Below are 43,904 nucleotides of genomic sequence, written 5' to 3'. Positions count from 1 at the left end.
CAAGTGGTCACACCCGTTCCCATGCCGAACACGGAAGTTAAGCACTTGAACGCCGAAAGTAGTTGGGGGCTTCCCCCTGTGAGGATAGGACGTTGCCAGGCAATTCATTTATTCCGCAATAGCTCAGTGGTAGAGCAACCGGCTGTTAACCGGTAGGTCGTAGGTTCAAATCCTACTTGCGGAGCCAATGGCCCGTTGGTCAAGCGGTTAAGACACCGCCCTTTCACGGCGGTAACACGGGTTCGAATCCCGTACGGGTCACCATTATACTTTTTGTGCCGGTGTAGCTCAGCTGGTAGAGCAACTGACTTGTAATCAGTAGGTCGCGGGTTCGACTCCTGTTGCCGGCACTGTTTTTTCTCAATCGTATAAGTTTCCTAGACAAACTGGGGGGGTAGCGAAGTGGCTAAACGCGGCGGACTGTAAATCCGCTCCCTCGGGTTCGGCGGTTCGAATCCGCCCCCCCCCACCATGTCGAGCCATTAGCTCAGTTGGTAGAGCATCTGACTTTTAATCAGAGGGTCGCAGGTTCGAATCCTGCATGGCTCATTTCTTGCGGAAGTAGTTCAGTGGTAGAATACGACCTTGCCAAGGTCGGGGTCGCGGGTTCGAATCCCGTCTTCCGCTTTTTCTTTCGGGGCCTTAGCTCAGCTGGGAGAGCGCCTGCCTTGCACGCAGGAGGTCAGCGGTTCGATCCCGCTAGGCTCCACCAATTTTATTTAAAGATCTTAAGCGAGTTTCGTTCGTCTTAAGTTTTTTTTATATGAAATGCCAAGCATAACCAGAGTACGTACGCAAGAACACCGTGATTCCCTTCACGGTGTTTTTTTGTATATTCATGCGTTTTTTTGTTGAGTTGAACCACCTATTTGTTACCGCTTACAATACATGTAGAAGTGACTATGACATAGGGGGAATATCGAATGAATATCGCGTATATCAGCGTACCGTACCGTTATGGACAAGGAAAGCCGGGCACTGAACACGGACCTGCTGCTGTCGAAAAAGCCGGTTTGTTAGCGACACTTGAAGCACGGGGACAAGAAGCAGTACGCTACGGGGAAGCGGCTGTTTTATCCGAGGATGCGGTCCGAGAAGAAGATCCGAAGCTAAAGCGTCTTGAAGGCGTCGTCCACACGACGAATGACTTGCATCTGATTGTTCGCGATGCGTTATCAGAGCAACGCTTTCCGTTGTTAGTTGGTGGTGATCACAGCATGGCGATCGGAACGATTGCGGGGTTACGTCAGACTGTACCACGTCTTGGCGTCATCTGGTTCGATGCACACGGTGACTTGAATACACCGGAAACATCACCGTCTGGCAACATCCACGGTATGCCGCTCGCTGTAGCCCTTGGGGAAGGACATCAGCGTTTAACGGAAGTAGGAGGAACAGATGTTAAGCTGCAACCGGAACATCTCGTCTTCATCGGATTACGTGACGTTGATCCAGGCGAACAAGAACTGATTGATCGTCTTGGTATTCGTGTCTACGATATGGAAGCGATCCGAACTCGGGGGATGGACGCGATCATGGAAGAAGCGATTGCCTATTTGAAGGAAACAACGGATGCATTCTATCTTAGTTTCGATATGGACGGTCTTGATCCATCGCTTGTCGTCGGTACAGGAACACGTGTTGCTGATGGCATTTTCTTAGACGATGCGAAGACGGTGTTACAGCATTGTGCGGTAGCAGAAGATTTCATTGCAGCTGAATTTGTTGAAGTGAATCCTTTGCTTGAAGAAGGAAACGGAACCGCGGAACTTGCGAATGAACTGATCGGAGATTTACTTTTGGCAATGGAAACACATCGCTTAGTAAAATAATGGATAGAACTTGAACTCTTTTCATCGGGGTTCAAGTTTTTTTGTTACAATTTAAAAGGAGATGAAACATTTATCGGTCGACTTCGTATAAGAGATTGACCGCATAGAGCGGGGGGTATTCAAAGTGGAAGAAACGACACTGCGCTTAATTGAGCGAGTGAAACAGGGAGACCGTGATGCTTTTGCGGCACTTGTTGATCTATATAAGGAAGGTGCCTTTCTTGTGGCTTTCCGGGTCTTGCGCGATCGAATGGAAGCGGAGGATGCGACACAAGAAGCCTTCATCCGTGTATTTACGAAGATCGATTCGTATAATGCACAATGGAAGTTCCGGACTTGGTTATACCGAATCGTTACGAACGTATCGATTGACCGATTACGGAAAAAGAAACCTGACTATTCTCTTGATGCTGAGATGTCAGGTACTGAAGGACTGACATTGTATTCACAACTCGAAAGCAAGGACACCTTGCCGGAGGACCAAGTGGTCGATAACGAGCAACGAAGTGAAGTCGGGGATGCGATTGCAGCTTTACCAGAAAAATACCGCGTCCCACTCGTCCTGAAATATATAGAGGATCTTTCACTAAAGGAAATCAGTGAAATGATCGAATTACCTGTCGCTACTGTCAAAACTAGAATTCATCGTGGACGGGAAGCGCTGAAGAAGCATTTTGCCAAACGATGAGAAGGAGGAACTCACCATGTCACGAGAGCATGTACATGAACGGATTCAGGATTATTTAGATCAAAACCAACCACCTGAGGAATTCGAGCGATTGGAAGCAGAGTTACGGGAAGCGGACGCGATGGACGAGTTCGAAGAGTATCGACTCCTTGATGCTCGACTGCGTCAACTTCCAGCGCCCAAATTATCGGCAGATTTTACATCCCGCGTGCTGGCACAATTGCCCGACCAGGTGGATACGCCGAGCGCTGCTTTACTGCACCAACCGCAACCGTCCCGTTTTGGAGGGAAGATGAAGCAATACCCATTGCTCGCGGCAGCGGCTGTTTTCTTACTTTTGTCGGTCGGTAGCCTTGGGGGTTATATGGCACAGGAAGAACATGACTTATCTTATACAAATGCACCAGGCATCGTCGCTCAAAATGGTGAGGTCGTCGTGCCAAAAGGCGTCACGGTCGATCAAGATCTCTATGTTGAAGGCGGGAACGTCCGAATCGAAGGGAAAGTTAATGGCGACGTCATGACCGTTGACGGGAAAGCTTACACGGCGAGTGCCGGTAGCGTGACCGGAGAAATCAAGGAAATTGATCAATTATTCGAACGCGTTTGGTACGGAATCAAACGTCTATTTCAATAATCAGATGGGACGAGTCGAACTCGTCCCTTTGTGCTATAATGGAAACTGTTTAAATCAGATGAGTTAGGGGGCACGGTTGGTGAATTACTTCAGCTGGCAACCACTTCAATTTCAATTGTTGAAACTGGGAGAAAACGTACATTGGTACGATTATATTAATGACGTGATTGATATCGCGGTTGTGACGTTCGTTATTTACCGTCTCATGATCATCGTCAAAGGAACGAAAGCAGTCCAGCTCATTAAAGGGATTTCGGTCATTTTGATCAGTTGGTTCCTGAGTGGCTTTTTTGGACTCAAAACACTTCAATTTTTACTCAATCAAATTATCACCTATGGGTTACTGGGGATCATCATCATCTTCCAACCCGAACTCCGGCGTGGACTGGAACATTTAGGACGAACGAGTAAATTCTTCTCACGTAGTGCGATCAGTGATGAAGATGAACAAGTTCGAATCGTCGATGCGCTCGTATCGTCTGCCCAGTACATGTCAAAACGCCGTATCGGGGCACTCGTGACGATTGAACGTGAGACAGGACTGAGTGAATACGTAGAGACGGGCATTCCGCTTGGTTCACAAATCACGAGTCAGTTGCTGATCAACTTATTCATTCCGAATACACCATTACATGATGGTGCCGTCATCGTCCAGCAAGGCAAGTTAGCAGCCGCCGCTTGTTACTTACCGTTGTCAGAAAGTGCACATATCTCAAAAGAGCTTGGAACACGTCACCGCGCTGCAATCGGTGTCAGTGAAGTAACGGATAGTGTTACGCTCGTCGTCTCGGAAGAAACGGGTGGTGTCTCACTCGCCATCAATGGACGTCTGTACCGGGAACTCGATGAAGAATCCTTACGGACGAAGTTGCTTGAGACGATCGTTAAGGTCGAACAGACGAATACTTCCTTCTTGAACTGGATGGGGGCGAAAAAATAATGTTCGAAAAATGGTTCAATGAACGATGGTTTTTACGCATTGTTGCGGTCGTCTTAGCCGTCATGTTGTATTTGATGGTGGCAGGTTCGAATACGACAGGAAAGAGTGACGCCGCTAGTCTGTTGCCGATCGCAGGTCAAGGTTCGACGAAATTTGACGTGCCGGTCACGGTCCAGTATGATGAATCGCAGTGGGTCGCCTATAATATTCCAAATACGATGGAGGTAACCGTTAAAGGTCCATCGAGTAGCTTGACGATGCTTCGGCTTGTTCAGGATTTTGGGTTATCGATTGATTTAAAAGGACTTGACCCTGGCTATCATCGTGTTCGTGTCACAGCAACTGGCTTCGGAAAAGATGTCGAGGTGACGCCAAAGCAGGAGACGATCGAAGTCTTCCTCGATAAGAAGATTACAAAGGAAGTACCGGTACAAGTCGCCTTACTCAATAAAAACAAAATCGCTGAAGGATATGTCGCTGGGGAAGCGCAACCGAATCAACAAACCGTTGAAGTTACGGGAGGCGCAGAGAAGTTACAGGCGATTTCAGCGATCCAAGTACCGATCGATGTAACTGGTCGGGCAGAGACGTTTAAAGAGACGTTCAATGCCAAAGCGACCGATGCGAACGGGAATACGATCAATGCATCTTATCAACCGGAACAACTAGAAATCACAGTACCGATCTATAAGGAAAGTAAGACGGTACCGATCAATGTGCAGACAAAAGATGACGTCAAAAAAGGATATACCGTCGTCAAGATCGTTCCCGTTACGACGGAAGCTCGTCTATATGGAACAAAAGAAGAGTTAGAGCGTATCGGTTCCGTTGATACGGAAGCGGTCTCGCTCAAAGGATTGACGAAGACGACAGAAAAAACCGTCAAACTTGTTGAACCGGAAAATGCGACAGCGATGGATCCGACACAGGTCACCGTCAATATCGTTGTCGAAAAGGAAAATGCGAAGTCGACGACGGAAACCGTCGAGGATCGGGCAGAGAAAACGATTCCCGGTGTGACGGTCACGTTAAATGGGTTTGATGAATCGAAGTATACGATTGATTACAACCAAACGATTGATGTCGTTGTCCGTGGGAAAGAATCTGATTTAGCATCGATCGATGCGACGGATATCAAAGCGGTCATCGATGTGACGGGACTAAAAGAAGGAACGCACGGATTGCCGATTTCGTATCAGACGTCAAAAGCCTTTGATGTCCTGCGTCCGGATAATATGGATGTCACGCTAAAAGCTGTTCCGCGGACATCCGTTCCGACCAATTAAAACAAATTAGTGAAATGAGGAAATAACACATGGGTAAGTATTTTGGAACTGACGGCGTACGCGGCGTCGCAAACGTAGAATTGACACCGGAACTAGCATATCGCCTCGGTCGAACAGGTGGTTACGTGTTGACGAAACACGAAAGCACACGACCAAAAGTCTTGATTGGACGCGATACACGTGTTTCTGGTCAAATGCTTGAGAACGCACTCATCGCTGGTCTTTTATCAATCGGTGCAGAAGTCATGCGTCTTGGTGTCATCTCGACACCGGGTGTCGCGTATCTGACAAAAACGATGGATGCCACAGCGGGAGTCATGATTTCTGCATCGCACAATCCAGTTGAAGATAACGGAATCAAGTTCTTCGGTTCAGATGGCTTCAAGCTCGATGACGCAACTGAGCTTGAAATCGAAGCATTGCTCGATGAAGCAGAAGATACATTACCACGTCCAGCCGGAAAAGAACTCGGTTTCGTTCACGATTACTACGAAGGTGCACAAAAATATCTTCATATGCTTCGCCAGACATCGGATGAAGATTTCTCAGGCATCCATGTCGCGATCGACGGCGCACACGGTGCGACGTCAAGCCTCGCACCACGCCTATTCGGTGACTTGGAAGCAGAAGTATCGACGATCGGTACAACTCCGAACGGACTCAACATCAATGATGGTGTCGGTTCGACACACCCAGAACATCTCGCTGCCTTCGTTAAGGAAAAAGGCGCAGATGTTGGTTTATCGTTTGATGGAGACGGCGACCGCTTGATTGCAGTCGATGAGAACGGTGATATCGTCGATGGCGATAAAATCATGTTCATTTGCGGAAAATACTTGAATGAACTTGGTCGTCTGAAAGACAACACGATCGTTGCGACGGTCATGAGTAACCTCGGCTTCCATAAAACTGTTGAAGAAAACGGGATGACGGCACTTCAGACAGCAGTCGGTGACCGTTATGTCGTCGAAGAAATGCGTAAGAACGACTACACGCTCGGTGGTGAACAGTCGGGGCATATCATCTTCATGGATTACTCAACGACAGGGGACGGCATGTTGTCAGGCGTCCAGTTGTTGCAAATCATGAAAGCGACAGGGAAAAAGTTATCGGAACTCGCAGCTGAGATGCCGATCTTCCCACAACGTCTCGTTAACATCCGTGTCTCAGACAAAAATGGTGCAATGAGCGGTCCTGCCGTACAAGCGATCATTGCAGAAGTCGAAGCAGAGATGGCAGGCAACGGACGTATTCTCGTTCGTGCGTCAGGAACAGAACCACTCGTTCGTGTCATGGCAGAAGCCCCGACACAAGAAGCGTGTGATGCATACGTCGAGCGGATCGCGAACGTCGTTCGTGAGAACTACGCGTTACAAGAAAACTAAGCAGCCCGAAGCAGAGCGATTGCTCTGCTTCTTTTTTACAATTATTTTAGAAAAACAAATTGATATTTTTACAAAAAATAGGGATTATGCGTATTGAATAGAAAAATATCGGGAATAGTTACAAATACGTTACCTTTCTTGCTTTTTCAGATTAAAGTTCGTATGATGGTGAAGTCGGACAGAAACGGGGTCGGACAGAAACAAGAAGCGCCAGGGCTTTCTCCGTAGGACGAAAGCTGACGAGGTGGAGGTTTATCGAATGATTCGGCGGATGCCTCCCGGTACCAGATCCATACCGTAAATCGTTCTGAAATCGTCCAAGTGATTGGGCGGACAAACAGACCGATCGGGATCCTCTCAACAAGAGCCGTTTCCTCTTCAGGGAAATACTTGTAAATGGAGAGATGTAACATGTGCGGAATCGTAGGTATGATTGGACAGGTCAACACGAAAGAAATTTTATTAAAAGGTCTCGAGAAGCTCGAGTACCGCGGCTATGACTCGGCAGGTCTTGCGTTCGTCAACGACGGCGTCCAAGTCCACAAAGAAGTAGGCCGGATTGCTGCGCTACGCGAAGTCGTTCCTGCAGATGCAGACGGCACAGTCGGAATCGGACACACACGCTGGGCGACACACGGTGTCCCAAGCGTACCAAACGCGCACCCGCACCAAAGTGCGTCAACACGTTTCACACTCGTGCACAACGGTGTCATCGAGAACGATGAGCAGTTGAAAGCAGAATTGAATGTCGATCTCCTCAGCGACACGGATACAGAAGTCATCGTTCAGATGATCGAAAAGAACTTCAACGAGACAGGTGATGTCGCGGAAGCATTCCGTCAAACACTCCGCGTCTTGCACGGTTCGTATGCCCTCGCATTGATCGATGCTGAAAATCCAGACGTTTTGTACATTGCGAAAAACAAATCACCACTTCTCGTTGGTCTCGGTGACGGGACGTTCAACGTCGTCGCATCAGACGCAATGGCAATGTTACAAGTAACGGATCAATTCGTTGAGCTGCATGACGGTGAGATGATCATCTTGACGCGTGATAGCGTTACGATTCAAGATCTCGACGGTAACGTTCAAGAGCGTGAAGCATATACGGCTGAAATCGATGCATCAGATATCGAAAAAGGAACGTATGCGCACTACATGCTCAAAGAGATGGATGAGCAACCAGCTGTCATCCGCAACATCGTTCAACAATATCAAAATGAAGCAGGCGACATCACACTCGACCAATCGGTCCGTGATCTCGTACTCGGTCGTGACCGTGTCTACATCATCGGTTGCGGAACAAGCTATCATGCTGGTTTGATCGGAAAACAGTTGATTGAACAAATCGCAGGCATCCCGACAGAAGTGCACATCTCTTCTGAGTTCGGATACAACATGCCATTATTGACAGAGAAACCACTCTTCCTCTTCCTTTCACAATCAGGTGAAACAGCGGATAGCCGTGCGGTTCTCGTTGAAGCGAAGAAACTTGGTCACCCGGCACTGACGATCACGAACGTTCCAGGATCAACATTGTCACGTGAGGCGAACGCAACATTATTGCTCCACGCGGGTCCAGAAATCGCCGTTGCTTCAACAAAAGCGTATACAGCTCAAATCGCTGTCCTCGCTGTTCTTGCGTTTGACCTCGCTCAAGCGAAAGGGGTTGCTGTCAACTTCGATCTCATGAAGGAACTCGGTAAAATCTCAAGTGCGATGGAATCGGTCATGTCTCAAAAAGATCGTTTCCAAGAAATCGCGACAGAGTACTTGTCTGAATCACGTAACGCGTTCTTCATCGGTCGCGGACAAGATGCATACGTCGGGATGGAAGGTGCATTGAAACTCAAAGAGATCTCGTATATTCAAGCAGAAGGATATGCGGGTGGCGAGCTCAAGCACGGTCCGATCGCTTTGATCGAAGATAACACACCGGTCATCGCACTCGTGACACAACCACACGTTCACCTCAACAACCGTGGGAACGTCAAGGAAGTCGTCGCGCGTGGTGCAAACGCGTGTGTCATCGCAGCAGAAGGTCTTGAATTGCCGACGGATGCCTTCGTCATCCCAGCAGTCGAGCCACTCTTGTCACCGCTCTTGTCTGTCTTGCCACTTCAATTGATTTCATACTACGCGGCACTCGGTCGCGACTGTGACGTCGATAAGCCACGTAACTTGGCGAAGTCAGTAACGGTTGAATAAGAAAATAAATCGACTCCAAACGATAGGCGCGAAAGTGTCTGCCGTTTGGGGTTTTTTATATAGGAGGACAATAAGATGAATCGCTGGATCGCCGCATTTCCTAAACGATATGAACAGGACGTCCGAATCGTCCAAGCGTGTCTACCGTTTGCTTGGACGCGTTTATCACCCGGGGCGATCGAAGTAAATACAGAGCACGAACAGATACAGATTCCGACTCGCTTATATGTACCAGAGGTTGACTCGGAGCGGATTAAACAACTGACGTCGACTCAAAAAACGATGTTATTTTGCCTTTACACCCGTCACCATGATGGTCACATCCGTGAACGTTATCTCCGTCAGTTACTCAAAACAAATCAACAAGATGAATGGATACTCATCTATATTCTTGAACTTGCTAGTGAATACGTCCGTGAAATCGTCGACATCATCGTACCTGTGATCGAGCAATGGGATCCGGAAGTGAAGCGGCGATTCGTCGAGGATGATCCGGCATACATGAAGCGAATCGAAGACCGGATGATCAGTTACTGGAATGCTTATTATCGGTCAAGTGGCGAACGACGATCCGAAGCGGACTACCCAGGCTTTCAGATTATAAAATCGTTACGGGAGAATACTTCGGTGGAGGAAGTTTAAAGAGATAAAAAGGAGGTGCGCCCATGATCACGAAATCAAAGGATCTGTACTTAGAAGGACCCGGACCTGCTGTTTTGCTGTTACATAGTTTTACTGGTAGTGCGAATGAGATGCGGGGGCTCGCTCGCTTTTTACATGTAGCCGGGTATACCTGTTACGCGCCCAATTACGCCGGGCACGGGGAATCGCCGGAGCGCTTGTTTGCGACGACGATCGAAGACGTCTGGCAGTCCGCGCAAGTCGGATGCGCCTTTTTACATGAGCAAGGGCACAAAGACTTCTTTTTGATTGGGCAATCACTCGGTGGGGTGATGGCTCTTCGACTGGCAGAACAGTCAGGATGCGCAGGACTCATCTTACTCTCGACGCCGATTCTTGAGCGGACGATTGCGGGACTCGAACATAGAGTCCGCCGTTATACGGAACGGTATTTTCAATTTGACGATCGTTCGCAAGAGTGGATCGCAGACTTTGTCGACCGTCATTTTCCACGACCGGAAAAAGACTTACGAGCACTGCAACAGTTCATTCTCGACATAGGAGTCGTCTTACCGAAGATCACGCAGCCCATCGCTCTATTCCTTGGTGCATTAGATGATATCGTCTACCATGCAAGTCTTGAACGAATCGAAACGACGGTGCCGAGCCGAGATCAGAAAAAGCTCCTTCTTCCGAACAGTAAACATTTACTGACGCTCGATCGGGATAAACAGCGTTTGTTCGAAGAAATCCTTGTCTTCTTGAAGACCCATCCGGTAGATTCCTTGAAACCATCATCTGCTGTGCAGTAGGCTAGATAGGTAAGCTAGACGTGAAAGGGGAAGGGATCATGCGAATTTTAGTAGTAGGAGCAAGCGGAACGATTGGACAGGCAGTCGTCGAACGGCTGAGTGAGCGGCATGACATCATTCGTGCCGGACGAAGCGGAGCGGATGTGCAAGTCGACATCACATCAGAGGAAAGCATTCGGGCGATGTATGAAGCAGTCGGTTCTGTTGATGCTGTTATCAGTGCTACAGGTGGCGCTCATTTTGGTTCATTGACGGACTTAACACCGGAGCTCAATCAAATCGGAATCGACAGTAAACTAAAAGGTCAGGTTAATCTGGTCCTACTTGGTTTACAGTCAGTACGAGACGGAGGAAGCTTTACGCTGACGACCGGCATCATGATGGACGATCCGATTCGCCAAGGCGCATCTGCTGCGCTGGCGAACGGTGGGGTCAAAGCGTTCGTTCATGCAGCGGCGATCGAGATGCCACGAGGCATTCGAATCAACAGTGTCAGTCCGAACGTACTGATTGAGTCGCTCGAGAAGTACGGACCCTTCTTCCGTGGTTTTGAAGCCGTTCCGGCGTCACGTGTCGCGACGGCGTTCGAAAAAAGTGTCGAAGGGGCACAGACGGGGCAAAACTACGAAGTTTATTAAATGAAAAAGCAGGTAGCGAAAAATCGCTACCTGCTTTTTTTACAGACCGGATAGGATATAACGTTCGATTCCGAAAAGTAATAGAGTGATCCCGAGACAAATGAGTAAGTTGCGTACGAACCAGCGACCTGTCATCGTCCGGTTCATGATCAGTTTCTCCAGTGTCAGATTGACGAGAAGCACACATAAGAAGATGACGCCAAACCAAATCATCCAGACACATCCTTTCTTTCTTCTTAACGAATCCAATAGCTAAAAAGTTTCGCGCCCGTCAGGAGCAGGAAATCATTCAGATGAGCGGGAAGGAAACAAGCAGTCGATTTTACAAGGAGGAACATGACGATGAAACAAGCGGTCCTAGTGATTGATTTTCAACAGGAACTCGTCGACGGAAACATCGAAGAACGTCCGGTATACTTAAAGGAACAAGTCGCGCACGTCATCGAAGCGGTCGTACTCGAAGCAGACGACAGGAACATCCCGGTCGTCTTCATTCGGGATCTAGATGTCGCTGGCGGAACAGGACCTGGGTTTGCAGTCCATGACTTGATTCCCGTTCCAACTTCTAGTGTCACGTTCGATAAAGCGGCGACGAATGCGTTCCATGGCACTCCCTTGCTCGATCATCTACGCCAAGCATCGATTGAACATCTGATTGTCTTAGGCTGTAAGACGGAGCACTGCATCGATACCGCGGTGCGCAGTGCGACAGTACATGGTTTTGATGTCACACTCGTCGCAGATGGGCATACGACGAACGGTTCCGATGTATTGACGCCGGAGCAAATGATCGCACACCACAATCAAGTCTTGCACGGTCATTATAACGTCGAACACTTTTCGATCGTTCGTCCGTCAACGGAAGATGTCTTCACCCCAATCCACAATGACTACCGGACATGAAGAGGAGAATAAGATGATTGAATTACGAAAAATGACAGCGTCCGATTACGATCGCTACGCGACGCTCGTCCAAGATGAACGTGTCATGCGTTACATCACGGAACAGGCATTAACAGATACGGAAACGAAACAACGCTTTGAGCGAATCCTTGAACAACAGCAGCACGACCGACTCGGATCGTATCTGATCTATGCCGAAGAGACATGGATCGGAATCGGGCACATGACCCGGAGTCAAACGCAACCGTTCGAAGCAGAGCTCGGTTACATGCTACTACCCGATCAGTGGGGACGCGGATACGGCACAGCCATTGCAGAGCGTCTCTTACAGTTAGCGACAGAAGAAGAGCTACAGGTCGTCACGGCGACGATTGATCCAGCACATGAAGCGTCGCGCCGTATTTTGATCGGATTAGGTTTTGAATCGACCTATGTTGGACCGATTGACGGTCTACCAGGTGAAACGCTACAGAAAATAGTGGGAACGACGGAATGACGCGAGACGAATAGATTGAACATTTTCAACTCGACGTCGCAGCATGCGCGACTGTCGACGAATCGTATAGTTCTGAAGTCGATCGTCTCGTCCTAACGGATGGTCAGGTCGTCTTCTTGAAGCGCCCGTATACGGCTGAAAAGTGGTACCGGGAACGTGGCTGGATTCATGCACTAGAAGAATTTGTACCCGTGCCGCACATCTTAGCTGAAGCAACTCCCGGGCAGACGACCGGGGCGTTCGTACTTGCTGCCTTAGCGGGACAGGCACCGATCACGATGAATAAAAAATTGGCGTACGAAATTGGTCGAACGCTCGCAATGCTGCATACGTGTACAGGAGAAGATTACGGCGAGTATACGGAAGATGGATTTTATGCCTATCCGGTTCAGGACTGGCGACGCTTCCGGAATGAAAAACTCGATGGATTCATGCCGTTCATCACGACCGAACTCGATCCCAGTTTTTTAGAGAACATCCAAACAGAGTTAGTCAGACGAGAACAGTCGTTACCGGAGCCTTCACGTCCCGTTGCCACACATTGTGACTTCCGCCTAGCAAATTTACTGACGGTAGGTGATCAAGTCACAGGGGTGATCGATTTCGAGACGACCCGCTACGGGGCCGTCGAGATGGACTTCACGAAGATCGTCCGTAATCTCAATACGTTCGGTTCCATTTACGTCACGGCATTTCAAGAAGGATACGCGACATTACACCCAGACGTGCCGTTTGAGACGTATCTAGCATACTATCGTTTGTGGGAAGCACTCACGGCCGTCGGCTGGTGCATCAAACGTGGACTAGAAGAGCACCGGGTGTTCTTTGAGGAGAACATCATGCTCATCGAGCAGGAATTACAGATGACAAGCATATCGGACGGGTATTGATTCACCCATGTCTTGGAAGAAACCTCTATACTTAGAGAAATGAGGAATATGAGGGGGAAGCGAGATGACAGGGAAACGAATCGGAATCATCGGTGGTGGACTCGCCGGAATCTTTGCGGCACGTCAATTGCAGGCAGCAGGACATGCTGTTGAAATCATCGAAAAAAGCCAGAGCGTCGGGGGGCGAATGGCGACTCGTCGGATTGATGAAGGAACAGCGGATCATGGTGCCGTCTTCTTCACGGTTCGGACGGAAGAGTTAGGACGCGAAGTCGACGACTGGCTTGAGAAAGGGTGGGTTCGTAAATGGTTCGGAACGGATTTTCCACGCTATGTCGCGACGGACGGCATGAATCAACTCGTACAAGCGATTGGTCGAGGGATTCCCGTCCAGTTGAATGAACAGGTCACGCATATTACGGCAATGGAGGACGAACTCGTCACACAAGCGACGGATCATCAAGGTGCGTATGATGCGTTACTTGTGACGGCGCCTGTACCGCAAGCATATGAACTGTTGCAGGCTTCTGATCTGGCGCTCGGAGAGGACGATCATGAGCAGTTACGCCAAGTGACGTTCGAGCCGACATTCGTGGGTCTGTTTGAAATCAAAGAGCGACTGACGATCGGGGAAGTCGGCCTACAAGACGAACAACTCGTCGATGGGATGTTAAAACTCGTCAATAATGCCGAGAAACAGATTTCGAAGACGACACTCCTGAGCGTCTATATGACAGCTCGCTTCAGTGAAGACTGGTACGAGCGCCCAGAAGAAGAGACACTCGCGGAAGTCGAGCGTCTGTTACAACAGCAACTCGGACCAGTGACGATTATCTCCCGCCAGCTCAAGCGTTGGCGTTACGCTCAGGCACGCGCAGTTTACCGGACACCGCATTTGAAACTGTCGTCACATCCACTTTGGCTTGCTGGTGATGCGTTCCTTGAAGCCGATGATGCGTCAGGACGGACGCGCGTCGAGAGCGCTATCATCTCCGGATTACGTGTCGCAGAAGCGATCGACACCCACTTACGTCAGACGGTAACAGCGACGGAATGAACGAAAAAATGCACTTCTTCTCTGACTCGAGAAGAAGCGCATTTTTTTGTTACTCACGATCATTTCACCTGAAAGTGTTGTTCACTCCAAGCTGCCATGTGATCAAGAATTGGTAAAAAACTATGACCAGCATCCGTTAGAGAATATTCAACACGAGGGGGAACTTCGCCAAAGACGTGCCGTTGAATCAACCCATCCGCTTCAAGCTCACGTAGCTGACGTGTCAATGTTCCCTTAGAGATACCTGTTAATTGTTGCAGTTCATGAAAACGATGTGTCCCGTGTGTCAGGTGCCACAGCAAGATGATCTTCCATTTGCCAGCGACCATCTGTTGGACCCGAGTGACTGGACAGGCAGTGCGTTGATTGGTCGTTGTATCGAATACAGCCACATTCATCCTCTCCCATTGGTTCGTTTTGAGGGACCTAGTTTCAGATAAGTGCCTACTTTTTTTAGTGTATCACCTAGCGTATCATGAAGAACAACATCAAACTTCAAAGGAGTGGTTTCATCATGAAATGGTTAATTACAGGAGCAACCGGAAAATTAGGCGCGCGGATCATGCAGCACCTCAGTGAACAAGTCGGCAACGAACATGTAGCGGTTAGTGTCCGCGACGTCGAAAAAGCAACAGAGCTTGCAGCACAAGGAATCGATGTCCGATACGGAGACTTTGATCAGCCCGAAACACTCGGACAAGCGTTTCAAGGAATCGATCGATTGTTGATCATTTCGACGGACGGTGAAGAGGCGACTCGGATCCGGCAACACCAAGCCGCTGTCACGGCAGCAAAAGAGGCAGGCGTCAAGCTGATCGGCTATACGAGCATCGCCAATGCGGCACACAGTACAAACGGACTTGCTCGAACGCATCGTGTCACAGAGGAAGCGATTCAAGCGACAGGTATCCCGTATGTCTTTTTCCGTAACAACTGGTATCTCGAAAATGAACTCGGAACGATTGACGCCGTCGCGCAAGGCGCAGACTGGTTAACGGCAGCAGGCGAAGGGAAAGTCGGATGGGCGTTACAAGATGAGTATGCGTTAGCCATTGCGACGGGACTGACGCTTGAGCATCCAAACCCCATCTATGAACTATCGGGTCCGTTGCATACACAAGCAGAACTCGCGACTGCAGTCGGAACAGTGCTTAACCGATCGGTCGCTTTAGATGAAGTGGATGAAGCGACATATGGTGAGCGGATGCAAGCAGCTGGCTTACCTGACTTCTTGATTCCAATGCTGACTGGTATCCAGGCAGATATCGCAGCAGGGACTCTGGCAGTAGAAAGTACTGATTTTGAAGCATTACTCGGTCGTCCCGTGACGACGCTGGAAGAGGGAGTCCGTCTCCTTTTGAAAAGATAAGTTCATCTGAACGTTTTCAGGATGAATGAGTAGGGTAAATCCCCTTTAGAAGCAATTAAAGGAGGAGCCCTACCATGAAACTGTCATCCTATCGTGTTAAGGAAGGCGAGCAAGTCTCGTTTTCGAATTACCCGACATCAGAAGAACATAAAATTTCGGAAGCAGAATTGCGAGAGAAACGGATTCCAAAAAGTGTTGAGACGTTACAAGAGTTACATTGGCGTTTGCATGCTGAAGAGAAAAATGGCGTCCTCGTCATCCTGCAAGCAATTGATGCAGCGGGGAAGGACGAGGCGATCAGCTATATCTTTTCTAACTTGAACGCACAAGGACTCCGAACGATTTCCGTCAAAAAACCGTCGGATACGGAGCAAAAACATGACTACCTATGGCGGATCCACGAAGGACTACCAGAAAAAGGGGAAGTCGGCATCTTAAATCGCTCCTATTATGAGGAAGTCATTGCCCCACGAATCCATGATTTGCTCGAGGAGGAAGAAAAGCCGGATGAGGGTGACGTGTGGCAGATGCGCTATCGTCAAATTAATGACTTTGAACGCTATCTCGTCGAGAATGGCTTCCGAGTCGTCAAGTTCTTGTTCCATGTCTCAAAAGAGGAGCAACGGCAACGGCTGTTGACTCGTCTGAAAGATCCAACGAAAAACTTCGAATTCTCGTTTAATGACATTGAGGAACGCAAGCACTGGGACGAATACCATGAGATTTTTGCTGAGCTTGTCTCAGCGACATCGACATCGTATGCACCATGGTATATCTTACCGGCAGATGACGAATGGTATTCCCGCTATATCGTCACCGAAGTCATGAATGACGTCCTGAAGGAAATTGATCCGCAATATCCAAAGCTATCAGAAGAGGATCAGGAACAGCTGGATGAAGCGATTAAACGATTGGAAGAAGAAGCATAAACTATTTAAACACATCAAAAGCGATTGTTCTCAGCAAGAGAACAATCGCTTTTTTAATACACTTAGAGTTGTATGAAATTCTATTTACTCATCATGATTTCTGAACTTCTGAACATCTCAGGACAAATGTCCTGTTCAAATCAGAAGGACTCTCGTTAAATGAGATTATCATGGAAGAAGAGAGGAGTATGCATATGCGTGGTATCTTATTTGCGATTGCTGGTGGCTTTTTCTTAACGCTTCAAAGTGTCGCTAATGCCCGGATCAGTCAAACGATCGGGACGTGGCAAGCAGCGACGATCACTCAGATGACCGGGTTCATCGTTGCGATCCTCTTAGCGGTCGTCTTACGGGATCGTAGTTTTTCAGCGATGCGCCGTGTCAAACCGCTCTATCTGGCAGGAGGTGCATTTGCGGCGATCATATTATTCAGCAACATGACGGCGGTCCACCTGATGGGTGTGACCTTGACGATTTCGCTCTTTTTATTAGCGCAATTAGCGCTGGCACTCTGGATTGACGGAAGAGGCTGGTTCGGCGTCATGAAACGCCGACTGCGGGGGCCGCAGATCATCGGCATCTTGATGATGGTTGCAGGCATCTTCATCTTAAAGAGCTAAGGAGGAGAAGAAGTGACGGACATTGTGAGCTATTTGGAACGGTATCAGTTAACGCATGTCTTTGATGTATCGCTACGCAAGGCGATGCACATCCAGACGTTCGCACCGGGTGAGGCTTTATGCCGACAAGGCGATGTTGCGCATGAACTGTACCTGCTCGTCGAAGGGAAATTGAAGATTACGCATATGTCGGCAACGGGGAAACGTCTCGTGTTGTCCTTCAAGCATCCGTTTGATCTCGTCGGCGATATTGAATTCGTCCGAAAGATTGATTTGATGAACACGGTCGAGGCAGTGACACCAGTAACCGTCTTACGCATCGCCTATGCGGATTTGGAAGAGGCACGTGTACATCATTCTGCTTTTCTATTATTTTTACTCGAGACGATCACGAAAAAGTTTGAATTGAAATCGCATACGCTCAGCTTCAATCTGCTGTATCCGGTAGAAGTTCGGCTAGCCAGTTATTTGCTGTCGATGACACCTGATACGGATGCTTTTGCGAGTAAGGAACTGGTCGATGCGGCAGATTTGATCGGGACGAGCTACCGTCATGTCAACCGTGTCTTACGTCAGTTCGTCGACGATGGGTTGATTCGCAGAACGCAGCATACGATTGAGATCATTGATCGAGACGGATTGATGGAGCGCGTTGGAGAAAGCATTTACGAATGAAAGAGGTGCGACATGGTTACGGGAATCATCCTTGCTCTTTGTGGGGGCATGCTCGTTTGTATTCAAAATACGTTTAACGCAAAAGTCAAAGAACATGTCGGTGCTTGGGCGACGACGACGCTAGTCCTTGGACTCGGGTTCCTCGCTTCACTGACGATTGGTTTGATCGTCGAAGGGTCACAATTGTTTGCACTCGAACAGGCGCAAACTTGGTTTTGGTTCAGTGGGATCATCGGTGTCGGTGTCGTCCTCTGTGTGACGCAAGGAGTTCAACAACTCGGACCAAGTCGAGCGATTTCGATCGTCATGGTGTCGCAAATCTTATTTGCCTTACTGTGGGATATGCTCGGTTGGTTCGGGTTACAAGCCGTTCCATTTACGTGGACGAAAGCACTCGGTGTGTTGCTGATTGGTGGGGGCGTACTGTTATTTCAACTGGGCGGGAAAACAACAACTGTACGACAAGTACGTAAAGGAGCTTGAAGATGTTTTATACGACAGTATTATTCGATATTGACCATACACTACTTGATTTTGAAGCGACGGAACGGATTGCCTTTCGCCGCCTGCTCGAGCAACAAGATCTAACGTGGACGATTGAGCGAGAAGCGCGCTACAAGGAAATCAATCACGCGCTCTGGAGAGCACTCGAACGGGGTGAAGTGACACGTGAGGAAGTCATTCACTCGCGATTCGTGACGTTCTTTGCGGAAGAAGGACGAGAAGTCAACGGACGAGAAGTTGACGAAACGTATCGCGGATACCTCGCGCAAGGGACGGAATTGATTCCGGGTGCGACTGCCCTGTTAGAGCAACTAGAAGGGAACGTCGAGATGTACGTCGTCACGAACGGGATTTCAAAGACGCAACGCGCGCGACTTGATGGCGCCGGATTAACGGACTTCTTTAAAGCGATTTTCGTTTCAGAAGAGACAGGTTTTCAAAAGCCGATGGCAGGATTTTTCGATCATGTGTTTGCGCAGATTCCACAATTCGACCCGGCGCGAACAATCATTATCGGAGATTCCTTGTCAGCTGATATTGCAGGTGGCAATCAAGCTGGTATCGCAACATGTTGGTTTAATCCAGAAGGAAAGCCGGCAACGGATATCAAGCCCACGTTTACGATTACCTCTTTAGCCGAACTACCTGCAGTGCTTGAAAACGCAGCAGTCCTTCAACAATGAATCAAATCAGTCGATAGGAAAGAGAAGGAAAGGGGGCGATCACCGTGCAACGATGTGATCAACAGACGCTGGAGGCAACTCCCGTCTAATTAAAAGGGGAAATGAACATGATTCAACTCGTACCGGTAACAGCAGAAAATTGGGAAGCTTGTTGTGAGCTGACGCTGACAGCAGAACAGCAGGACTTCATGGAAGCGAATGTCTATTCGATCGCGCAAGCGAAGTTCGAACCAAGCCTTGTCCTTCGGGCGATTATGATGGACGATACGGTTGTTGGTTTTGTGATGTACAACACGGAACTAGAAGAACTCGACGGTTACTGGATATACCGCATCATGATTGATCAGGCGCGGCAAGGGAACGGGATTGGGCGATTAGCGATGCAAGCCCTGATTGAAGAGATGCGAATGTTACCCGCAGCAAAACGAATCGTCGTCGGTTACCGACCGGATAATCAGGCGGCGCACAGTCTGTATACGAGTCTCGGCTTCATCGACCACGGGGATCGATTCGGTCGGGAAATGGCAGTACGATTAGAAGTATAAAACTTGATGAACCGTCGATTAAACAGGAGACTCCTGACATGCTGTCGAACTAGAATCAGCATGTGAGCAACAAAGGAGTCTGATGAAATGGAAATACGTCAAATGACAGCGGAAGATTACCCAGAAGTCGTCCGTATTTACGAACAAGGGATAAAGACGGAGAACGCGACGTTTCGCACGGAAGCATTACCGTACGAAGAATGGACGGGACATCACCATGAACACAGTCGTCTCGTTGCGATCGAAGGCGAGCAACTGCTCGGATGGGTCGCATTAAGTCCATTTTCTTCGATTCCAGCATACGCTGGTGTCGCTGAAATCAGTCTTTATATCGCGGAAGAAGCACGCGGTAAAGGTGTCGGCACACGCTTGATGGAAGACGTCATTAAAGCAAGTGAAGCAGCCGGCATCTGGACCCTGCAATCGCAAGTCTTTCCGGAAAATCAAGCGAGTCTCCGCCTTCATGAACGTTTTAATTTTCGGGAAGTCGGTCGCCGGGAGCGAATTGGTCGGCTCGGAGGCAGATGGCGCGACACGGTATTGCTCGAGCGACGAAGCACATACCTTTAAAAGCAGGCAAGTGGACGCAATGTTCCCTTGCCTTCTTTGTGTTGAAAGCAAGGGATAACGGGAAAAGACAGACAGCAAAAGAAGGGGAGGGATCACGATGGATGATTTTTTTGGTGAGGGACTTGAGACCAATCAACAAAAGCGGAAACGCAAACTGGAGGAAATCTTTGATCAGTCGTTTGAATCGGAGCGACGGGATTTTAATCAATCGTTGGAGCAGGACGTGACGGTTGCTCTGATCGGAGATGTCAATGCGGGGAAATCCTCGACCTTGAACGCAATTCTTGGTCGCGAAGTCGCAACGGTCGGAGCACGCCCAGGTGAAACGGTCCGCATCGATCAAGTAAGGCAACATCCGGAAGATAAAGTCATCTTCGTCGATACACCGGGACTAAATGATGCCAATACACAGAACTCGGAAGCGACATGGACGTATTATCAAAGTGCCGATGTCATCCTTTATTTTTTAAATGCGGCAGGTACTGTCTTGTCTGAGACAGAGACGAAGAATTTCCAGAAAATCTATCAACATAACCAAAATGTCTTGATCGTTGTCACGAAGATGGATGCGACGGATGATGTCGACACGATCGTTCGCCATATTGCAGAAAAACTACCAGGACCAAAAATCATTCCCGTATCAGCACGAGAAGGAACGAATATTGATCGGCTCCGCCGGGAGGTCCTCGATATCTTAAAAAAGTTCGACAAGGATAATGTGTTCGTTCGCCAGATGGATCCGACCGTTCGCGGGAAGATCGCCAACAATTGGATCGTGGGTGCCGGAACAGCTGCTGGTGCGATCGGTGCTGTCCCGTTTCCAGGAGCTGATATCATTCCGTTGACTTCAATTCAAATCGGCTTGATGCTCAAGTTATCAAATCTGTATGAACGGCAGTTATCCAAGGAGAGTGCCAAAGAGTTGCTTGTCGTGACAATCGTCGGAAACTCCGGGAAAACGGCTTTTCGACAAATAGCGAAGCTAGTTCCGGGATATGGTGCCGTCATTGCCGCGGGAGTCGCTTCGACCGCCACCCTTGCACTTGGATATGGAACGAAATATGTCTATGAGAATAAGCTCGAACTAACGCCGGAACAACTAATGGGATTCGTCAAACGATTCCGAAAGAAGGCGGAGGAGTCGTCAGAAGAGACAAACGAGTAATCTCCTTGCTATTCCATACAGCAATGAAGGGGGAGAACATATGACACGACTACTCGAAGAAATCAAACAATATCAATCGAAATTCCGACAAAAGGCACCTGCTGAGAAACAACGGTTGATGGCGGAAGCGACAGCTGAACTGGCTGCTTCTGGAGTCGCACAAGGTCTAGGTGTCGGTGACACAATCCCACACTTTACATTACCCGATGTATCTGGAGAACCAGTCGCAATCGAGACATTACTCGAGCAAGGTCCTGTTATCTTAACGTTCTACCGGGGTGGCTAGTGTCCGTACTGCAATCTCGAGCTTCGCGCGTACGAACGGTAAATCGACCGAATCCGCGCTCAAAGAGCGACTGTCATTGCAATTAGTCCGGAGACAGCTGATTTTGCTGAGCAAATGGCGAATAAGAATGCGTTAAGTTTCCCTGTCTTAAGTGACGTTGATTTACATGTATCCCGTCAATTTGATTTGGTGTTCGACTTGCCAGATTATTTGATTGAGATTTACAAAGCATCGGGACTTGATGTAGCGAAGCACAATGGAAATGAGGATTGGCAGTTACCGAAACTGGCGACGTTTATCATTGATACGAATGGTGTGATTCGTTTCGTAGAAGTGCCGTCCGATTATACGAAACGCGTTGATCCAGAACACATCCTCCAAAACCTTGAACAGAATAAAAAGTATGAAGATTGACTTAAACGGTCTGGCTTCTCTCTACTTGTTGGGAGAAGTCAGACCGTTTGAAGTTTCCCTTTATTTTGTATCAAGAAGTACTCGTCTCAGCCATTCTTGAAATTTAAGATCAGTCTGTTGCCAATCCATTGCCCGTGCGAAATGATGAGCGGAGATGCGAATGGCTTCGTACTCCTCTGGATCTCGGAAGCAAGCTCGCATTTCGGCAGCGAGTGCACCAGGTGTTTTGTTTTTAGCCATGTAGCCTGTCATGCCGTACTGAACGGCGTCTCGGACACCAGGAGCATCATATACGATGGATGGTGTTCCGACCGCCGCCGCTTCAATAATAGAAAAACCTACGCCTTCACGTATGGAAGGGAAAAGGAGAGCGGTGGCACGACTCATCATGCGGCGCGTTTCTGTTTCAGTGACTGAATCGTAATATGTGATAGCATCCTTCACTTCTTTAGGAAGGGGAAGTGTAAGGTATTGCAAAAGATGAGAGCTGTTACGGATACCAATCAGCCAGAGGCGTGTCTCAGGAAACTCACGTTGGACCATGAGGAATGCCCCAATCGCATCTTGAAGTTCTTTTTCGTTCAGACGGTTGATATATAGAAAGGTTGGAACATGTTCTTTTAACTCCCATTCCTGTTCAGACCATGGGGAAAAAGAAAGTCCTGGCGATAACATCGTGATATGACTGTTAGTAAAACCAGCACTTTGCAGTTCATCTACAACAGAGGGGCTGATAGTCAAGGCATGACTATCTTTATACCAGCTTAACCGTCGAGTCTCTGTCCATTCGCCAAGCTTTGAAAAAGGAAAAACAAGTGTCGTCGACCAACGCTCACGAATCAATTGATAAAGAAATAAAGTTCGTTTATGACGTGGAACATAAAGTGGTGTGAAGAAATGAAACCCATTCAAATGATCCAGAACTAAATCAATCGTTTTAGCATAAGACCAGTAATAATAAAGTGCATATGGAATAAGAGAAGCTGTCGTACCATAACGGAGGTAAGTGATACCATCTCGATACTCCGTCGGTGATCCGCCCTTGAATGAGACAGACAAATGGGTAACTCGGTAGGTAGTACTGACACGCCGCAACATTTCATGAATAAAAGTTTCAGCTTCTCCGGCTTGTGGATGTCGAGCATCACGCCAAGATAAAAAAAGTAGATGAGGTTTCATGTCGTACCTCCTTTGCGTAGAAAAAATTGGATCCGAAAGATCGGTTCTGCTAATAATCTTCTCTAAAGTAGAAGGATATTCCTAGAAAATGCATCAAATCAATAGACTTCTGTTTCATCCATGATGTCCTGAAGCGTTACGTATAAAAGCTTTTGGGTAAAGAACAATAACGAAACGGGTAGGAGGAAAGCGCATGAAATGGAAGGGAAGAGAACGGAGTTCGAACGTCGAGGACCGGCGGGGAATGGGTGGGAAAGGAATCGCCGGTATCGGCGGTGGTGTCGGGATCATCCTGCTGATCGTCATCACTTTGATGGGCGGTAATCCAACTGAACTACTCGGAGACTTAACCGGTGGGGATCAGCAAAATACGACGTATGAGGAAACAGCGCAGGAAAAAGAAGCAGCGGACTTCGTCTCCGTCGTCTTGGCCGATACGGAACGAGTCTGGACGAAAGAATTTAAAGAAGATGGTAAGACCTATAAAAAACCGACACTCGTCTTATATACGGATCAAGTTAGTTCGGCTTGCGGACAAGCAGGGAAGTCCGTCGGTCCCTTTTACTGTCCCGGTGATCAGAAATTATACATTGATTTAAGCTTTTATGATGAACTGCAGACGAAATACGGAGCACCGGGCGATTTTGCGATGGCGTATGTCATTGCGCATGAAGTAGGGCATCATGTCCAGACGTTACTTGGAAAATCGGATGAGATCATGCCACTTCGAAAGCAAATGAGTGAGGAGAAGTTCAATAAATACCTCGTTCGATTCGAGCTACAGGCAGATTATTATGCCGGCGTATGGGCGCATCACGCGCAAGGAGAAAACTTGCTCGAAGAAGGCGATCTTGAAGAAGCGTTGACAGCAGCCAATGCTGTTGGGGACGATACGTTACAAGAGAAAGGACAAGGATATGTCGTACCGGAAAGTTTCACTCACGGCACATCGGCGCAACGAGAGCGTTGGTTCCAAAAAGGCTTTGATAACGGCACGATCGAAGGTGGAGACACATTCAAAGCGAAGAATCTATAAAACGAAGTAAAGACATACCTTTTGAAACATTTTCCAGTCGTTTCCGTAAAGAAGAGAGAAGGATTCAAAGGGGAGTGTCGAAGTTGAAGCACATCAGTCTATTTTTGTTGCTGTATACGGCTGTCGTCGTATTGACGTACATCGTGTCACGATTTGCGCCAAACTTGTTGGTCTACATGGTCTATATTGCGATTGCGTCGTTACTCGGCATCACGGGCTATTTATTGAAACGGCTTGTACTGAAACGTTAAATACCAAAAAGGGGCTGACTCACATGTCAGCCTTTTTCGCTATTTAAAAGCAATCTTATGAACGGAACATCGTCGGATCATCTGGAACGTTCTCCAGGTAAGTGATCCGTCCGTTTTCATTAAGACGTGCGATATCTTTTCCGTCTTGCGTGAAGACGCTACCGTCTGCCCGTTTTCCGCAAACTGCCCAGCGTGTTTCATACGTTCCTGGTGTTGTTTCTTCCCAGCCGGCGTACATGTGCTTAATATCCTGATTCGCCGTGAACACATGACGGATGAATTGTTTCCAGGCGTCGATGCCGTGCTTTGGTTGTCCGTTCAGAACGAACGTGATGTCTGTCGTAAACAAGGAAACGAGATCCTCGAACGCTTGTGCGTCCGTGCGTGACGCGTCGAATAAGTCGAAATAACGATTCAATACCATAGTAAAAACCTCTTTCTGTTCATTAAAGTGTCATCATCCGATCTGTGATTAACGCATGCAACCGTTCTAAATGTTCCGGTGGACAGGAGGTATCGATTGCTTGACGGATCGAGCCGATTGATTCGCGCTTCAACGTCGATTGCCAAGCATCTTCTGCCTCTGTCATCAGATTCGAGAGCAGACCGATCTCCTGTTCCTGAATCCCCATCAAATCTTCAAAGACACCACTTGACGCGTACAATGTCTGTTTGCCCTCAATGGCTTGATAGACATCGAAGATTTGAATTTCTTCTGCCGGACGTCGCAAGCGAAAGCCCCCTTTGACACCAGGTACGGAATACAACAGATCCGCCTGAACGAGTTTTCGTAAGAGCTTTTGGAAATAGGTCGGTGAAGCACCGAGTTGCTGACTAATGAACTCACCGGACAAAACGGCGCGCTCCGGCAGGAAGGTTAAGAGCAACATCGCATAAACGGATTGCTCGACTCCTGTTTTCATTTGCATAGAAAGACTCCTTTCGTTAAACGTGGATAATGTATATCCATAATAGTTCGATGATGAAAAATTGTCGAATGATATGCTCTCACAAAACCGTCACACCTTTTCGACAGCATCTGCATGGCATCCCCGTTCCGGATTCGGTATACTAAATGTACGATATGTGAAAATATTCACTAAAAGTCGTTCACACTTTGTGAAAGGACGTTTGTATATGAATCCATTAAAAGGAATCGTCCAGATTCCACGTAGTATTCTCATTCAATTCATCATTGCGGCTTTCTTAATGGGGGTCGCGGTCGTCGGTCAGTCATACGGCATCGTGTTGACGGTCGATCGCATTTTCCTAAAAGAACAACCGTTTGAAGCTGTCATTCCGTTACTACTCACCGTTCTCGGTATGTTGTTGCTCCGAGTCGCCGTGACGTATTGGAACGGTCGTCTTGGTACGACGTTATCGGCACACATGAAGCAGGCGCTTCGGGAAGCACTCGTTGCGAAATATACGAGTCGCTCAGTCGAGATGATGCTACAAGGGCAAGCGGGACAGAAGGTCAGTGTCTTGCTCGATGCAGTAGACGAGATGGACAGCTACTATAGTCAATATTTGCCGAAAGTCGTCCAGACGACGATCGTTCCCTTGATGGTCTTGATTGCGGCATTCAGCTATGACTGGATCACGGGTCTTGTCATGATGATCACGGCGCCGTTCATTCCGTTGTTTTACATCATCATCGGCATCATGACGCAAAAGCGGGCCGATGCTCAACTCGAGAAGATGACGGCATTCTCAGGAACGTTCCTCGATACGTTACAAGGACTGACGACGTTGAAGTTATTCGGTCGCGCGAAACGACAGCGTGACGTCATCGAAAAAAGCAGTCTCGATTTCCGAGATGCGACATTAACGGTCTTGAAGCTCGCCTTCTTGTCGTCATTGATGCTTGAGTTCATCTCGATGCTCAGCATGGGAATGATTGCACTTGAAGTTAGTCTGCGTTTGATTCTGTTTCAAAGCATCACCTTTATCCCAGCGTTCTTGATGCTCGTGTTGGCACCAGAATACTATCTTGCCTTAAAAGAGATGGGGGCTGCTTTCCACACGGGACGCGGTAGTGTGGCAGCAGCGAAACAAATCGCAGCCGAATTGACGGCAGACGATCGTCCTGTTGCATTCGGTCAATCGGAACTCACGATGAATCGTCCACCACAAATCGTCTTGGATGAAGTCGGCTTTACGTACCAAGAAGGACGTTTTGCCTTGCAAGATATCGGGCTTACGATTGAGCCGTATCAAAAGGTAGCGTTAATCGGTCGCAGTGGGGCCGGTAAATCGACCGTCTTGCAGTTGATTGCCGGACTCGCGGATCCACAAGAAGGACGGATTCTACTCGACGGAACCGAGCGCGGTCAGGTGGAGGAAACAAGCTGGTTTCGTCAGTTGAGCTACATTTCTCAACATCCTTATCTGTATGCCGGAACACTGGCAGAAAACATCGCGATTGGTGAGCTTCGTCAAGCGACGCCGGAAGAGATTTTCGAAGCGGCGCAGGCGGCAGGGCTCGAGGAGTTGATTGCGACGTTGCCTGAAGGGATCGACACGGTGATCGGAGAAGGTGGACGCGGTCTATCGGGTGGCGAAAAACAGCGTGTTGCGTTAGCACGAGCGTTCTTGAAACGCCCGAACGTCGTCGTCTTTGATGAACCGACGACTGGACTTGATGTCAAAACAGAGCGACTGCTCCAACAAGCGATTGAGCAACTCGGACAATCGGCAACGGTCATCACTGTCGCGCACCGTTTGCATACGATTGAACGATCGGATCAAATCGTCGTTCTCGACGGCGGACGAATCGTCGATCGTGGCACCCATGATGAATTGCTTGGTCGCGATTCGGAATATGCGCGGATGCGTAGCGTCCAGAGAGGGGAGGAAACACGATGAAGGAATTATTAGGAGTCTTTCGGTTGATGGTGCATCAAAAACGCGATATCGCCTGGTCGATCTTCTTCGGTGTCCTCGCCGGTGTGACAGCGGTCGGTTTATTCGCAGCAAGTGGTTACCTGATTTCAAAGGCAGCCTTGTTACCACCGATCCAGACACTCGCCGTCTTGATCGCCCTGCAAAAAGTGTCGAGTCTGACGCGCGCCGTCAGTCGGTATGCGGAACGTTACTATTCGCACCGGGCGACGTTTACGATCCTTAGTGACATCCGAACGTCATTTTACCGTCGTCTCGAGCCGCTTGCGCCAGGGATTTTTGGTAAGTACCGCAGTGGTGACTTACTTGCGCGGATCGTCGGGGATGTCGAGAGTCTACAAAATACGTTCTTACGTGTCCTCTATCCACCGATCGTGTTACTGCTCGTTTTCTTCTGTACGATTTTTTTCGTCAGTTTCTTCTCATGGACGATTGCCGGGATTCTGTTGCTTGGTTTAATTCTGACCGGTTTCTTGATTCCGGGATGGTTCGCGTACCGTGAACAACGCTTCGCCCGTTCAGTCCGTGTTCGACGTGGTGACTTGTCGACAGAAGTGACAGAGTTATTCCAAGGCTATCGTGATTTGAAGATTTACCAACAGCTCGACCAAAAGGAACAGGACTTGAATGCCGTCGCGAAACGGTATGTCGAGGAAGAGAAACGTAATGGTTTACACGCTGTCTCGAACCTGGCCTTAAATACGATGGTGACGTTGATCATCTCTTGGCTTGTCCTCGGTGTGGGTGCCTATCTCGTCGCAAGCGGACAACTCGAGGGAGTTTTCCTCGCTTTACTCGTCATGACATCGCTGACCGTCTTTGAAAATGCGGCACCGATGGCGATCTTACCCGGCTTTTTTGAAGATAGCCGCCATGCTGCGAAACGACTCGATGAAGTCGTGACTGAGCAAGAGGAGCCGACGTACGCTCCGTTCGTCCTCGATCAGGCACCGTCCTTTGAAACGAATGCGCTGACGTTTACGTTTCCTGATGCACCCCGTCCAGTCTTACGTGACGTCACTGTTTCGATTCCGGCTGGTAAGAAGACGGCAATCGTCGGAGCGAGTGGTTCCGGGAAATCAACGTTACTTCAATTGATGTTACGGATGTATCCGACGGACGGATTAACGATTGCTGGACAGGACAGTCAGACGGTTGATCCGGAAGGACTCTGGCAGCACGCGAATGTCGTCCTGCAACAAAATCACTACTTTTATGGAACACTTCGTGATAATCTACTTCTCGCAAACGAAGCAGCGACGGACGAAGCGATGCGACAAGCACTCGATGATGTCGGATTAACGACATTCGAGTTGAGTGATCGTGTGTTTGAAAAAGGAGAGAACTTATCCGGAGGAGAAAAACAGCGGCTAGCGATTGCCCGCGTGCTCTTGCGAGAAGCATCGCTTTACTTGCTTGACGAACCGACGTCATCCGTTGATGCTTTGACGGAACAGATGATTCTCAAGCGACTGTTTGCGCGAGCAACGGATGCGACACTGGTCCTCGTCAGCCACCGCTTAGCAGGTCTTGAAGCGATGGATCAAATCATCGTCATGGATCAGGGTCACGTCATCGAAGTCGGAACGTATGCCGAATTGATGACACGACAAGGGGCGTTTTATGAGTTAAAACAAGTCGAGCAGTCGGTGTTTGCTCCGATTGGATAAAAAAAGTATGAAAGGCAATGAATCAAGTAAGGTTCATTGCCTTTTTTATTTAGCTTGGAAGAACTGAAAAGACATGACAGTCTACTTCTGAAATGGTAAAGTCTAGAAAAAACATAGGGGGATTTCATGCATATCAAACAATCATCCATCGTCGTCGATCAGACGACCGTTTCATATGATCATTTTCAAATGGGATCCAAACAGGTCTGCTTCTTGATTTCGGGAGCATCGTACGTATACGACCATCCATACTTTTACTACAGTCGAATGGCATTACTCGCGCGAGGCATCGATGTCATCTGCATTCACTATGTGACAGAAGATCTATTTTCGATGTCAGACGCTGAATCAAATGCCTGCATGACGCGCCGAGTTGACGCTGTCGTCTCGGAAGTGCTTGCGACGCATCCATACGAAAACGTTCAGTTTATCGCAAAATCGTTAGGAACGATTCCGCTTGCCGCGTTACTTGCTAAGCCGAGTCTACAGACAGCACGCTTCGTTTTCTTAACACCCGTCCTAAATGAAGTGGTTGAACAAATCGCCACATCGACGCAAGTTGGACTGATCGTCATTGGCACGGCCGATAAGTTTTATGATGAGGCAGCACTTGAAACGTGTCGGACATCACAATTAATGATCGATGTTATCGAAGGAGCGAATCATTCACTCGATCAAGGATTTGAGGTCGATTCGTCACTTGCAGTTCTCGGACATGTCATTCGTCAGATCGAAGCCAGTCTATTCGAACCGCTACATCAGTAAAAAATCCGTCCAGCAGAGAGGCTGCTGGACGGATTTTTTAGTATGGACGAAGTAAGGCGCGAACGGGACTACCATCGCCGTCGACGAGCGGGAGCGGGACGGCATTCAAGTGGTAATCACCAGGCGTGATCGCATCGAGGACGAGTCCTTCGAGGATATGGATTCCATGCTGTGCCAGTGCGTGATGGGCTGCCATTTCCTTGCTATCAATCGCATCGACGCTTGGTAAGTCAAGACCAATCAGCGAAATCCCGAGTTCTCCGAGACGTTCAGCAAGACTTGGTGTCAACACAGGAATCGTCTCTGGGAAAGTCGATTTGTCGATCCAACCATCCGTTTTGATGATCAAGCGCTGGACGTCATTTAGCTCAAAGCCATCTAAATCAGCGGCTGTGATTTCTGTACGACCTGGTAAGTAAATGACACGCGCATGTCCGATATAGAGGTCTGGATCCAGGTCGATGATTTTTTGTCCAGCATCATCAAAATGAAACGGCGCGTCGACATGGGTACCGGTATGCAGACTCATCGTAACTTTGCCGACGTTAACGGAACCGGTGTCTGCCTTATTCCATGTCAATGTGGCTTCAAACGGTGTATCCCCCGGCCACGTCGTGACGTGACGATCAAGTGGTTGTGAAACATCAATCCATCGTGTCATCGTTTCATCCTCCTCATAATGTCGTGCGGACCGACCACAGTTCCGGGAAGAACCGGTGGTCGAGCACACGCCGTAGATAACTGACACCAGACGAACCGCCCGTTCCTGGCTTTTGTCCGATGATTCGTTCGACGGTACTCATATGGTTAAAGCGCCACATCTGTTGCTGGCTTCCGATATCCAGTAGTTTTTCACCGAGTTCATACAGATCCCAGTATTGCTCGACATCTCGATAGACGCTTGCCCAAGCGGCCTCGACACTTGCATTCGGCGTCCAGTCTTCCGTGACATCACGCTCAAGGACGGACGCGTCGATCGGTAGTCCATGACGCGCCATCGCGCGAATCGTTTCATCGTAGATGCTTGGTGTCTTCAAGTCTTCGAGCATCATCGGATAGAGGGTTTCATCATGTGCATAAACTTTTAGCATCTGCTCATTCTTGAAACCGAGCGCGAATTCGATTTGACGGTTTTGATACGACTGAAAACCGGACGAATGACCGAGCGCGTCACGGAATTCCAGATATTCGGCAGGGGTCAAGGTCGACAAGACATTCCACGACTGAATCAACTGGTGCTGAATCTTTGAGATCCGTGCGAGCATCTTAAACGATGATTCGAGATCATCGTTTGCAACGGCTTGCGTCGCTGCACGCATCTCATGCAGGATCAGCTTCATCCATAGCTCGCTCGTTTGATGAATGATGATGAACAGCATCTCGTCATGATGCCCCGATAAGCGATGTTGACTCGTAAGCAATGGATCCAGTTGCAAATAATCCCCGTAGGACATATCTTTCTTAAAATCCGTTTGAATCGATGCTTCAATAGACGTAGGATCTGTCTTTGTCATTCCCATTCATCCCCTTTATCGAGTTAATTCAGTTTTCGTTTTTCAGCGGTCTTCAGTTGTTCTGGATGCGCCCGTTTCCAGAAGAAATAGGCGATAGATAAGAACACTAACCACGGTATACCAAACTTCAAGACGATTTGGAAATCTGTGAACCATGTCGTCAGGACGAGTGCGAATAACAACAATGCACCGAGGGCCGTCAGATACGGATAGCCCATCATCCGAACCGGTAACGTCCGTCCACCTTCACGTTCCCAGGCTTTACGGAAGTAGAGGTGGGAGATGAAAATCATGAACCACGTGAAAATCGCCCCGAACATCGAAATCCCCATCATGAACGGATAAGAGACGCTCGACTGACTGCTGATGATCGCAGCGAGAAAAATGCCGAGCGTTGATAAGGCGAGTGCGAATAGCGGTACACCTTTTCGATTTAAACGACCAAATACTTTTGGTGCATATGTTGCCTTGGATAATGAATACATCATCCGTGTCGAAGCATACAGCTGACTGTTCATCGCGGAGAGCGCTGCCGTCAGGATGATGAAGTTCATGATACCGCCTGCATATGGAATCGATAGCATCTCCATTACTTTGACGAACGGACTTTGATCGACGCCGCCTGCTTGTTGCCACGGGACAATCATCAACATTAAAGCAATCGTGACGACATAAAACGTCGAGAGACGGAAGACTGTCGCTTTCAATGCTTTCGGTACGGCAACGTCCGGGTCCTTTGCTTCACCGGCAGTGACAGCAATCAATTCCGTTCCGAGGAAACTGAACAGGGAGATGAAGATCGCAATCCAGAGACCCGAGAAGCCGAATGGCATGAAGCCACCATCATTCGTGAAGTTTTGTGGACCGATCTCAGGGCTCGGACTACCGATGACCAAGTAAGCACCAAGCAGGATGAACAGTAAGATGGCACTAATCTTAATGACCGAGAACCAGTACTCAAAGGTTGCGAACGTATTGACTGTCGTAGCATTAATGTAAATCAACGCGGCAGCGAATACGAGAATCCAGACAACCCCGGGAACGTCCGGGAACCAGTATTTCATATAGATGGCGATCGCACTAACTTCAACGCCGATTGCGAGAACGTTTGCGATCCAGTACGAATAGCGGACGAGAAAACCCGCGTACGGGCTAATGTATCGTTCGGCAATCGTACCGAACGAGCCAGATGTCGGATGGGCGACCGTCATTTCAGCCAGACAGCCCATTAAAAGTAGGACGATGAAGGCGCCGACTGCGTAACTGATCAAAACGCTCGGTCCAGCAAGCCCGATTGCAAGCCCACTTCCGAGGAAGAGACCGGTACCGATCGCGCAGCCCATTGCAATCATCGTGAGTTGGCGTGTCTTGAGTTCACGCCGTAGTTCAGTAGGTTGTTCCATGGTGTACTCCTTAAGCAACGACTTCGCGTTCATTCGCGAAACGTTCGTATTCTTTATCTTCCATGATTCGTTTAAGTGTCGCGACGACGTCATAGACATCGGTAAACGTGTTGTAGAGCGCGACGGGTGCTAGACGGACGATGTTCGGCGCCCGGAAATCGGGGATGATCCGATTTTCCTTGAGTGCTTTACAGATCCGCGCCGCTTCCGGGTGCTCGAGGCTGAGATGCGCCCCACGGCGTTTATCGTCGACCGGATTTCCGATGACGAAACCGTACGGTATGAGTTCCTGCTCGACAAGGTCCATCATGTACTGCGTCAGGGCGAGTGACTTCGTCCGGACGGCTTCAATACCGACTTCGTCAAACATCTCTAACGCACCAATTTGTGGGGCGAGACTTAAAACGTGTGGTGTCCCAATCTGGAAAGCGCCTGCGTGCGCGGCCGGTGTCATCGTGTGATCCATGTCAAACTGTTTATCCTTGCGCGAACCGAACCAGCCCGTCAGCCCAGGCAACGTTCCGAAATGACGTTCGTGGACGAATAATCCACCGACCGTTCCAGGACCGCCGTTCAAGTGCTTGTAATTACACCAGTAAGCAAAGTCGACGCCCCAGTCATGGAAAGCGTGCGGAACGGCTCCGACGGAATGACAGCCATCAAAACCAATCAAGATACCGCGGTCGTGTGCCGCTTTCGTTAAACGCTCCATATCGAGAATCTGTCCGCTTCGGTACAGCACGGCAGGCAAGACAATCAACGCGATATCGTCTGTCATCGCGGCAATGATATCGTCCTCCTCTAAAAAGCGACCATCATGACTTGGTACTTGGACGAGATGTGTCTCCGGATCCAGTCCGCGTAAACGAAGCTGACTTTGTAAAGCATAGATATCCGACGGGAACGTCAGCGCATCCGCTAAAATCTTATCTCGTCCTTCTGTTGGTTGGAAGAATGTCGCGACGAGTTGATGTAGATTGACGGTCGTCGAACCGGTGACCATGACTTCTTCCGCTTGTGCGCCGACAAGCGGAGCGTTGAGGGCAGCGAGACGTTCTGATAATTCGAACCAAGGATGACGTCCTTTCATCCAGCCGTCGATTCCGAGTTCTTTCCAGTCTGATAGCGACTCGAGCAACGTCTTCTCGGCACGCTTCGATAATAAACCGAGCGAGTTTCCGTCCATATAGATACTACCCGGTTGTAGATAAAACTCATCACGATAGGTGGACAATACATCTTGCTCGTCCCGAGCAACGGCATCCGTCCGTTTTGCTTGTAATGTCATACGTCATCCTCCTCAAATGAATACTCAATCAATTTTGACAAAAGCGTAGCAAACAAATTGACATTGTGTCAATATTATCGAATAGAGAAAACAGAAGGAGTGAAGGACATGTCATCTTCTCAACCAGAAAAAATCGATAAACGGCATCTGCGCACAGTGCGGACACGCGAAAAACTGTTGAGTGCGGCACGTGACGTCTTCTTAGAACAAGGGTTTCAAACGGCAACGATTTCACAAGTGATCAAACAAGCTGGCGTCGGCTACGGAACAGCCTACGTGCATTTTGAAGGGAAAGATGAGTTGCTCGTCGTCCTGATGGAAGATGTCATGAGTCGTTTCCATGCGATTGCGGAACGAACATTTGAACCGACGACGCCGCTAGAGGCAAAGGAACGTATCGTGACGCAAGCTACGGATTTCTTACGTCTCGCGGAAGAAGAACGAGCGATGCTACGGATCGTTGAGCAAGCAATCGGCGTCTCTTACATCGTCCGTGCGAAATGGAAAGCGATTCGAGAACGCTTCATTGATCGGATCAGTCAGGACATTCAATATGCTCAGGAGACAGGACTCGCGCGACAAGATGTCGATTCGAAGCTCGTCGCCCGTGGCTGGTTCTTCGCGAACGAGATGTATTTATTCGAAGTCGTCCGTGAAGAAGCAACAGCGACGATTGAAGAGATCGCACACGTCTTAGCGACGATTTATACGCAAGGACTCTACCGGATCGAGGATTGATGAACGGACAGGAAGGGAACGTTTCAAAGTAGAAGGGAGCGTGACCGGGATGGCGTTTGATTACGATCTCGATTTCAAGACGACGGATTTTCGTAAGGAGCCGGAAAAATACCGGGTCGGACGCGGAGAGCAAGGGGTCTTGCTCGTCGAACCATATAAAAGTGAGATTTTGCCGCATTGGCGTTTTAAGACGCCGGACATCGCGAAGGAATCTTCCGAGAAAATTTATGAGATGTATTTAGCTTATAAAGAAGACGGAGACTTCGTCGGTATGGATATGGCGCGGAAGTTCATTCAGATGGGACATACGCGCGCACGACGTTACGCGAACTATAAGGGTGGGCGTAAATATAAAGATAAAGAGACCAAAGAATTACACACACGCGAGATCGACGAAGAAAAAGCAAAATCTGCGGCTATCTTCCAAGAAAAATGGGATTTGATCCGGGCAGATGAAGAATACCTTGAACTTAAACGTGCGCATCAAAAGCAGTACGGATAAGTCATTTCAAAATAAAGGGAATCCATTCAAACCATGCGATACTGAAAAGAAAACGGGAGGCCTCGGTATGAATCGTTGGTGGGTTCCGCTGTATCCGATTGGTCTGTTTTTACTGGTCGATCACTTTTTCTATGATATTTCATTGATATGGCTTATCATGCTTGGTATTGTGAGCATCCTTTTAAGTATCCGTCCGAAGCGACGATCCTTTTCGTCATATCGTCCGTTAATGATTGGGACACTTTTGATCGGCTGTGGTCTGATGCCGTGGTTGACGCTGGATTTTACAGGAATCGTCTTCGTCTTCTTGTTAACAGAAATCGTTGCGAAACTGCTCGTGTCAGGAACAGAGGAACAATCCGTATGACGTGCGAATATCGTTAAACGAAATAGCCTCGACTGCTCTGTCCGATTGGATGGAGCAATCGAGGCTATTTTTAATGCGTTTAAGAACTCTGTTCGACTTTGGCAATCAGTCGTGATTGACGTTTTTGCCAGATGAACGATCCGATGAACGTCACGACGAGGAAGATCAGACCAAGTGCGAATGGATAGAGAATGTTGACGTCATACAGTACACCGGCAAGCGTTGGTCCGAGCACGTTCCCGATGCTCATATAGGCATTGTTCATTCCCATAGCAAAGCCTTGCTCATTACCAGCGAGCTTTGAAATCATCGTATTCAAGACGGGGCGTAAAATCGATGTCGCAAGGAAGATGACGAGGGTAATCGCAAAGAATCCACCGTAACTTGATGTCAATAATGACAACAGGAAGCCGAGTGCTGCGATGAACAGGAACAGGTTCAGGACCTTTCCTTCGCCTAAATTACGGGATAACTTATCGACGATGAAGATTTGAGCAATGACGCTGATGATTCCAGTTGACGTCACCATGATCGCGATGTCCTTCGGTGAAGCACCGAATTGATCATCAACGAACAGACCGAGTACCGATTCGTATGCCATGAGACCAAAGCTCATGACGAGTGTAATGACGAGCGGTACGAAGTACGGTTTTTTAAACGATGTCCCCAGTTTCTTAAGCATCGACCCTTCATCTGGTGCCATCGCTGTTGCATCGTGTTGTTCGCTTTCTTGAAGTAACAGGACGCTGAATAAGACAGCTGCACCCGAGACGATCGCTGAGATGAGTAACGGTAATTTTAAGTCATACTCGGCAAGGAATCCACCGATTCCTGGACCGATGACGATCCCGAGTGACATCGCAGCTGAGACATAGCTGTTTCCTTTTGCACGTTGATCCATCGTCGTGATGTCCGCAACGTAAGCAAAAATCGCTGGAATCAGGAGTGCGGCACCGGCACCACCGATTGCGCGCGAGATGTAGAGAACCGTGACAGAGTTTGAGAAATAGAAGACAAACATCGAGAGCGTCAAGCCGATCAATCCATAGATGATCATCTTACGACGACCATATTGATCTGCCCATTTACCAGCAATCGGTGACATGACGAGCTGTGCTCCGGCAAAGATGGCAATCATTAATCCAGCCGCCGTTCCACCTTGTCCAATCGACGCTAAGTAAGCGGGTAGAATCGGAATGATAATCCCGAAGCTCCCGACCGCAATAAACATATTGATCATGAGGACCGTTAATTTTTTTCGTTGATCCGCGTGCAAGGGGACCCCTTCTTTCGACCCGCTTTTTGTAAGCGGTTATTTGTTTCACCTTCATTATCTTAGATTCAAGCTAAAGCGTCTGTCAATGTAGACGAGTCGATGATTTGAAAAAGACTCTATCCTTCAAGAAGGATAGAGCCAATTCAAACTTATTGCTCTTTTTTAAATAACCATTTGACGTTCGGTGACAGCAACGGTCGGAAAATCGTCACGACGGGTCGACTCGACAGCAACCAGACGAATCCGGTAGCGAGTAAGAAAGAAAGTCCAATCAATAACAGTGGTGACTCTGTAATGGCTGGTGGAACCGAATCTCGGAACAAACGAACGATGAACGAGTGGATCAAATAGATCGCGAGCGTCTGAATTCCGATCTGGTCGAACCGTTCACCGAACGACCGATGCGGTACGAGCAGGAGAACGGAGAAGATCATGATGGTGCTGATGGCGTAAAGAAACAGTTGGATTGCCACTCCCTTGAGAAGCGGGACTTCGAATTCACCATACGTATCGCGGTAAAAGAGCCAGACCGTGTCAAACCCGTTTTTTGTCCAGAGAATCATGAAGACGGCAATCAAGAGTGAGATGATCAGTCCGGTCAACCGCCCGATCGGTGCTGTCATCTGTTTTCGCCAGCCGGTATCAGTTAACCAGCCACGCTCCTTGACGAGATACCCCATCAAGAAGAACGGATAAAAGCTGACGACTTTTTGTAATGATAGGAAGTTCGTGATCGAATCTGGATTGGCGTTGATCAATAAGGCGAAAAAGACACTGACGATCAGCGGAAAACGCATCGCTAGAAAAGCCGGTGTGACGGTCTGCCAAATGATAATGCCGAGCAAATACCAAAGTGTCCAGTTCGGAACGAGTGGATGAAGTAATCCATCGAGCATTTCCCGTAAGGAGTCATCCTGCGTGTAAGATAAATAAATTTCGTGAATCGACTGCCAGAGAAAATAGAGAACGACGAACGCGATGATTCGTTGTGGTCGCGCTTGTTTGAAGAAATAGCCACTCATGAAGATGAAGGCTGGCATATGCAACAGGTAAATGACGTTATATGCCATCTTGACGACATCATTTCCTGGTAAGTCACGGAACGTCTCGATCAAGTGACCAAAGACAACCGTGAAAATGAGTAGCACTTTATAGTTTCCAAGCCAATGATCGTACATAGGAGCGGTCACTGGTTTGATAGCAGTGGTCATTTTTTTTCACCAAGCAGAATTTGATCGACGAACCGGGCACTCGATTTCCCGTCCTGATGCTCGAAGAAGTACTCCGCGAATGCTTTGACGTTGTGCATTTCGAAGTCTTGATTTTTAATTCGCTCAATCAACTCTTCTGATGTCTTGACGATCGGACCAGGTACGAATTCTTCGAAATCATAGTAAAAATCGCGTTTCGAGATATAGTCTTCAAGATCGTACGCGAAGAACAACATAGGTCGATTCAATAGAGAGAACTCGAAGCACGTCGATGAGTAATCCGTGATTAAAATGTCTGAGACGAACAGCAATTCATTGATTTCACGATGATCCGTCAAATCAAGGAAGAAGTCGGCATAGACTTCAGGAATCTCCATCCGACGACGGATGAACGGGTGGAGTTTTAGAACAAAGACATACTCCTCATGAAGTGCTTCATACAACGCATCGAGATCCAGCTGATCAAAATCATAATAGGCACTCTTCGCACCATTTCCTCGGAATGTCGGAGCAAACATGATGACTTTCTTTTGTTTGAAGATTGGATATTCCTCATAAATACGTGCTTTCGCTTCCTCGATGAACGGTTGATCGAAGAACATATCCGTCCGAGGAATACCGGTCGCGATAACTTGGTCTTCCCGTAAACCAAAACCTTCTGCGTAATGACGGGCGACATTATGAGAGCTAACGATCGCTTTCGTGTAGTTCCGGTGACTGAGCGAGTTCGCACTTGGACCACCTGGTTTTCCGAGGCGACTGTAACCGAACGTCTTGAAGGCGCCAACGGCATGCCAGACTTGAACGAGGTCACTACCTTTACGAATATTCAACGGATAGATCATCGGATAGAAATCATCGACAAGAATCGTCTTTGCTGTCGCTAAGTGATACGGCAGCGCAAACTTATCACGCCAATCACGGCGAGACTGGAGATTCGGTTTGAAGAACGTCTTCACGTCGAGATTGAGATTGCGCCGCTCGACTTCATCCAAGATATAGGCGAAGTTACCACTAATATCGCTTCGTGAGTCGGAAGCGAGGATGACTTTATTCTCTTGGATCGATTGGGTCCATTTCGTGACGTTATAAATCGCCTTGAACGTAAAACGGCGGAACTTGAACGCCCGCTTTTTCATGTTTTTCTTCCATTTCTTATACCGATCGATGACTTGAACTAAACGTTTCGATTCGCCTTTTTTCAGGGAATGGAAACCTAAAGAGTTGCTGTATTGTGAATACTGCACGACAAGTTCGTACTCAAGTAAGATCAACGCGTTACTATGTTTCGTATCAACGCGGTAAGCGATAGGAATGAGTGAACGTGTATCACCAAAAGGCGCTTCATGTAAGATCGTCTTTCCTTGCACGATGGCGAAAAAAGCATCAAAATAACCCATCGGCAACGGACGACCCGTTGGTGTAATGTGGTTCAAATTTAATTCGCCTGTAAAGGACTCTTCCGTCCAGTCTCCTTCAAATGGAAATCGGCAGATGAACGTCCGTTTATTTCGTTTGTTCCGAAAAACGATGGCACGTTCGAGTGGTACCGATACTTCAACAGGTTCAGACTGAATATAGTCGTCGACCGGTTCCTCGGAATCAGTTTGATGCAATATAGAATTTTCAAATAATGTTTGTTCGGCGTGCAAAAAATCAGTCAATCCGCTTAAACGTGCTTCGAAACGAAACGTCGTTCCGGCTAACTCTAAGTAGGTGACCTCAGCATGTAAAGTAGGCATAAGTGTCTCTTCTGTCAAAACCATCTCTCCTCGCTCGAATAATTACATTACATTTACACAATACGGATAAAATTTTAAAACGCAGTTGAACATAGTATAGTGAAACTAGAAATCATCACTCATTATATCGTGAGACATTAAATTTAATAGGGATTTCTTTATTTTTTTGTGTTTTTGTAAAATAACACTTCAACACAGACTGCATCACTACACATACCCTGAAGGATAGGGAGAGAAAACCGAAATACGATTATTTCATAAGGGAGGGAAGCAGGTCGTCTCGTTTGGAACAGGCAACGAGACACTGCGTCAGAAGATGATTTATGCAGCCATTTTAGCTGGAGGAAAAGGAACACGAATGGGGAATGTCGATCGCCCGAAACAATTCTTATCGATCGGAGAACGTCCGATCATCGTCCATACAGTAGAGAAATTCTTGTTACATGAGGATTTTGACCGCATCATCATCGTCACACCGACTGCTTGGATTAACTATACACGCGATATTTTGGAGAAATACATCGGAAAAGATGAACGTCTTGTCATTACACCGGGTGGACAAGATCGAAATGAATCAATCATGGCAGCTGTGAACTGGATTGAAGAGAAAAACGGTCTGTCTGAAGAAGACATCATTGTCACGCACGACGCCGTCCGTCCGTTCCTGACGCACCGCATCATTAAGGAAAACATCGAAGCAGCGCAAGAGTTCGGTTCATGCGACACGGTCATTTCAGCGATCGATACGATCGTCGCGTCAACGAACGGCAAAACGATCACGGATATTCCGGTTCGTGATCAAATGTATCAAGGGCAAACACCACAAAGTTTCCAAATCACGAAGTTAAAATCGCATTATGAGTCACTCTCAACGGAAGAACGGGCGATTTTGACGGATGCTTGTAAGATTCTTCTTCTGAAAGGAGAAGATGTGGCGCTCGTCACAGGAGAACTGTTCAACATTAAAGTGACGACACCATACGACCTACGGATCGCGAATGCTATCTTGAAGGAGCGGATTCATCAATGATTAACCAAGTCTATCAACTCGTCGCCCCGCGTCAGATTGAAGTGACCTATGATGAGCGATCACTGAATACCGATCGTGTCGTCGTGCGTCCGACATATCTATCGATTTGTCACGCCGATCAACGCTACTTCACAGGTAGTCGTAGTGCGGAAGTATTGGCGAAAAAATTACCGATGGCCATGATTCATGAGGGAATCGGAAAAGTCGTCCATGATCCAAGCGGTACATTCAAAAAGGGAACGCTCGTTGCGATGGTACCGAATACACCGATGGAAGAAGATGATATCATTGGTGAAAACTATCTGCGCACGAGTCGTTTCCGTTCGAGTGGATACGACGGTTATATGCAAGACTATGTGTTCTTGAAAGCGGATCGCCTTGTTGAGGTACCGGCTGATCTTGATCCTGAAGTCGCGGCATTCACTGAACTTGTCAGTGTATCGGTCCATGCCTTAACTCGCTTTGAAAAGATTGCCCATCCACGCCGTGAGACGTTCGGTGTTTGGGGCGATGGAAATCTTGGTTTCATCACGGCACTTTTGTTGCGTAAATTATATCCGGAAGCAAAACTACTCGTCTTCGGTAAAACCCAGTCGAAGCTCGACTACTTCTCGTTTGCGGACGAGACATATCACATCGACCAGATTCCAGCTGATGTCTCCTTCAACCACGGTTTCGAATGCGTCGGTGGAATCGGTAGCCAATATGCGATCAATCAGATGATCGATTACATTATTCCAGAAGGCACGATGGCATTGCTCGGTGTGTCAGAAGATGCCGTCGCGATCAACACGCGGATGATTCTTGAAAAAGGACTGCGTGTCTACGGATCAAGTCGAAGTACACCGGCTGATTTCGCACGGACGATGGAATTATATCAAACCCATCCGGACATTCCAGCCTATCTATCGAATCTGGTTTCGGGCGTATTCCAAATCCGACAAATCGAAGATATTCATAAAGCGTTTGAAAACGATTTAACGAATCGCTTCGGAAAGACGGTCATGGAATGGTGCATGTAATGATATGCGCTGAAAAAGAGGAGAATCGTCTATGAAACAAAAAATTCGGTTATTGCAACGACGGACGGTCCACTATTTGCTTGCTATGACATATTGGTTGACGAAGCGACTGCCGATCCAATCAAAGAAAGTCGTTTTTGCGACCTATCGTTCCGATCGTCTCGTCGATAACTTTCGTGCCGTCTACGATGAACTAGAGCGACGCGATTTAGGATATGAATACGTTTTTTTGTTGAAACGATTTCCTCAATCGTTGGTGGGACAAATTCAATACGTCTTCCACATGATGCGAGCGACGTATGAATTAGCGACTGCCCGTTATTTCATCATCGATGATTATTATTATCCTGTATATGTCTCGTCCTTACGGAAAGGAACAGAAGTCATTCAGTTGTGGCATGCATGTGGTGCCTTTAAAAAGTTCGGCTATAGTGTGCTTGATAAATCCTATTCGCCGGATGACGATTATTTGAAGATGGTCCAGATTCACCGGAATTATAGCAAGGTCTATGTTTCCGGTGAAGCCTGCGTCGCACCATATGCGGATGCTTTCGGAATGACACAGGAACGGATCTACCCATTAGGGGTTCCACGGACGGATCAACTACTGAATACAGTACGCCAAGCCCGTGTGCGAGAAAAGTTGTATGACCGATATCCAGAATGGCGTAAGAAACGAATCATCTTACTCGCTCCGACGTTCCGTGGAAACGGACAGACGACAGCACATTACGATCAAGAGCTCGATTTTGAGAAGTTTCGTCGTGAGCTTGGACCGGATACAGTCCTCTTGCTTCGCATGCATCCGTTTGTTCTTAATCCACCAATCGTACCGGACGCGTATTCGGATCAAATCATTAACATGACAGACTATCCGGACATCAATGATCTGATGCAGATTGCGGATATTCTGATCACGGATTATTCATCTGTCATCTTCGAGTTTGCCTTGTTGCAGAAGCCAATGATTTTCCTTGTTAACGATCTGCAGTCGTACAAAGCAGAACGCGATTTCTATTTCCCGTATGAATCCTTCGTACCGGGACCGATTGTCTCGACGTTCGAAGACGTCATCGCTTGGATTAAACGCGGGCAATTCGATACGCAGAAGATCGAGACGTTCGCGAATCAGTTCTTTACGTATCAGGACGGGGAAGCAACCAAACGAATTGTCGATCATTTGTTATATGACACGATTCCGGAAGCACCTGTCTATACGAAAACGCCGGTATGAACACAAAAAAACGTTCCGATTGCGTCTCCATTTGGGGAGAGAGACGTCATCGGAACGTTTTTATTTTGAATTGGGGCTTGATTGGCGCGAGCAGGGGTAGCTCGCAGAATGCGCACCTCTTAAAAGTGCGTCAACTTGTCCTTCAGGGACGTTCTCGGTTTGACAGGTGGAACGAGGGCTGGCCAGCCGATTTGAATGACGCCGAGAACCCGTTCATTTTCTGAAGCGTGAACGATTGAAGCATATTCTGGTGTAAACCAATGTTTTCCGCTCTTCCAGCAGCAACCAAGGCCGCGCTCTGTCGCCACCAACTGTAGATTTTGAATCATGGCAGCTGTTGCGAGTGTATCCTCTAGCTGTTGATCCGGTGTCCCTTGTACCTGACAAAGTACTGTTAAGTAAACCGGGACTTCCCGTAATTTTTGTTCAGCCTGTTGACGTTGTTCAGATGTTTTCGTCTCGAATTGACCACGCGCTGTCAGTAACTCCATCAAAGCATCGACGTACCGAGTTTGTCCCTCTTCGATTGCGAGAACAAAACGCCAAGGTTCTCGTAATTTATGATTCGGGGCATACATCGCCGTTTCGAGTAATGCCTCTACTAATTCGACTGGAACTG

49 protein-coding genes, 7 tRNA genes and 1 rRNA gene (1 of these 57 only partly in view) are annotated in these 43,904 nt (G+C 48.1%); 44 read left to right on the top strand and 13 right to left on the bottom strand.

Features of this window, described 5'->3' with window-relative positions; genetic code table 11:
* From rrf to ASG02_RS14145, 18 genes are all read left to right on the top strand, one after another.
* Positions 1–101: ribosomal RNA gene (gene rrf, locus ASG02_RS14230) — 5S ribosomal RNA — on the top strand; the annotation flags it as partial.
* Between the two features lie 11 nt (positions 102–112).
* Positions 113–187: transfer RNA gene (locus ASG02_RS14225), tRNA-Asn, on the top strand.
* A gap of 2 nt (positions 188–189) precedes the next feature.
* A tRNA-Glu gene (locus ASG02_RS14220) sits at positions 190–264 on the top strand.
* Between the two features lie 13 nt (positions 265–277).
* Positions 278–350: transfer RNA gene (locus ASG02_RS14215), tRNA-Thr, on the top strand.
* 38 nt (positions 351–388) lie between these two features.
* Positions 389–472, top strand: a tRNA-Tyr gene (locus ASG02_RS14210).
* A gap of 4 nt (positions 473–476) precedes the next feature.
* Positions 477–549 (top strand) — tRNA-Lys (locus ASG02_RS14205).
* 6 nt (positions 550–555) lie between these two features.
* A tRNA-Gly gene (locus tag ASG02_RS14200) sits at positions 556–627 on the top strand.
* Positions 628–636: 9 nt separating this feature from the next.
* Positions 637–712 (top strand) — tRNA-Ala (locus tag ASG02_RS14195).
* A gap of 211 nt (positions 713–923) precedes the next feature.
* On the top strand, positions 924–1,832 hold the full coding sequence (gene rocF / locus ASG02_RS14190) for an arginase (protein WP_056064598.1): 909 nt from the start codon (positions 924–926) through the stop codon (positions 1,830–1,832).
* Positions 1,833–1,956: 124 nt separating this feature from the next.
* Positions 1,957–2,520 carry an RNA polymerase sigma factor SigW gene (gene sigW / locus ASG02_RS14185; protein ID WP_056064595.1) on the top strand — a complete coding sequence of 188 codons (564 nt, stop codon included), beginning with the start codon at positions 1,957–1,959 and terminating at the stop codon, positions 2,518–2,520.
* 16 nt (positions 2,521–2,536) lie between these two features.
* A complete protein-coding gene (locus tag ASG02_RS14180) occupies positions 2,537–3,157 on the top strand; it encodes a hypothetical protein (protein WP_056064592.1) in 621 nt (206 codons plus the stop codon).
* Positions 3,158–3,236: 79 nt separating this feature from the next.
* Complete coding sequence (cdaA, locus tag ASG02_RS14175; RefSeq protein ID WP_056064589.1) at positions 3,237–4,097, top strand: diadenylate cyclase CdaA; 861 nt, start codon at positions 3,237–3,239, stop codon at positions 4,095–4,097.
* Positions 4,097–5,383, top strand: a complete 1,287-nt coding sequence (locus ASG02_RS14170; protein WP_056064586.1) for a YbbR-like domain-containing protein — start codon at positions 4,097–4,099, stop codon at positions 5,381–5,383. Before cdaA ends, ASG02_RS14170 begins: the two co-directional genes overlap by 1 nt.
* Before the next feature lie 29 nt (positions 5,384–5,412).
* Entirely contained in the window at positions 5,413–6,768 is a 1,356-nt protein-coding gene (gene glmM, locus ASG02_RS14165) for a phosphoglucosamine mutase (RefSeq protein WP_029343107.1), read from the top strand.
* Between the two features lie 411 nt (positions 6,769–7,179).
* A complete protein-coding gene (gene glmS, locus ASG02_RS14160; protein ID WP_056064583.1) occupies positions 7,180–8,976 on the top strand; it encodes a glutamine--fructose-6-phosphate transaminase (isomerizing) in 1,797 nt (598 codons plus the stop codon).
* Positions 8,977–9,051: 75 nt separating this feature from the next.
* Positions 9,052–9,618: a hypothetical protein gene (locus ASG02_RS14155; protein ID WP_056064580.1), complete on the top strand. Its 567-nt coding sequence runs from the start codon at positions 9,052–9,054 to the stop codon at positions 9,616–9,618.
* A 23-nt stretch (positions 9,619–9,641) separates the two neighbouring features.
* Complete coding sequence (locus tag ASG02_RS14150) at positions 9,642–10,409, top strand: carboxylesterase (RefSeq protein WP_056064576.1); 768 nt, start codon at positions 9,642–9,644, stop codon at positions 10,407–10,409.
* Between the two features lie 38 nt (positions 10,410–10,447).
* Positions 10,448–11,047 (top strand): short chain dehydrogenase, encoded by a 600-nt coding sequence (locus ASG02_RS14145; RefSeq protein ID WP_056064572.1) that lies wholly within the window; start codon positions 10,448–10,450, stop codon positions 11,045–11,047.
* Between the two features lie 39 nt (positions 11,048–11,086).
* On the opposite strand, the gene ASG02_RS15625 is transcribed toward ASG02_RS14145, so the two are convergent.
* Positions 11,087–11,260: a hypothetical protein gene (locus ASG02_RS15625; protein WP_155960197.1), complete on the bottom strand. Its 174-nt coding sequence runs from the start codon at positions 11,258–11,260 to the stop codon at positions 11,087–11,089.
* Between the two features lie 129 nt (positions 11,261–11,389).
* Between ASG02_RS15625 and ASG02_RS14140 the strand changes: the two genes are divergently transcribed.
* From ASG02_RS14140 to ASG02_RS14125, 4 genes are all read left to right on the top strand, one after another.
* Positions 11,390–11,950, top strand: a complete 561-nt coding sequence (locus ASG02_RS14140; RefSeq protein ID WP_056064568.1) for an isochorismatase family protein — start codon at positions 11,390–11,392, stop codon at positions 11,948–11,950.
* A 13-nt stretch (positions 11,951–11,963) separates the two neighbouring features.
* Complete coding sequence (locus ASG02_RS14135) at positions 11,964–12,446, top strand: GNAT family N-acetyltransferase (RefSeq protein WP_056064565.1); 483 nt, start codon at positions 11,964–11,966, stop codon at positions 12,444–12,446.
* 14 nt (positions 12,447–12,460) lie between these two features.
* The gene (locus ASG02_RS14130; protein WP_082478711.1) at positions 12,461–13,336 is read left to right on the top strand and encodes a phosphotransferase family protein; all 876 of its coding nucleotides are present in this window, start codon (positions 12,461–12,463) and stop codon (positions 13,334–13,336) included.
* Positions 13,337–13,400: 64 nt separating this feature from the next.
* Positions 13,401–14,393: an NAD(P)/FAD-dependent oxidoreductase gene (locus tag ASG02_RS14125; RefSeq protein WP_056064559.1), complete on the top strand. Its 993-nt coding sequence runs from the start codon at positions 13,401–13,403 to the stop codon at positions 14,391–14,393.
* Positions 14,394–14,452: 59 nt separating this feature from the next.
* On the opposite strand, the gene ASG02_RS14120 is transcribed toward ASG02_RS14125, so the two are convergent.
* Complete coding sequence (locus ASG02_RS14120; RefSeq protein WP_369814222.1) at positions 14,453–14,785, bottom strand: winged helix-turn-helix transcriptional regulator; 333 nt, start codon at positions 14,783–14,785, stop codon at positions 14,453–14,455.
* A gap of 122 nt (positions 14,786–14,907) precedes the next feature.
* On the opposite strand from ASG02_RS14120, the gene ASG02_RS14115 reads away from it, so the two are divergent.
* From ASG02_RS14115 to ASG02_RS15865, 11 genes are all read left to right on the top strand, one after another.
* Positions 14,908–15,762 (top strand): SDR family oxidoreductase, encoded by an 855-nt coding sequence (locus tag ASG02_RS14115; RefSeq protein WP_056064554.1) that lies wholly within the window; start codon positions 14,908–14,910, stop codon positions 15,760–15,762.
* Positions 15,763–15,836: 74 nt separating this feature from the next.
* Positions 15,837–16,691 (top strand): phosphate--nucleotide phosphotransferase, encoded by an 855-nt coding sequence (locus ASG02_RS14110; RefSeq protein ID WP_035411588.1) that lies wholly within the window; start codon positions 15,837–15,839, stop codon positions 16,689–16,691.
* Between the two features lie 194 nt (positions 16,692–16,885).
* Positions 16,886–17,311, top strand: coding sequence for a DMT family transporter (locus ASG02_RS14105; RefSeq protein WP_056064551.1), 426 nt, complete (start codon positions 16,886–16,888; stop codon positions 17,309–17,311).
* A gap of 12 nt (positions 17,312–17,323) precedes the next feature.
* A complete protein-coding gene (locus ASG02_RS14100; protein WP_056064548.1) occupies positions 17,324–17,986 on the top strand; it encodes a Crp/Fnr family transcriptional regulator in 663 nt (220 codons plus the stop codon).
* Between the two features lie 12 nt (positions 17,987–17,998).
* Complete coding sequence (locus tag ASG02_RS14095; RefSeq protein ID WP_056064545.1) at positions 17,999–18,469, top strand: DMT family transporter; 471 nt, start codon at positions 17,999–18,001, stop codon at positions 18,467–18,469.
* 2 nt (positions 18,470–18,471) lie between these two features.
* A complete protein-coding gene (locus tag ASG02_RS14090; protein ID WP_056064543.1) occupies positions 18,472–19,173 on the top strand; it encodes a YjjG family noncanonical pyrimidine nucleotidase in 702 nt (233 codons plus the stop codon).
* Between the two features lie 107 nt (positions 19,174–19,280).
* A complete protein-coding gene (locus ASG02_RS14085) occupies positions 19,281–19,718 on the top strand; it encodes a GNAT family N-acetyltransferase (protein WP_082478710.1) in 438 nt (145 codons plus the stop codon).
* 87 nt (positions 19,719–19,805) lie between these two features.
* A complete protein-coding gene (locus tag ASG02_RS14080; RefSeq protein ID WP_056064537.1) occupies positions 19,806–20,288 on the top strand; it encodes a GNAT family N-acetyltransferase in 483 nt (160 codons plus the stop codon).
* Between the two features lie 97 nt (positions 20,289–20,385).
* Positions 20,386–21,453 carry a YcjF family protein gene (locus tag ASG02_RS14075; protein ID WP_056064534.1) on the top strand — a complete coding sequence of 356 codons (1,068 nt, stop codon included), beginning with the start codon at positions 20,386–20,388 and terminating at the stop codon, positions 21,451–21,453.
* A 40-nt stretch (positions 21,454–21,493) separates the two neighbouring features.
* Positions 21,494–21,739: a hypothetical protein gene (locus ASG02_RS15870; RefSeq protein ID WP_235514048.1), complete on the top strand. Its 246-nt coding sequence runs from the start codon at positions 21,494–21,496 to the stop codon at positions 21,737–21,739.
* Between the two features lie 42 nt (positions 21,740–21,781).
* Positions 21,782–22,153 carry a redoxin domain-containing protein gene (locus tag ASG02_RS15865; protein WP_369814224.1) on the top strand — a complete coding sequence of 124 codons (372 nt, stop codon included), beginning with the start codon at positions 21,782–21,784 and terminating at the stop codon, positions 22,151–22,153.
* Between the two features lie 60 nt (positions 22,154–22,213).
* Here ASG02_RS15865 and ASG02_RS14065 read toward each other — a convergent pair whose 3' ends face one another.
* Positions 22,214–23,332 carry a glycosyltransferase family 4 protein gene (locus tag ASG02_RS14065; protein ID WP_056064531.1) on the bottom strand — a complete coding sequence of 373 codons (1,119 nt, stop codon included), beginning with the start codon at positions 23,330–23,332 and terminating at the stop codon, positions 22,214–22,216.
* 193 nt (positions 23,333–23,525) lie between these two features.
* Between ASG02_RS14065 and ASG02_RS14060 the strand changes: the two genes are divergently transcribed.
* Positions 23,526–24,368, top strand: coding sequence for a neutral zinc metallopeptidase (locus tag ASG02_RS14060; RefSeq protein ID WP_056064528.1), 843 nt, complete (start codon positions 23,526–23,528; stop codon positions 24,366–24,368).
* Positions 24,369–24,451: 83 nt separating this feature from the next.
* Entirely contained in the window at positions 24,452–24,619 is a 168-nt protein-coding gene (locus ASG02_RS15620) for a hypothetical protein (RefSeq protein WP_156359009.1), read from the top strand.
* A 55-nt stretch (positions 24,620–24,674) separates the two neighbouring features.
* On the opposite strand, the gene ASG02_RS14055 is transcribed toward ASG02_RS15620, so the two are convergent.
* A complete protein-coding gene (locus tag ASG02_RS14055) occupies positions 24,675–25,043 on the bottom strand; it encodes a nuclear transport factor 2 family protein (protein WP_056064525.1) in 369 nt (122 codons plus the stop codon).
* 22 nt (positions 25,044–25,065) lie between these two features.
* On the bottom strand, positions 25,066–25,548 hold the full coding sequence (locus ASG02_RS14050; RefSeq protein WP_035411554.1) for an Rrf2 family transcriptional regulator: 483 nt from the start codon (positions 25,546–25,548) through the stop codon (positions 25,066–25,068).
* Between the two features lie 208 nt (positions 25,549–25,756).
* Between ASG02_RS14050 and cydD the strand changes: the two genes are divergently transcribed.
* The 3 genes from cydD to ASG02_RS14035 all read left to right on the top strand — a co-directional run bounded on the left by cydD (position 25,757) and on the right by ASG02_RS14035 (position 29,958).
* Positions 25,757–27,487 carry a thiol reductant ABC exporter subunit CydD gene (gene cydD / locus ASG02_RS14045; protein ID WP_056064522.1) on the top strand — a complete coding sequence of 577 codons (1,731 nt, stop codon included), beginning with the start codon at positions 25,757–25,759 and terminating at the stop codon, positions 27,485–27,487.
* The gene (gene cydC, locus ASG02_RS14040; RefSeq protein ID WP_056064519.1) at positions 27,484–29,193 is read left to right on the top strand and encodes a thiol reductant ABC exporter subunit CydC; all 1,710 of its coding nucleotides are present in this window, start codon (positions 27,484–27,486) and stop codon (positions 29,191–29,193) included. The genes cydD and cydC overlap by 4 nt, the downstream gene beginning before the upstream one ends.
* A 126-nt stretch (positions 29,194–29,319) precedes the next feature.
* A complete protein-coding gene (locus tag ASG02_RS14035; RefSeq protein WP_056064516.1) occupies positions 29,320–29,958 on the top strand; it encodes an alpha/beta hydrolase in 639 nt (212 codons plus the stop codon).
* 37 nt (positions 29,959–29,995) lie between these two features.
* Here ASG02_RS14035 and kynB read toward each other — a convergent pair whose 3' ends face one another.
* Genes kynB through kynU form a run of 4 tightly spaced genes read right to left on the bottom strand, consistent with a single transcriptional unit; the run spans position 29,996 to position 34,163 of the window.
* Entirely contained in the window at positions 29,996–30,619 is a 624-nt protein-coding gene (kynB, locus tag ASG02_RS14030; RefSeq protein ID WP_056064513.1) for an arylformamidase, read from the bottom strand.
* Positions 30,620–30,632: 13 nt separating this feature from the next.
* Positions 30,633–31,472, bottom strand: coding sequence for a tryptophan 2,3-dioxygenase (gene kynA / locus ASG02_RS14025; protein ID WP_056064509.1), 840 nt, complete (start codon positions 31,470–31,472; stop codon positions 30,633–30,635).
* A gap of 23 nt (positions 31,473–31,495) precedes the next feature.
* Positions 31,496–32,875 (bottom strand): amino acid permease, encoded by a 1,380-nt coding sequence (locus ASG02_RS14020; protein WP_035411537.1) that lies wholly within the window; start codon positions 32,873–32,875, stop codon positions 31,496–31,498.
* 10 nt (positions 32,876–32,885) lie between these two features.
* Positions 32,886–34,163, bottom strand: coding sequence for a kynureninase (gene kynU, locus ASG02_RS14015; RefSeq protein WP_056064507.1), 1,278 nt, complete (start codon positions 34,161–34,163; stop codon positions 32,886–32,888).
* Between the two features lie 108 nt (positions 34,164–34,271).
* Between kynU and ASG02_RS14010 the strand changes: the two genes are divergently transcribed.
* The 3 genes from ASG02_RS14010 (at position 34,272) to ASG02_RS14000 (ending at position 35,770) form a co-directional block, all read left to right on the top strand.
* Positions 34,272–34,901, top strand: coding sequence for a TetR/AcrR family transcriptional regulator (locus ASG02_RS14010; RefSeq protein WP_035411532.1), 630 nt, complete (start codon positions 34,272–34,274; stop codon positions 34,899–34,901).
* Positions 34,902–34,950: 49 nt separating this feature from the next.
* Complete coding sequence (locus tag ASG02_RS14005) at positions 34,951–35,403, top strand: DUF4385 domain-containing protein (protein ID WP_056064504.1); 453 nt, start codon at positions 34,951–34,953, stop codon at positions 35,401–35,403.
* A gap of 67 nt (positions 35,404–35,470) precedes the next feature.
* The gene (locus ASG02_RS14000) at positions 35,471–35,770 is read left to right on the top strand and encodes a hypothetical protein (protein ID WP_056064500.1); all 300 of its coding nucleotides are present in this window, start codon (positions 35,471–35,473) and stop codon (positions 35,768–35,770) included.
* A gap of 79 nt (positions 35,771–35,849) precedes the next feature.
* On the opposite strand, the gene ASG02_RS13995 is transcribed toward ASG02_RS14000, so the two are convergent.
* The 3 genes from ASG02_RS13995 to ASG02_RS13985 form a co-directional block, all read right to left on the bottom strand.
* Positions 35,850–37,046 (bottom strand): MFS transporter, encoded by a 1,197-nt coding sequence (locus tag ASG02_RS13995; RefSeq protein ID WP_056064497.1) that lies wholly within the window; start codon positions 37,044–37,046, stop codon positions 35,850–35,852.
* Positions 37,047–37,195: 149 nt separating this feature from the next.
* Entirely contained in the window at positions 37,196–38,257 is a 1,062-nt protein-coding gene (locus tag ASG02_RS13990; protein ID WP_056064494.1) for an acyltransferase family protein, read from the bottom strand.
* Complete coding sequence (locus tag ASG02_RS13985) at positions 38,254–39,999, bottom strand: CDP-glycerol glycerophosphotransferase family protein (protein WP_056064599.1); 1,746 nt, start codon at positions 39,997–39,999, stop codon at positions 38,254–38,256. The genes ASG02_RS13990 and ASG02_RS13985 overlap by 4 nt, the downstream gene beginning before the upstream one ends.
* 316 nt (positions 40,000–40,315) lie before the next feature.
* Between ASG02_RS13985 and ASG02_RS13980 the strand changes: the two genes are divergently transcribed.
* From ASG02_RS13980 to ASG02_RS13970, 3 genes are read left to right on the top strand one after another with little or no spacing between them, the layout of a single operon-like run.
* The gene (locus tag ASG02_RS13980) at positions 40,316–41,029 is read left to right on the top strand and encodes a 2-C-methyl-D-erythritol 4-phosphate cytidylyltransferase (RefSeq protein ID WP_056064491.1); all 714 of its coding nucleotides are present in this window, start codon (positions 40,316–40,318) and stop codon (positions 41,027–41,029) included.
* Complete coding sequence (locus ASG02_RS13975; RefSeq protein WP_035411513.1) at positions 41,026–42,051, top strand: ribitol-5-phosphate dehydrogenase; 1,026 nt, start codon at positions 41,026–41,028, stop codon at positions 42,049–42,051. Before ASG02_RS13980 ends, ASG02_RS13975 begins: the two co-directional genes overlap by 4 nt.
* Before the next feature lie 31 nt (positions 42,052–42,082).
* A complete protein-coding gene (locus ASG02_RS13970) occupies positions 42,083–43,285 on the top strand; it encodes a CDP-glycerol glycerophosphotransferase family protein (protein ID WP_056064488.1) in 1,203 nt (400 codons plus the stop codon).
* Between the two features lie 119 nt (positions 43,286–43,404).
* Here the strand turns inward: ASG02_RS13970 and ASG02_RS13965 are convergent, their stop codons facing one another.
* Positions 43,405–43,904: the 3' portion of a nitroreductase gene (locus tag ASG02_RS13965; RefSeq protein ID WP_035411506.1), read on the bottom strand. The gene runs 58 nt beyond the window's last position; the window shows 500 of its 558 coding nt (coding positions 59–558); its start codon lies off the right edge, out of view; it ends in the stop codon at positions 43,405–43,407.

The organism is Exiguobacterium sp. Leaf196 (assembly GCF_001423965.1).
GTDB lineage: Bacteria > Bacillota > Bacilli > Exiguobacteriales > Exiguobacteriaceae > Exiguobacterium_A.
Note: the sequence above shows the minus strand (reverse complement) of the source record. Positions and strands in the feature narration are given on the sequence as shown.

Coding starts and splice junctions, on each gene's coding strand:
- rocF (WP_056064598.1), top strand. CDS start 924: ATGAATATCGCGTATATCAGCGTACCGTACCGTTATGGACAAGGAAAG.
- ASG02_RS14180 (WP_056064592.1), top strand. CDS start 2,537: ATGTCACGAGAGCATGTACATGAACGGATTCAGGATTATTTAGATCAA.
- ASG02_RS14170 (WP_056064586.1), top strand. CDS start 4,097: ATGTTCGAAAAATGGTTCAATGAACGATGGTTTTTACGCATTGTTGCG.
- glmM (WP_029343107.1), top strand. CDS start 5,413: ATGGGTAAGTATTTTGGAACTGACGGCGTACGCGGCGTCGCAAACGTA.
- glmS (WP_056064583.1), top strand. CDS start 7,180: ATGTGCGGAATCGTAGGTATGATTGGACAGGTCAACACGAAAGAAATT.
- ASG02_RS14155 (WP_056064580.1), top strand. CDS start 9,052: ATGAATCGCTGGATCGCCGCATTTCCTAAACGATATGAACAGGACGTC.
- ASG02_RS14150 (WP_056064576.1), top strand. CDS start 9,642: ATGATCACGAAATCAAAGGATCTGTACTTAGAAGGACCCGGACCTGCT.
- ASG02_RS14145 (WP_056064572.1), top strand. CDS start 10,448: ATGCGAATTTTAGTAGTAGGAGCAAGCGGAACGATTGGACAGGCAGTC.
- ASG02_RS15625 (WP_155960197.1), bottom strand. CDS start 11,260: ATGATTTGGTTTGGCGTCATCTTCTTATGTGTGCTTCTCGTCAATCTG.
- ASG02_RS14140 (WP_056064568.1), top strand. CDS start 11,390: ATGAAACAAGCGGTCCTAGTGATTGATTTTCAACAGGAACTCGTCGAC.
- ASG02_RS14135 (WP_056064565.1), top strand. CDS start 11,964: ATGATTGAATTACGAAAAATGACAGCGTCCGATTACGATCGCTACGCG.
- ASG02_RS14125 (WP_056064559.1), top strand. CDS start 13,401: ATGACAGGGAAACGAATCGGAATCATCGGTGGTGGACTCGCCGGAATC.
- ASG02_RS14115 (WP_056064554.1), top strand. CDS start 14,908: ATGAAATGGTTAATTACAGGAGCAACCGGAAAATTAGGCGCGCGGATC.
- ASG02_RS14110 (WP_035411588.1), top strand. CDS start 15,837: ATGAAACTGTCATCCTATCGTGTTAAGGAAGGCGAGCAAGTCTCGTTT.
- ASG02_RS14105 (WP_056064551.1), top strand. CDS start 16,886: ATGCGTGGTATCTTATTTGCGATTGCTGGTGGCTTTTTCTTAACGCTT.
- ASG02_RS14095 (WP_056064545.1), top strand. CDS start 17,999: ATGGTTACGGGAATCATCCTTGCTCTTTGTGGGGGCATGCTCGTTTGT.
- ASG02_RS14090 (WP_056064543.1), top strand. CDS start 18,472: ATGTTTTATACGACAGTATTATTCGATATTGACCATACACTACTTGAT.
- ASG02_RS14085 (WP_082478710.1), top strand. CDS start 19,281: ATGATTCAACTCGTACCGGTAACAGCAGAAAATTGGGAAGCTTGTTGT.
- ASG02_RS14080 (WP_056064537.1), top strand. CDS start 19,806: ATGGAAATACGTCAAATGACAGCGGAAGATTACCCAGAAGTCGTCCGT.
- ASG02_RS14075 (WP_056064534.1), top strand. CDS start 20,386: ATGGATGATTTTTTTGGTGAGGGACTTGAGACCAATCAACAAAAGCGG.
- ASG02_RS15870 (WP_235514048.1), top strand. CDS start 21,494: ATGACACGACTACTCGAAGAAATCAAACAATATCAATCGAAATTCCGA.
- ASG02_RS14065 (WP_056064531.1), bottom strand. CDS start 23,332: ATGAAACCTCATCTACTTTTTTTATCTTGGCGTGATGCTCGACATCCA.
- ASG02_RS14060 (WP_056064528.1), top strand. CDS start 23,526: ATGAAATGGAAGGGAAGAGAACGGAGTTCGAACGTCGAGGACCGGCGG.
- ASG02_RS14055 (WP_056064525.1), bottom strand. CDS start 25,043: ATGGTATTGAATCGTTATTTCGACTTATTCGACGCGTCACGCACGGAC.
- ASG02_RS14050 (WP_035411554.1), bottom strand. CDS start 25,548: ATGCAAATGAAAACAGGAGTCGAGCAATCCGTTTATGCGATGTTGCTC.
- cydD (WP_056064522.1), top strand. CDS start 25,757: ATGAATCCATTAAAAGGAATCGTCCAGATTCCACGTAGTATTCTCATT.
- cydC (WP_056064519.1), top strand. CDS start 27,484: ATGAAGGAATTATTAGGAGTCTTTCGGTTGATGGTGCATCAAAAACGC.
- ASG02_RS14035 (WP_056064516.1), top strand. CDS start 29,320: ATGCATATCAAACAATCATCCATCGTCGTCGATCAGACGACCGTTTCA.
- kynB (WP_056064513.1), bottom strand. CDS start 30,619: ATGACACGATGGATTGATGTTTCACAACCACTTGATCGTCACGTCACG.
- kynA (WP_056064509.1), bottom strand. CDS start 31,472: ATGACAAAGACAGATCCTACGTCTATTGAAGCATCGATTCAAACGGAT.
- ASG02_RS14020 (WP_035411537.1), bottom strand. CDS start 32,875: ATGGAACAACCTACTGAACTACGGCGTGAACTCAAGACACGCCAACTC.
- kynU (WP_056064507.1), bottom strand. CDS start 34,163: ATGACATTACAAGCAAAACGGACGGATGCCGTTGCTCGGGACGAGCAA.
- ASG02_RS14010 (WP_035411532.1), top strand. CDS start 34,272: ATGTCATCTTCTCAACCAGAAAAAATCGATAAACGGCATCTGCGCACA.
- ASG02_RS14005 (WP_056064504.1), top strand. CDS start 34,951: ATGGCGTTTGATTACGATCTCGATTTCAAGACGACGGATTTTCGTAAG.
- ASG02_RS14000 (WP_056064500.1), top strand. CDS start 35,471: ATGAATCGTTGGTGGGTTCCGCTGTATCCGATTGGTCTGTTTTTACTG.
- ASG02_RS13990 (WP_056064494.1), bottom strand. CDS start 38,257: ATGACCACTGCTATCAAACCAGTGACCGCTCCTATGTACGATCATTGG.
- ASG02_RS13985 (WP_056064599.1), bottom strand. CDS start 39,999: ATGCCTACTTTACATGCTGAGGTCACCTACTTAGAGTTAGCCGGAACG.
- ASG02_RS13980 (WP_056064491.1), top strand. CDS start 40,316: ATGATTTATGCAGCCATTTTAGCTGGAGGAAAAGGAACACGAATGGGG.
- ASG02_RS13975 (WP_035411513.1), top strand. CDS start 41,026: ATGATTAACCAAGTCTATCAACTCGTCGCCCCGCGTCAGATTGAAGTG.
- ASG02_RS13970 (WP_056064488.1), top strand. CDS start 42,083: ATGAAACAAAAAATTCGGTTATTGCAACGACGGACGGTCCACTATTTG.